This is a genomic window from Enterobacter sp. PL_is514, from assembly GCF_055816715.1.
In genome coordinates this window covers 56,450-113,461 of sequence record NZ_JBVPGN010000031.1, presented here as the reverse complement: position 1 = coordinate 113,461, position 57,012 = coordinate 56,450, and the positions used below count along the sequence as shown (strand labels likewise).

Annotated in this window: 55 protein-coding genes (1 of these 55 running past the window's edge); 41 read left to right on the top strand and 14 right to left on the bottom strand. The window is 56.8% G+C overall.

Features of this window, described 5'->3' with window-relative positions:
• On the top strand, window positions 1-1,306 hold the 3' portion of the coding sequence (locus tag AC0TNG_RS11520; protein ID WP_024906678.1) for a YjbH domain-containing protein. Its footprint begins 791 nt before the window's first position; only the last 1,306 of its 2,097 coding nucleotides appear in the window; the start codon falls outside the window, past its left edge; it ends in the stop codon at window positions 1,304-1,306.
• A gap of 78 nt (window positions 1,307-1,384) precedes the next feature.
• On the opposite strand, the gene AC0TNG_RS11515 is transcribed toward AC0TNG_RS11520, so the two are convergent.
• A complete protein-coding gene (locus AC0TNG_RS11515) occupies window positions 1,385-1,837 on the bottom strand; it encodes an acyltransferase (protein WP_047362612.1) in 453 nt (150 codons plus the stop codon).
• Between the two features lie 96 nt (window positions 1,838-1,933).
• Here AC0TNG_RS11515 and psiE point away from each other — a divergent pair, with 96 nt between their 5' ends.
• A complete protein-coding gene (gene psiE / locus AC0TNG_RS11510; protein WP_000202963.1) occupies window positions 1,934-2,344 on the top strand; it encodes a phosphate-starvation-inducible protein PsiE in 411 nt (136 codons plus the stop codon).
• Window positions 2,345-2,441: 97 nt separating this feature from the next.
• Here the strand turns inward: psiE and malG are convergent, their stop codons facing one another.
• From malG to malE, 3 genes are all read right to left on the bottom strand, one after another.
• On the bottom strand, window positions 2,442-3,332 hold the full coding sequence (malG, locus tag AC0TNG_RS11505; protein WP_023310002.1) for a maltose ABC transporter permease MalG: 891 nt from the start codon (window positions 3,330-3,332) through the stop codon (window positions 2,442-2,444).
• A 14-nt stretch (window positions 3,333-3,346) separates the two neighbouring features.
• Window positions 3,347-4,891, bottom strand: a complete 1,545-nt coding sequence (gene malF, locus AC0TNG_RS11500; protein ID WP_463727390.1) for a maltose ABC transporter permease MalF — start codon at window positions 4,889-4,891, stop codon at window positions 3,347-3,349.
• A gap of 120 nt (window positions 4,892-5,011) precedes the next feature.
• On the bottom strand, window positions 5,012-6,202 hold the full coding sequence (gene malE / locus AC0TNG_RS11495) for a maltose/maltodextrin ABC transporter substrate-binding protein MalE (RefSeq protein WP_473712503.1): 1,191 nt from the start codon (window positions 6,200-6,202) through the stop codon (window positions 5,012-5,014).
• Between the two features lie 370 nt (window positions 6,203-6,572).
• On the opposite strand from malE, the gene malK reads away from it, so the two are divergent.
• The 5 genes from malK (at window position 6,573) to ubiA (ending at window position 11,735) form a co-directional block, all read left to right on the top strand.
• Window positions 6,573-7,682, top strand: a complete 1,110-nt coding sequence (malK, locus tag AC0TNG_RS11490) for a maltose/maltodextrin ABC transporter ATP-binding protein MalK (RefSeq protein ID WP_032650555.1) — start codon at window positions 6,573-6,575, stop codon at window positions 7,680-7,682.
• A 71-nt stretch (window positions 7,683-7,753) separates the two neighbouring features.
• Window positions 7,754-9,109: a maltoporin gene (locus tag AC0TNG_RS11485; RefSeq protein ID WP_024906682.1), complete on the top strand. Its 1,356-nt coding sequence runs from the start codon at window positions 7,754-7,756 to the stop codon at window positions 9,107-9,109.
• Window positions 9,110-9,221: 112 nt separating this feature from the next.
• A complete protein-coding gene (gene malM, locus AC0TNG_RS11480) occupies window positions 9,222-10,175 on the top strand; it encodes a maltose operon protein MalM (RefSeq protein ID WP_024906683.1) in 954 nt (317 codons plus the stop codon).
• Between the two features lie 180 nt (window positions 10,176-10,355).
• A complete protein-coding gene (gene ubiC / locus AC0TNG_RS11475) occupies window positions 10,356-10,853 on the top strand; it encodes a chorismate lyase (protein WP_024906684.1) in 498 nt (165 codons plus the stop codon).
• Between the two features lie 12 nt (window positions 10,854-10,865).
• Window positions 10,866-11,735, top strand: a complete 870-nt coding sequence (gene ubiA / locus AC0TNG_RS11470; RefSeq protein WP_024906685.1) for a 4-hydroxybenzoate octaprenyltransferase — start codon at window positions 10,866-10,868, stop codon at window positions 11,733-11,735.
• A gap of 90 nt (window positions 11,736-11,825) precedes the next feature.
• Here ubiA and zntA read toward each other — a convergent pair whose 3' ends face one another.
• Window positions 11,826-13,997: a Zn(II)/Cd(II)/Pb(II) translocating P-type ATPase ZntA gene (gene zntA / locus AC0TNG_RS11465; RefSeq protein ID WP_473712502.1), complete on the bottom strand. Its 2,172-nt coding sequence runs from the start codon at window positions 13,995-13,997 to the stop codon at window positions 11,826-11,828.
• Window positions 13,998-14,073: 76 nt separating this feature from the next.
• Window positions 14,074-14,700: a lysoplasmalogenase gene (locus AC0TNG_RS11460; RefSeq protein WP_024906687.1), complete on the bottom strand. Its 627-nt coding sequence runs from the start codon at window positions 14,698-14,700 to the stop codon at window positions 14,074-14,076.
• Window positions 14,701-14,829: 129 nt separating this feature from the next.
• Here AC0TNG_RS11460 and AC0TNG_RS11455 point away from each other — a divergent pair, with 129 nt between their 5' ends.
• Complete coding sequence (locus AC0TNG_RS11455; protein ID WP_473712501.1) at window positions 14,830-15,186, top strand: DUF2500 domain-containing protein; 357 nt, start codon at window positions 14,830-14,832, stop codon at window positions 15,184-15,186.
• Between the two features lie 60 nt (window positions 15,187-15,246).
• Here AC0TNG_RS11455 and AC0TNG_RS11450 read toward each other — a convergent pair whose 3' ends face one another.
• Window positions 15,247-15,528 carry a DUF1145 family protein gene (locus tag AC0TNG_RS11450; protein ID WP_157188475.1) on the bottom strand — a complete coding sequence of 94 codons (282 nt, stop codon included), beginning with the start codon at window positions 15,526-15,528 and terminating at the stop codon, window positions 15,247-15,249.
• Window positions 15,512-16,114, bottom strand: a complete 603-nt coding sequence (gene rsmD, locus AC0TNG_RS11445) for a 16S rRNA (guanine(966)-N(2))-methyltransferase (RefSeq protein ID WP_024906689.1) — start codon at window positions 16,112-16,114, stop codon at window positions 15,512-15,514. Before rsmD ends, AC0TNG_RS11450 begins: the two co-directional genes overlap by 17 nt.
• A 127-nt stretch (window positions 16,115-16,241) precedes the next feature.
• Between rsmD and ftsY the strand changes: the two genes are divergently transcribed.
• The 6 genes from ftsY to livJ all read left to right on the top strand — a co-directional run bounded on the left by ftsY (window position 16,242) and on the right by livJ (window position 23,227).
• The gene (ftsY, locus tag AC0TNG_RS11440) at window positions 16,242-17,702 is read left to right on the top strand and encodes a signal recognition particle-docking protein FtsY (RefSeq protein WP_473712500.1); all 1,461 of its coding nucleotides are present in this window, start codon (window positions 16,242-16,244) and stop codon (window positions 17,700-17,702) included.
• Window positions 17,703-17,704: 2 nt separating this feature from the next.
• Window positions 17,705-18,376, top strand: a complete 672-nt coding sequence (ftsE, locus tag AC0TNG_RS11435; RefSeq protein ID WP_023310016.1) for a cell division ATP-binding protein FtsE — start codon at window positions 17,705-17,707, stop codon at window positions 18,374-18,376.
• Window positions 18,363-19,418: a permease-like cell division protein FtsX gene (gene ftsX / locus AC0TNG_RS11430; protein WP_024906691.1), complete on the top strand. Its 1,056-nt coding sequence runs from the start codon at window positions 18,363-18,365 to the stop codon at window positions 19,416-19,418. Before ftsE ends, ftsX begins: the two co-directional genes overlap by 14 nt.
• Window positions 19,419-19,669: 251 nt before the next feature.
• A complete protein-coding gene (gene rpoH / locus AC0TNG_RS11425; protein ID WP_024906692.1) occupies window positions 19,670-20,527 on the top strand; it encodes an RNA polymerase sigma factor RpoH in 858 nt (285 codons plus the stop codon).
• 136 nt (window positions 20,528-20,663) lie between these two features.
• Entirely contained in the window at window positions 20,664-21,929 is a 1,266-nt protein-coding gene (locus AC0TNG_RS11420) for a 4-aminobutyrate--2-oxoglutarate transaminase (RefSeq protein ID WP_407821392.1), read from the top strand.
• 197 nt (window positions 21,930-22,126) lie between these two features.
• Window positions 22,127-23,227, top strand: coding sequence for a branched chain amino acid ABC transporter substrate-binding protein LivJ (livJ, locus tag AC0TNG_RS11415; protein ID WP_473712499.1), 1,101 nt, complete (start codon window positions 22,127-22,129; stop codon window positions 23,225-23,227).
• Window positions 23,228-23,336: 109 nt separating this feature from the next.
• On the opposite strand, the gene panM is transcribed toward livJ, so the two are convergent.
• A complete protein-coding gene (panM, locus tag AC0TNG_RS11410) occupies window positions 23,337-23,726 on the bottom strand; it encodes an aspartate 1-decarboxylase autocleavage activator PanM (protein ID WP_061716148.1) in 390 nt (129 codons plus the stop codon).
• Window positions 23,727-24,150: 424 nt separating this feature from the next.
• Between panM and livK the strand changes: the two genes are divergently transcribed.
• From livK to ugpQ, 10 genes are all read left to right on the top strand, one after another.
• Window positions 24,151-25,260, top strand: coding sequence for a high-affinity branched-chain amino acid ABC transporter substrate-binding protein LivK (gene livK, locus AC0TNG_RS11405; RefSeq protein WP_206805368.1), 1,110 nt, complete (start codon window positions 24,151-24,153; stop codon window positions 25,258-25,260).
• Between the two features lie 46 nt (window positions 25,261-25,306).
• Window positions 25,307-26,233 (top strand): high-affinity branched-chain amino acid ABC transporter permease LivH, encoded by a 927-nt coding sequence (livH, locus tag AC0TNG_RS11400; protein ID WP_008500099.1) that lies wholly within the window; start codon window positions 25,307-25,309, stop codon window positions 26,231-26,233.
• Window positions 26,230-27,507, top strand: a complete 1,278-nt coding sequence (locus AC0TNG_RS11395; RefSeq protein WP_024906697.1) for a high-affinity branched-chain amino acid ABC transporter permease LivM — start codon at window positions 26,230-26,232, stop codon at window positions 27,505-27,507. Before livH ends, AC0TNG_RS11395 begins: the two co-directional genes overlap by 4 nt.
• Window positions 27,504-28,271 carry a high-affinity branched-chain amino acid ABC transporter ATP-binding protein LivG gene (gene livG, locus AC0TNG_RS11390; protein WP_024906698.1) on the top strand — a complete coding sequence of 256 codons (768 nt, stop codon included), beginning with the start codon at window positions 27,504-27,506 and terminating at the stop codon, window positions 28,269-28,271. Before AC0TNG_RS11395 ends, livG begins: the two co-directional genes overlap by 4 nt.
• Before the next feature lies 1 nt (window position 28,272).
• Window positions 28,273-28,986 carry a high-affinity branched-chain amino acid ABC transporter ATP-binding protein LivF gene (gene livF / locus AC0TNG_RS11385; RefSeq protein WP_008500102.1) on the top strand — a complete coding sequence of 238 codons (714 nt, stop codon included), beginning with the start codon at window positions 28,273-28,275 and terminating at the stop codon, window positions 28,984-28,986.
• A 252-nt stretch (window positions 28,987-29,238) separates the two neighbouring features.
• The gene (gene ugpB, locus AC0TNG_RS11380) at window positions 29,239-30,555 is read left to right on the top strand and encodes a sn-glycerol-3-phosphate ABC transporter substrate-binding protein UgpB (RefSeq protein WP_473701789.1); all 1,317 of its coding nucleotides are present in this window, start codon (window positions 29,239-29,241) and stop codon (window positions 30,553-30,555) included.
• A gap of 118 nt (window positions 30,556-30,673) precedes the next feature.
• Entirely contained in the window at window positions 30,674-31,561 is an 888-nt protein-coding gene (ugpA, locus tag AC0TNG_RS11375; RefSeq protein WP_045328892.1) for a sn-glycerol-3-phosphate ABC transporter permease UgpA, read from the top strand.
• Window positions 31,558-32,403: a sn-glycerol-3-phosphate ABC transporter permease UgpE gene (ugpE, locus tag AC0TNG_RS11370; protein ID WP_473712498.1), complete on the top strand. Its 846-nt coding sequence runs from the start codon at window positions 31,558-31,560 to the stop codon at window positions 32,401-32,403. Before ugpA ends, ugpE begins: the two co-directional genes overlap by 4 nt.
• A gap of 1 nt (window position 32,404) precedes the next feature.
• On the top strand, window positions 32,405-33,475 hold the full coding sequence (locus AC0TNG_RS11365; RefSeq protein ID WP_149367215.1) for a sn-glycerol-3-phosphate import ATP-binding protein UgpC: 1,071 nt from the start codon (window positions 32,405-32,407) through the stop codon (window positions 33,473-33,475).
• Window positions 33,472-34,218, top strand: coding sequence for a glycerophosphodiester phosphodiesterase (gene ugpQ / locus AC0TNG_RS11360; protein ID WP_061716144.1), 747 nt, complete (start codon window positions 33,472-33,474; stop codon window positions 34,216-34,218). Before AC0TNG_RS11365 ends, ugpQ begins: the two co-directional genes overlap by 4 nt.
• On the opposite strand, the gene AC0TNG_RS11355 is transcribed toward ugpQ, so the two are convergent.
• Entirely contained in the window at window positions 34,202-34,579 is a 378-nt protein-coding gene (locus AC0TNG_RS11355; protein ID WP_023326493.1) for a DUF2756 family protein, read from the bottom strand. The genes ugpQ and AC0TNG_RS11355 overlap by 17 nt on opposite strands.
• A 126-nt stretch (window positions 34,580-34,705) precedes the next feature.
• Between AC0TNG_RS11355 and ggt the strand changes: the two genes are divergently transcribed.
• Window positions 34,706-36,448, top strand: coding sequence for a gamma-glutamyltransferase (gene ggt, locus AC0TNG_RS11350; RefSeq protein ID WP_473712497.1), 1,743 nt, complete (start codon window positions 34,706-34,708; stop codon window positions 36,446-36,448).
• A 94-nt stretch (window positions 36,449-36,542) separates the two neighbouring features.
• On the opposite strand, the gene yhhY is transcribed toward ggt, so the two are convergent.
• Complete coding sequence (yhhY, locus tag AC0TNG_RS11345) at window positions 36,543-37,031, bottom strand: N-acetyltransferase (RefSeq protein ID WP_024906704.1); 489 nt, start codon at window positions 37,029-37,031, stop codon at window positions 36,543-36,545.
• Between the two features lie 256 nt (window positions 37,032-37,287).
• Between yhhY and AC0TNG_RS11340 the strand changes: the two genes are divergently transcribed.
• From AC0TNG_RS11340 to gntU, 5 genes are all read left to right on the top strand, one after another.
• On the top strand, window positions 37,288-38,325 hold the full coding sequence (locus AC0TNG_RS11340; RefSeq protein WP_024906705.1) for an oxidoreductase: 1,038 nt from the start codon (window positions 37,288-37,290) through the stop codon (window positions 38,323-38,325).
• A gap of 123 nt (window positions 38,326-38,448) precedes the next feature.
• Window positions 38,449-39,144 (top strand): pirin family protein, encoded by a 696-nt coding sequence (locus tag AC0TNG_RS11335; protein ID WP_000639796.1) that lies wholly within the window; start codon window positions 38,449-38,451, stop codon window positions 39,142-39,144.
• 101 nt (window positions 39,145-39,245) lie between these two features.
• Entirely contained in the window at window positions 39,246-40,241 is a 996-nt protein-coding gene (gene gntR / locus AC0TNG_RS11330; protein ID WP_024906706.1) for a gluconate operon transcriptional repressor GntR, read from the top strand.
• A gap of 126 nt (window positions 40,242-40,367) precedes the next feature.
• Window positions 40,368-40,895, top strand: a complete 528-nt coding sequence (gene gntK, locus AC0TNG_RS11325) for a gluconokinase (protein WP_024906707.1) — start codon at window positions 40,368-40,370, stop codon at window positions 40,893-40,895.
• Window positions 40,896-40,898: 3 nt separating this feature from the next.
• Complete coding sequence (gntU, locus tag AC0TNG_RS11320) at window positions 40,899-42,239, top strand: gluconate transporter (protein WP_010436459.1); 1,341 nt, start codon at window positions 40,899-40,901, stop codon at window positions 42,237-42,239.
• A 104-nt stretch (window positions 42,240-42,343) separates the two neighbouring features.
• Here the strand turns inward: gntU and plsB are convergent, their stop codons facing one another.
• Complete coding sequence (plsB, locus tag AC0TNG_RS11315; protein ID WP_024906708.1) at window positions 42,344-44,764, bottom strand: glycerol-3-phosphate 1-O-acyltransferase PlsB; 2,421 nt, start codon at window positions 44,762-44,764, stop codon at window positions 42,344-42,346.
• Between the two features lie 154 nt (window positions 44,765-44,918).
• Between plsB and AC0TNG_RS11310 the strand changes: the two genes are divergently transcribed.
• The 4 genes from AC0TNG_RS11310 to AC0TNG_RS11295 all read left to right on the top strand — a co-directional run bounded on the left by AC0TNG_RS11310 (window position 44,919) and on the right by AC0TNG_RS11295 (window position 47,736).
• The gene (locus tag AC0TNG_RS11310; RefSeq protein ID WP_024906709.1) at window positions 44,919-45,287 is read left to right on the top strand and encodes a diacylglycerol kinase; all 369 of its coding nucleotides are present in this window, start codon (window positions 44,919-44,921) and stop codon (window positions 45,285-45,287) included.
• Between the two features lie 108 nt (window positions 45,288-45,395).
• Window positions 45,396-46,004: a transcriptional repressor LexA gene (gene lexA, locus AC0TNG_RS11305; protein WP_024906710.1), complete on the top strand. Its 609-nt coding sequence runs from the start codon at window positions 45,396-45,398 to the stop codon at window positions 46,002-46,004.
• A gap of 63 nt (window positions 46,005-46,067) precedes the next feature.
• A complete protein-coding gene (gene dinF, locus AC0TNG_RS11300; protein ID WP_473712496.1) occupies window positions 46,068-47,405 on the top strand; it encodes an MATE family efflux transporter DinF in 1,338 nt (445 codons plus the stop codon).
• Between the two features lie 121 nt (window positions 47,406-47,526).
• On the top strand, window positions 47,527-47,736 hold the full coding sequence (locus AC0TNG_RS11295) for a CsbD family protein (protein WP_024906712.1): 210 nt from the start codon (window positions 47,527-47,529) through the stop codon (window positions 47,734-47,736).
• Between the two features lie 47 nt (window positions 47,737-47,783).
• Here the strand turns inward: AC0TNG_RS11295 and zur are convergent, their stop codons facing one another.
• Window positions 47,784-48,296, bottom strand: coding sequence for a zinc uptake transcriptional repressor Zur (gene zur, locus AC0TNG_RS11290; protein WP_008503369.1), 513 nt, complete (start codon window positions 48,294-48,296; stop codon window positions 47,784-47,786).
• 115 nt (window positions 48,297-48,411) lie between these two features.
• Between zur and AC0TNG_RS11285 the strand changes: the two genes are divergently transcribed.
• The 4 genes from AC0TNG_RS11285 (at window position 48,412) to pspG (ending at window position 51,840) form a co-directional block, all read left to right on the top strand.
• Window positions 48,412-48,900 carry a cupin domain-containing protein gene (locus tag AC0TNG_RS11285; protein WP_024906713.1) on the top strand — a complete coding sequence of 163 codons (489 nt, stop codon included), beginning with the start codon at window positions 48,412-48,414 and terminating at the stop codon, window positions 48,898-48,900.
• Window positions 48,901-49,072: 172 nt separating this feature from the next.
• Window positions 49,073-50,383 (top strand): conjugal transfer protein TraF, encoded by a 1,311-nt coding sequence (locus AC0TNG_RS11280; RefSeq protein ID WP_024906714.1) that lies wholly within the window; start codon window positions 49,073-49,075, stop codon window positions 50,381-50,383.
• An 82-nt stretch (window positions 50,384-50,465) separates the two neighbouring features.
• The gene (gene dusA, locus AC0TNG_RS11275) at window positions 50,466-51,461 is read left to right on the top strand and encodes a tRNA dihydrouridine(20/20a) synthase DusA (RefSeq protein ID WP_473712495.1); all 996 of its coding nucleotides are present in this window, start codon (window positions 50,466-50,468) and stop codon (window positions 51,459-51,461) included.
• A gap of 136 nt (window positions 51,462-51,597) precedes the next feature.
• Complete coding sequence (gene pspG / locus AC0TNG_RS11270; RefSeq protein ID WP_023310044.1) at window positions 51,598-51,840, top strand: envelope stress response protein PspG; 243 nt, start codon at window positions 51,598-51,600, stop codon at window positions 51,838-51,840.
• Between the two features lie 184 nt (window positions 51,841-52,024).
• On the opposite strand, the gene AC0TNG_RS11265 is transcribed toward pspG, so the two are convergent.
• Window positions 52,025-53,008 carry a quinone oxidoreductase gene (locus AC0TNG_RS11265; protein WP_090420764.1) on the bottom strand — a complete coding sequence of 328 codons (984 nt, stop codon included), beginning with the start codon at window positions 53,006-53,008 and terminating at the stop codon, window positions 52,025-52,027.
• A 66-nt stretch (window positions 53,009-53,074) separates the two neighbouring features.
• Between AC0TNG_RS11265 and dnaB the strand changes: the two genes are divergently transcribed.
• The 3 genes from dnaB to tyrB all read left to right on the top strand — a co-directional run bounded on the left by dnaB (window position 53,075) and on the right by tyrB (window position 56,896).
• Entirely contained in the window at window positions 53,075-54,487 is a 1,413-nt protein-coding gene (dnaB, locus tag AC0TNG_RS11260; protein ID WP_023310046.1) for a replicative DNA helicase, read from the top strand.
• A 16-nt stretch (window positions 54,488-54,503) separates the two neighbouring features.
• A complete protein-coding gene (alr, locus tag AC0TNG_RS11255; protein WP_267217715.1) occupies window positions 54,504-55,583 on the top strand; it encodes an alanine racemase in 1,080 nt (359 codons plus the stop codon).
• A 119-nt stretch (window positions 55,584-55,702) separates the two neighbouring features.
• Window positions 55,703-56,896, top strand: a complete 1,194-nt coding sequence (gene tyrB, locus AC0TNG_RS11250; RefSeq protein WP_024906719.1) for an aromatic amino acid transaminase — start codon at window positions 55,703-55,705, stop codon at window positions 56,894-56,896.
• The last annotated feature ends 116 nt before the right edge of the window (window positions 56,897-57,012 follow it).

Sequence of the window (57,012 nt, the reverse complement as noted above, 5' to 3'; positions counted from 1 at the left end):
GGTGATGTTTGGCTTCACGCTGCGCACCAACTTTAACGACATGCGGCCGCACTACAATGATAACGCGCGGCCTGCATACCAGCCGGAGCCGCAGGATGCGATTCTGCAGCACTCCGTGGTGGCAAACCAGCTGACGCTGCTGAAATACAATGCCGGTCTGGCGGATCCGAAAATTCAGGTGAAAGGCGATACGCTGTACGTGACCGGCGAGCAGGTGAAATACCGCGACTCGCGCGAAGGGATCGAACGCGCCAACCGGATCGTTATGAACGATCTCCCGGACGGGATCCGCACGATCCGCGTGACGGAGAATCGCCTCAACCTGCCGCAGGTCACAACTGAAACGGACGTTGCCAGCCTCAAACGTCATCTGGAAGGTGAACCGCTCGGGCATGAAACCGAGCTGGTTCAAAAACGCGTAGAGCCGATCGTGCCGGAGACCACCGAGCAGGGCTGGTATATCGACAAGTCGCGCTTCGATTTCCATATCGATCCGGTGCTGAACCAGTCCGTCGGCGGGCCGGAAAACTTCTACATGTATCAGCTGGGCGTCATGGCGACGGCGGATCTGTGGCTTACCGACCACCTGCTGACCACTGGCAGCCTGTTCGGCAACATCGCTAACAACTACGACAAGTTCAACTATACCAACCCGCCAAAAGACTCACAGCTGCCGCGCGTGCGTACCCGCGTACGTGAGTACGTGCAGAACGATGCCTACGTGAATAACCTGCAGGCCAACTATTTCCAGTACTTCGGCAACGGCTTCTACGGCCAGGTGTACGGTGGGTATCTGGAAACCATGTACGGCGGCGCGGGGGCGGAAGTGCTTTATCGTCCTGTCGACAGCAACTGGGCGTTCGGGGTTGATGCCAACTACGTCAAGCAGCGTGACTGGCGCAGCGCCCAGGACATGATGAAGTTCACCGACTACAGCGTCAAAACGGGCCATTTGACCGCCTACTGGACGCCGTCGTTTGCACCTGATGTGCTGGTGAAAGCCAGCGTCGGCCAGTACCTGGCGGGCGATAAGGGCGGCACGCTGGACATCTCCAAACACTTCGACAGCGGCGTCGTGGTGGGCGGCTACGCCACCATCACCAACGTCTCGCCGGACGAATATGGGGAAGGGGACTTCACCAAAGGGGTTTACGTGTCGATTCCGCTGGATCTGTTCTCGTCAGGCCCAACCCGCAGCCGCGCGGCCATCGGCTGGACGCCGCTGACGCGCGACGGTGGTCAGCAGCTTGGGCGTAAGTTCCAGCTGTACGACATGACCAGCGACAAGAACATTAACTTCCGCTGATGCCTCACGCCGGGCGGCACCGCGTTTGCCCGGCCTACGGTTTTTGTAGGCCCGGTAAGCGCAGCGCCACCGGGCGAACTACAAGCGGCGCAGCAGCCTTGCCGGGTTCCCGGCATAGACACCTTTCTCGACGATCGATTTCGTCACCACGCTTCCCGCCCCAATCACCGCTCCGTCGCAAATGGAGACCGCCAGAATGGTGGCACCGCTGCCAATCGACACATCATTTCCGATGGTAATATGGCCCCAGCTGGTCCGGTCGGCGTTCGGTTTCCCCTCACGAAACATATCGTTGGCAAACATCACGCCATGGCCAACAAAGCAACGCTTACCAATGGTCACATACTCACAGATGAAGGTGTGCGACTGAATTTTGCTGTCGTCACCGATGCGCGTATTGCCCTGGATTTCAACAAACGGGCCGACGAATACGCCGTTGCCCAGTACACAGTCGTAAAGATTAGTGGGTTCATATACGGTCACATTGTCGCCGCACGTCACGTTGCGAACCCCGGTTGGTTTACGATCCATCGGTTACCTCCTTACATAAAACATAATTAAAAAATATAGATCTCCGTCACATTTTTGCGTTATACAGAAACCTCGCCCTGGAGAATGAGGTGCTGTATGACATCCCTGACTCGCCCGCGCGTTGAGTTTATCTCAACTATCCTCCAGACCGTGCTGAACCTCGGTCTGTTGAGCCTTGGCCTGATACTGGTCGTCTTTTTGGGTAAAGAGACGGTGCATCTGGCGGATGTACTGTTTGCCCCTGAACAAACCAGCAAATATGCGCTGGTGGAAGGCCTGGTGGTCTACTTTCTCTACTTTGAATTTATCGCCCTGATTGTGAAGTACTTTCAGTCCGGCTTTCACTTCCCGCTGCGTTATTTTGTCTACATTGGGATCACCGCGATTGTGCGGCTGATCATCGTCGATCATAAATCCCCGCTCGACGTGCTGATCTACTCGGCGGCGATCCTGCTGCTGGTGATCACCCTCTGGCTGTGTAACTCGAAGCGGCTGAAGCGAGAATAAAAAAATGGCGGCCCGGAGGCCGCCTAACAACAGTCACAAGTTGGGTCAATACAATACGTCTAAAGTTGAGGGTTGCAGTGGCATAACAAAATGAAACTTAACCTTTCACACCGCCCGCCGTCAGGCCGTTGACCAGCCAGCGCTGCGCCAGCAGGAACACCACGGTAATCGGGATGGCGGAAAGTACGGCCGCCGCGGCAAAGTCACCCCACAGGTAGTTTTGCGGATTGAGGTATTGCTGCATACCCACGGCCAGGGTGTAGCTGTTCACATCACGCAGTAACAGTGAGGCAACCGGTACTTCGGTGATCGCAGCGATAAACGACAGGATAAACACCACCGCCAGAATCGGCACCGACAGCGGCAGCAGCACCAGGCGGAACGCCTGCCACGGGGTAGCCCCATCCAGCGCGGCCGCTTCTTCCAGCGAGCCGTCGATGGTTTCGAAATAGCCTTTAATGGTCCATACATGCAGTGCGATACCGCCAAGATAGGCGAAGATAACGCCGCCATGGGTGTTCAGACCGATAAACGGTACGTACTGGCCCAGACGGTCAAACAGGGCATACAACGCCACCAGCGACAGCACGGCTGGGAACATCTGGAAAATCAGCATCCCTTTCAGCAGCGTCGCTTTGCCCGGGAAACGCATACGGGCAAAGGCGTAAGCGCAGGTGGTGGACAGCGCCACGATACCAATAGCGGTAATACCTGCGATTTTCACCGAGTTCCACAGCCACAGCAGCACCGGGAACGGCGGCGGCGTGACGCGGCCATCCGCGTGCTCCACGCTGAAGCCCAGCGCGAGCTTCCAGTGCTCCCAGGAGATTTCGTCCGGGATCAGGCTCCCGGTGGCGAAGTTACCCGAACGCAGGGAGATGGCGATAACCATCAGCAGCGGGAACATGATCGCCGCGATGAAAATCAGCAGGCCTAAGTGCGTCGCCAGGAGGCGCAGCTTCTGAGATTTGGGTTGTACCATTGCCATGATCGATGCCCTCCTTAGTCAAATTTCATACGTGTGGCTTTCAGGTTCACAATCGCCAGTGCGCCTACCAGCAGGAAGATCAGGGTGGCAATCGCCGCCGCCAGACCGAAGTCCTGACCGCCGCCGCCTTCGAAGGCGATACGGTAGGTGTAGCTCACGAGCAGGTCGGTATAACCTGCCGGCGTCGTGGTGCCAAGGCGATCCGGACCACCGTTGGTCAACAGCTGAATCAGCACGAAGTTGTTAAAGTTAAAGGCGAAGCTGGCAATCATCAGCGGGGTGAGCGGCTTGATGAGCAGCGGCAGCGTAATCTTAAAGAAGTTCTGGAACGGGCCCGCGCCGTCCATCGCCGAGGCTTCGTACAGATCGTCCGGGATGGCCTTCAGCAGGCCCATGCACAGGATCATCATGTACGGATAGCCCAGCCAGGTATTGACGATGATGATCATCGAGCGGGCGGTGGTTGGGTCGCTGAACCAGGCCGGTTTGATGCCAAACAGCGCGCTCAGCATCATGTTGATTTCACCGAAGCTCTGGTTAAACAGCCCTTTGAAAATCAGAATCGAGATAAACGACGGCACGGCATACGGCAGAATCAGCAGTACGCGGTAAATCGCTTTGCCCTTCAGGGATTCCCACTGGACGAGGCAGGCCAGCACCATACCCACGGCAACGGTCAGGATCACGGTCAGTACGGAGAAGACCACCGTCCAGACGAAGATGGCGAAGAACGGTTTCTGAATGCCTTCGTCGGTAAACACGCGGGTAAAGTTGTCCCAGCCGATGGTGACGGTGTAGCCCGGGCTGAGTTTGTCATCACCCCATTTGCCGTCGGCAGTAATGGACTGATAGAAACCAATGTCGTTGTTTGGACGATATTTTACGCCGCTCTGGTTATTGGTCAGCGTGCCGTCATCCGCCAGAGTATAGAGCGGCTGCGTGCCGGAGAACTGGCGCAGCGAGCTCATGGTCACTTTGCTTTCGTCTGGCAGTACGGCGGTGAGCTGAGTCAGCGCCTGACGGTTCTGGGTAATGATGCGTAAGTTGGCACGTTCACCTTCCGGCAGGGCCTGTGCCTCCTTTAAGGCCAGCTTCTGCTCGCCGCCAAATTTGAACGCGTCGGAGACATAGTATTTGCTGCTTGCTTCGTCAGTAAGCGCTAACTTCCACTCGTTACCGGCAGGATACAGGCCGAAGTTAAAGGTCTTGCCTGCCTGATATGAGCGATCCAGCAGGACCTGCTGCGCGCGTTCCTGCGCAAGCTGGTTGGTGCTACTGTAGTTGGTAAATGCAATGGCGATGGTGCAAATCAGCGGGAACAGGACAAACAGCCCCATCCCGGCCACGCCCGGGTAGACATAGCGCCAGGCATAGGCTTTACGATTAGCGAAAATATACAGGCCAGCAGAGCTTAAAATCAGCGTCATGATGGCGAACAGATATTCCCCTTGTACGTACATTAAAACAACAAGGTAACCCACCAGCAGGCACAGCAGACCGATCGCTGACCACTTCAGCGCGTCGCTTTGCCACCAGCGTTTCTTTTTAATGACATCCATGGGGTTCTTCCTCTACAACGGTGGAAACTTATCGTCAGGTGGCGCTGCGCTTACCTGACCTACGGATCGTGCCGTAGTCGTAGGGCGGGTAAGCGCACGCGCCACCCGCCGTTTTTCTGCTTACTTGGTGATACGACCCTGAGCATCTTTCAGCGCGGCTTCGACAGTCTGACGACCGCTTGCAGCGTTGATAACCGCGGTACGCGTGGCGTACCAGAACGCGGCCATCTGTGGGATGTTCGGCATGATTTCGCCTTTCTGGGCGTTATCCATGGTGGCCGCGATACGTGGGTCTTTCGCCAGATGATCCTGGAAGGATTTCAGCGCGACGGCGCCCAGCGGTTTGTCCTTGTTCACTTCATCCAGACCCTGATCGGTCAGCAGGTAGTTTTCCAGGAACTCTTTCGCCAGCTCTTTGTTCGGGCTGGCAGCGTTGATGCCCGCGCTCAGCACGCCAACGAACGGTTTAGACGGCTTGCCTTTGAAGGTTGGCAGCAGCGTCACGCCGTAGTTGATTTTGCTCTTATCGATGTTGGTCCAGGCCCACGGACCGTTGATGGTCATCGCGGTTTCGCCTTTGTTGAACGCCGCTTCCGCGATGGAGTAATCGGTATCCGCGTTCATGTGTTTGTTCTTGATCAGGTCAACCAGGAAGGTCAGACCCGCTTTCGCGCCCGCGTTGTCCACGCCCACGTCTTTCACGTCATACTTGCCGTTTTCAAACTTGAACGCGTAACCGCCGTCGGCAGCAATCAGCGGCCAGGTGAAGTACGGCTCTTGCAGGTTGAACATCAGGGCGGATTTACCTTTCGCCTTCAGCTCTTTATCCAGTTTCGGGATCTCTTCCCAGGTCTTCGGCGGGTTAGGGACCAGGTCTTTGTTGTAAATCAGAGACAGGGCTTCAACCGCGATTGGGTAAGCGATCAGCTTGCCGTTATAGCGAACGGCGTCCCAGGTGAACGGGAACAGTTTGTCCTGGAAGGCTTTGTCTGGCGTCACTTCAGCCAGCAGGCCAGACTGCGCGTAACCCCCGAAACGGTCATGCGCCCAGAAGATGATGTCCGGGCCATCGCCGGTTGCCGCAACCTGCGGGAATTTCTCTTCCAGTTTGTCCGGGTGCTCTACGGTCACTTTGATGCCGGTATCTTTCTCGAATTTTTTGCCCACTTCGGCCAGGCCGTTATAGCCCTTGTCGCCGTTAATCCAGATAACCAGTTTGCCTTCTTCAATTTTGGCGAGCGCCGGTGCGGAAATCATCATTGCTGCGAGGGCGGACAATGCGAAAACGCGTGCGCCAGTCTTGATATTCATAGCTGCCATCCTTTTTGGTGATGTCTCGTGGTATGACTTCAGTGGTTCAACGTGTCTCAGTCTCCTTATTTGACATCCTCTTTCCATCCTCCCAACCCCTACGCCCCACCCCCGGTTTGTGTGATCTCCGTTGCATAAATTTAAGTTATGAGTGCTGGCGCACATAAAAACCCACCGAATTTTGCAGGCGGCTTCACGAATTTTGCCTCAGCCCTCCCGCAGCGGTCGCAGAGCCTGCTCCCTCATCCTCCCGCCTCCTCCCCCATAAAAAAGGCGGGGGGTGGAGGATTCGGGAAAGTAATGGATACCCCATAGTGAACTTATCTTGAATGTTTCTGTCGGTGACAGGTTGTAACGAAGGGAGAAGGGCATGGCGAGCGTACAGCTGCGTAATGTAACGAAAGCCTGGGGTGACGTTGTGGTGTCGAAAGACATCAATCTGGACATCAACGAAGGCGAATTCGTGGTGTTTGTTGGCCCATCAGGCTGTGGTAAATCTACTCTGCTGCGTATGATTGCCGGTCTTGAAACCATCACCAGCGGCGACCTGCTGATCGGTGATACCCGAATGAACGACATCCCACCTGCCGAACGTGGCGTCGGTATGGTGTTCCAGTCTTATGCTCTCTATCCCCATCTTTCCGTTGCCGAGAACATGTCCTTTGGCCTGAAGCTGGCCGGCGCGAAGAAAGAGGTTATTAACCAGCGCGTGACGCAGGTGGCGGAAGTGTTACAGCTGGCGCACCTGCTGGAGCGTAAGCCGAAAGCGCTCTCCGGTGGCCAGCGTCAGCGTGTGGCGATTGGCCGTACCCTGGTGGCCGAACCGCGCGTGTTCCTGCTTGATGAACCTCTCTCTAACCTGGATGCCGCCCTGCGCGTCCAGATGCGTATCGAAATCTCCCGTCTGCACAAGCGTCTTGGCCGCACGATGATTTACGTCACCCACGATCAGGTCGAAGCGATGACCCTCGCCGACAAAATCGTGGTGCTGGATGCCGGTCGCGTGGCGCAGGTGGGCAAACCGCTGGAGCTGTATCACTACCCGGCAGACCGCTTTGTTGCGGGCTTTATTGGCTCGCCAAAGATGAACTTCCTGCCCGTCAAAGTGACCGCGACCGCGATTGAACAGGTACAGGTGGAGCTGCCAAACCGCCAGCAGGTCTGGCTGCCGGTCGACAGCGCCAACGTACAGGTCGGGGCAAACATGTCCCTCGGTATTCGTCCTGAGCACCTGCTGCCGAGCCACATCGCCGATGTGACCCTGGAAGGTGACGTTCAGGTCGTCGAACAGCTTGGTCACGAAACACAGATTCATATCCAGATCCCCGCCATCCGTCAGAACCTGGTCTACCGCCAGAACGACGTGGTGTTGGTAGAAGAGGGTGCCAGATTCGCTATCGGCTTGCCGCCAGAGCGTTGCCATCTGTTCCGTGAGGATGGCACTGCATGTCGTCGGTTGCACAAAGAGCCAGGCGTTTAAGCAATCCCAAAAGAAGACACGAAACCGACAGGTGAAGTGTTCAAAGAAAAGCAATGATCTCAGGAGATAGAATGATGATTACTCTGCGCAAACTTCCTCTGGCAGTTGCCGTCGCAGCGGGCGTAATGTCTGCTCAGGCAATGGCCGTGGATTTCCATGGTTATGCTCGTTCCGGTATTGGCTGGACGGGGAGTGGCGGCGAACAACAGTGCTTCCAGGCAACCGGTGCTCAAAGTAAATACCGTCTGGGTAACGAATGTGAAACCTATGCGGAACTGAAGCTGGGCCAGGAAGTATGGAAAGAAGGTGATAAGAGCTTCTACTTCGACACCAACGTAGCATACTCCGTGGGGCAGCAGAACGACTGGGAAGCCACTAACCCGGCGTTCCGTGAAGCCAACGTGCAGGGAAAAAACCTGATTGAATGGCTGCCAGGTTCGACTATCTGGGCCGGTAAGCGCTTCTATCAGCGTCATGACGTCCACATGATCGACTTCTACTACTGGGATATTTCTGGTCCTGGTGCGGGTATCGAAAACGTCGATCTGGGCTTCGGTAAACTGTCTCTGGCAGCGACCCGTTCTCAGGAAGCGGGTGGTTCCTACACCTTTAGCAGCCAGAATATCTATGACAAATCGAAAGATACGGCGAACGACGTGTTTGACATGCGTCTGGCGGGGCTGGAGACCAACCCGAACGGTACTCTGGAACTGGGCGTCGACTATGGACGTTCCAATAAAACTGATGGTTACAGCTATGCAGACGGCGCGTCGAAAGACGGCTGGATGTTCACCGCTGAACACACCCAGAGCATGCTGAAGGGCTATAACAAGTTCGTTGTTCAGTATGCAACGGATGCGATGACCACTCAGGGTAAAGGCCTTTCACAAGGTTCCTACGGTTCGACCTTCGATATTAAAAATGACGATGGCTCGGTCACCCACTATGTTGATGACTACATCAACAACAACGGTAAGCTGTGGCGCGTGCTGGATCACGGTGCCATCTCCCTCGGCGATAAATGGGATCTGATGTACGTCGGTATGTACCAGAAACTGGATCTTGATAACGACCTGGGTACCGACTGGTGGACCGTGGGCGTTCGTCCAATGTACAAGTGGACGCCAATCATGAGTACCCTGCTTGAAGTCGGTTACGACAACGTCAAGTCTCAGCAGACTGGCGATCGTAACAATCAGTACAAAATTACCCTGGCACAACAGTGGCAGGCTGGTGACAGCATTTGGTCTCGTCCGGCGCTGCGTATCTTTGCAACTTATGCCAAGTGGGATGAGAACTGGGGTTACATCAAAAACGGCGATAAGGTCCTGAAATACGCAGCCGACAATAACTCCGGCTTCACCACCACTAGCCGTGGTGACAGTGATGAGTGGTCCTTCGGCGCCCAGATGGAAATCTGGTGGTAATCCCGTCTTAACCTGACGTAATGACCAAACTGAGGGGCGCAAGCCCCTCAATCCTTGGGACGGCGCGCTATTGCCTGGCTACCGCTGACCTGTGCATTTTGAGGTGATAACAATGAAAATGAACAAAACTCTCCTTGCTCTTTGTTTATCCGCAGGGCTGCTGGCAAGCGCGCCAGCAGTAACGCTCGCTAATGTGAATTTCGTTCCGCAAAACACAACATCCGCGCCGGCCATTCCGGCCGCTGCGTTGCAACAGCTGGTCTGGACGCCTGTCGATCAATCTAAAGCCCAAACGACCCAGCTCTCGACGGGGGGGCAACCACTTAATGTTCCGGGCATCAGTGGTCCGGTGGTTGCATACAGTGTGCCTGCAAACATTGGCGAACTGACGTTGACGCTCACAAGTGAAGTTAACAAGCAGACCAGCGTTTTTGCACCGAACGTGCTCATTCTTGACCAGAACATGACGCCTTCTGCGTTCTTCCCTAGCGAATACTTTACCTATCAGGAGCCTGGTGTCATGAGCGCAGACCGCCTCGAAGGGGTAATGCGCCTGACGCCTGCGCTGGGTCAGCAGAAAATTTATGTACTCGTCTTCACCACGGAAAAAGATTTGCAGCAAACCACTACGCTGCTTGATCCCGCTAAGGCCTATGCCAAAGGCGTAGGTAACGCCGTGCCGGATATCCCGGACCCAATCGCCCGCCACACCACTGACGGTCTTGTGAAGCTGAAAGTGTCTACCAATAGTGCGTCCAGCGTCCTGGTCGGCCCGCTGTTTGGCTCCTCCGGTACCGGACCTGTCACCGTAGGCAACACCGCTGCGCCTGCCTATACCGCGCCAGCTGCCACGGCAGCCGCACCGGTAGCGACCGCAGCACCGGCCCCGACGAAGAAAGCGGAGCCGGTACTGAACGACACCGAAGAATACTTCAACAACGCCATTAAGCAGGCGGTGAAGCGCGGCGATGTCGATAAAGCGCTGAAACTGCTTGATGAAGCCGAACGTTTAGGTTCAACCACTGCCCGTTCCACCTTTATCAGCAGTGTAAAAGGCAAGGGGTAACCGTTTCCCCGCAGTGCTGATTTGTTAGTTGTTTGGTGCGCCTGAGTGGGCGCACTTTTTTTCGTCTCCGCCGGGCTGTTGCACTCTTGTTGCGATCGTGATCGTTAAATAACGTTTGGCCCCCCTCAATCCGTGTTTCTGCGATACAATGCCATTACGTTATGTATCGGAGAGTCTGGCATGTCACACCCTGCGCTAACGCAACTGCGTGCGCTGCGCTATTTCGACCAAATACCTGCGCTTGAACCGCAGCAGCTGGACTGGTTGCTGCTGGAAGATTCCATGACGAAACGTTTTGAGCAGCAGGGTAAAACGGTTACGGTGACCCTGATTCAGGAAGGGTTTGTCTCTGGCGATGAGATTGCCAGCGAGCTGCCGCTGCTGCCGCAAGAGCCACGTTACTGGCTGCGTGAAATTTTACTTTGTGCTGACGGTGAGCCGTGGCTTGCCGGGCGGACGGTGGTGCCCGAGTCCACCCTTTCCGGGCCCGAGCTGGCGCTGCAGCGTCTGGGGAAAACGCCGCTGGGGCGTTACCTTTTCACCTCGTCTGAGCTTACCCGGGATTTTATTGAGATTGGTCGTGATGCCGAACTCTGGGGGCGTCGTTCCCGCCTTCGCCTGAGCGGTAAACCGTTAATTCTGACGGAGCTTTTTTTACCGGCATCACCGTTGTACTAAGAGGAAGAAAAAATGGAGTGGAGCCTGACGCAGAATAAGCTGCTGGCGTATCACCGCTTAATGCGTACCGATAAACCCATTGGCGCGTTACTGTTGCTGTGGCCGACCCTCTGGGCGCTGTGGCTCGCCACGCCTGGCGTGCCGCCGCTGTGGATCCTTGGCGTGTTCGTAGCCGGCGTCTGGCTGATGCGCGCGGCGGGCTGCGTGGTGAATGACTATGCCGATCGTAAATTCGACGGCCATGTAAAGCGTACTGCCGGTCGTCCGTTACCCAGCGGGCAGGTGACCGGGAAAGAAGCCCGCGTGCTGTTCATTGTTCTGGTGCTGCTCTCTTTCCTGCTGGTGTTAACCCTCAACACCATGACCATTCTGCTTTCCGTTGCGGCGCTGGCCCTGGCCTGGGTGTATCCGTTTATGAAGCGCTACACCCATCTGCCGCAGGTGGTGCTGGGGGCGGCGTTTGGCTGGTCGATTCCGATGGCGTTTGCGGCGGTTAGTGAGTCCTTACCGCTCAGCTGCTGGCTGATGTTCCTGGCGAATATTCTCTGGGCCGTGGCGTATGACACCCAGTACGCGATGGTTGACCGCGACGATGACCTGAAAATTGGCATCAAATCAACCGCCATCCTCTTTGGCCGTCAGGACAAGCTGATCATCGGTATCCTGCAGGTTGCGGTACTGGCGCTGATGGTGGCGATTGGTCGTCTGAACGGGCTGAACTGGGAGTTCTACTGGTCAGTGCTGGTGGCGGGACTGCTGTTTGCGTACCAGCAAAAGCTGATTGCGAAGCGCGAACGCGACGCCTGCTTCAAAGCGTTTATGAACAATAATTACGTCGGTCTGGTGCTGTTTTTAGGCCTGGCGATGAGCTACTTCATATAAAAAAAGCCGGGTGGCGGCTTCGCCTTACCCGGCCTACTATTTAGCAGGATATGTAGGCCCGGTAAGCGTCAGCGCCACCGGGCGTTTTTTTTACCGGCGACGCAACAACCTGAGCGCGTTCGCCGTCACCAGCACCGTTGCCCCGGTATCCGCCAGTACCGCCAGCCACAGCCCGGTCATGCCCAGCAGCGTGGTCACCAGGAAAATCCCCTTCAACCCCAGCGCGATGCCGATGTTCTGACGGATATTGGCCCGCGTCGCGCGCGCAAGATCGATCATCTGCGCCAGCCCGGTCAGGCGGTTGTGGGTCAATGCCGCGTCAGCCGTTTCCAGCGCCACGTCGGTCCCGCTGCCCATCGCAATACCAATGGTGGACGCTTTCATCGCCGGAGCATCGTTAATCCCGTCACCGACCATCGCCAGCGGCGTCTGAGCGTTCAGCTCCGTTACCGCGCTGACCTTATCCGCAGGCAGCAATCCGGCTTTAAACGCCAGCCCCAGCTCACCCGCAATTGCTGCCGCCGCGCGAGGGTTATCGCCGGTGAGAATCACGCCCTTCACGCCCAGCTGATGTAGCGCCACCACAGCTTCTTTTGCGTCATCGCGGAGGGTGTCGCGCAGCGCCAGCATCCCTTTTGCGACGCCGTCCTGCATCACGCTCACAACAGTTTGTCCGGTTTGTTCTAACGCCTCCACCTCTGGAGTAGAAGACTTGCCAGCCGCGACAATCAGTACCTTTTTACCGTCAACGGTGGCCTCAATCCCTGACCCGACCAGCGCCCGCTGGGCGGTTGCCGGAGGGATGTTCAGCCCGCGCGACTGCGCTTCACGCACAATCGCCTGCGCCAGCGGGTGAGTGGAACCCTGTTCAACGGCGGCGGCCAGGGTCAGCAGTTCATCTTCACTGATGTTCTGCGGATATACGCCGGTCACCTGCGGTTTGCCGACGGTCAGCGTACCGGTTTTATCGAACGCGATTTGCTGAACCTGGCTCAGCTGCTCCAGCGCCGCGCCGCCCTTAATCAGCGCCCCGCGACGTGCCGCCGCCGCCAGCCCGGAGGTAATGGCCGCCGGGGTGGAAATCACCAGCGCGCACGGACAGCCGATCAGCAATAGCGTCAGCCCTTTATAAATCCAGCCTTCCCACGGCGCGCCAAAGAACAGCGGTGGGACGACGGTAACCAGCAGAGCCACCAGCATAATGGCGGGCGTGTAGATCCGGCTGAAGCGGTCAATAAAGCGTTCGACCGGCGCGCGGCGCTCTTCGGCCTCTTCAATCAGCTTCAGGATACGGTCGATGGCGCTGTCGCCCGGCTCGGAAAGCACGGTGAGCTGTACCAGACGGTCGACGCTGGTGGCACCCGCAGGCACTTTTTCACCCGCCTCACGTTCAACCGGAATGGACTCGCCGGTCAGGGCGCTTTCATCGAAGCTCGCGGTGGCGGTAAGCAGCGCACCGTCTGCAGGCAAGCGTCCGCCTGCCGCGACTTCAATCACGTCGCCCGGACGAAGGGTCGTGATGGCGACCGTTTCACGCGTGCCGTTTACCACGCGCGTGGCGGTTTCCGGCTTCAGCGCCATCAGCGCGCTGACCCCTTTACGCGCCCGGCTGGCTGCCCAGCCCTCAAGGCGTTCACCGATTAAGAACAGCAGCAGCACCATCGCCGCTTCTGCCGTTGCGCCAATAAACAGCGCGCCGATAGCCGCCACGCTCATCAGCGTTTCGATGGCAAACCAGCTGCCGCTTTTCATCAGGCGCAGCGCCTGACGGGCAATCGGGAACAGCCCGACCAGCGTGGTGGCGATAAACGCCAGGTTGCCGAACGGGTGGTTGAACTGTTCCAGCCCCCAGCTCAGGGCCATCATGATGATGAGGGTAATGAGCGGCAGGTTTTCTTGCAGGGAAGAGGCTTTTTCAGCGGGCGCCGTTTCGCTACGCAAGGTATAGCCCGCCTTGCTGACGGCGGCTTCCACCTGTTTGCTGACGTCGTTATCGGCGCTAACCAGCAGCTTTTCAGTGGCGAACAGCACCTGAACGTGACTCACGCCCGGCACTTGTTTGACGGCGTTTTCCACTTTGCGTGCGCAGGCGGCGCAGTCCATGCCGTTAACGACCCAGCTGTAGCGATTTCCGCTTTCCGGAAGGGGTTGAGTTCGCGTTTCGCACGCGCCTTCGCAGCAGCAGTCGTCTTTCGACGGAACCGGGCTGAGCTTAAGCGCCGAGAATTGTGGAACTTTTTTAGATGTTTCTGGAGTCGACATGGCAGTCTCCGGTAATGATAATTTTCTCATTAACCGCAGCATACACTCTGGAGTCGACTCCAGAGTCAAGACTTATTTAAATATACAGCGAACGCACGATCAGGAAGTGCCCGGCAAAGTAGCAGGCGGCGGCAATCGCGTTATCCGCACGGAAGCGGCGACGATAGTGGCTGCCCAGCCAGACGACATTCCCGATCAGCAGCAGCGCGGCACCGAAGAACGCGGACATCGCCGGAGCGGTCGGACGGAAGAACCACAGCTCGCCCGCCAGCCACACCATTACCAGGGTCATGGCGATAAACGTGCAGACCGGCAAACGCATCTCTTCCAGACGTGACCAGATCACCGCAATCAGCAGCGCGCCAATCACCAGCAGCACCAGCGGCAGCGGCCAGAAGAAGGAGAGCGTCATCTGGCTGGCAAAGTAGATGGTGTAAAGCAGATGCGACAGGAAGAACGCGCCGACGGCATAGAGCAGGCGCTGACGGGGGAGCAGAGTCAGCGCATCGCCTATCAGGGACGCACACAGCCCGGCGAGCACCAGATAGCTGACGGCGTTGAACATCGGCGCTTGCCAGGCCAGCAGCAGCAGGAGCAACAGCGTGACCGGTTTAAACAGCCAGCGCTGCCAGGTGGGACCGCGGTACGACGCATCGACATAAAGCCATGCGGAAAAACAGACAGCGATAAATGACCAAAGCATATTAACTCCCTGTATCTGTTAAGTCTGAATAATCAGTTTCTGATCCAGTGTAGTGACGCGGGCGGGCGTTTGGCAATGGCGGGGAAGGCAGGGTATCCTGAATTCCGCATAATCTGATGGGATTGTAGAATGAGCAAGATGCCGCTGTTTTTCATTATCGTGGTGGCGATTATCGTCATTGCCGCCTCGTTCCGCTTCGTACAGCAGCGCCGCGAGAAGGCGGATAACGATGCCGCACCCCTGATGCAAAAGCGCGTGGTGGTGACCAACAAACGTGAAAAACCGCTCAATGACCGCCGCTCGCGCCAGCAGCAGGTGACGCCTGCGGGCACAACAATGCGCTATGAAGCGAGCTTTAAGTCGGAAACGGGCGGCCTGGAGATGACCTTCCGCCTGGAGGCGCAGCAGTACCATCAGTTGACGGTGGGAGAAAAAGGAACGCTGAGCTATAAAGGGTCGCGATTTGAAGGGTTCAGGACGGAATAATGCACGAACGGTTCCCTCTCCCTGTGGGAGAGGGGTAGGGTGAGGGCATCAGCCCGCACCTTACTTCTTCGCCTGCGCCTTAAATTTCTTCATCCACACCAGCAGCTCAAACACGCCGAAGATAAACACGCGCAGCTGCTGCCAGCCCGTCATCTGCGGGCCGTCTTTCGGCAGGCCGTTTTTCAGCATCACCATCTGCAGGGCGTGCATAAACGACGTGAAAATCAGCGCGACGTTAACGAAAATGTTCATCGGGCGCGGGAACGGGTGCACCAGGTTGAGCAGCAAAAACGCCCAGACACCCAGCATCAGCAAACGTCCCAGATTAATCAGTACCGGCATCGGATCCTCCTTGTGCCTGACGGTGATACAGACGATAAGCAACCTGACCCGCGACTTTTTCACGGTGCAGATCCCAGTGAGCGGGAACCGGCGGTAAACCGTTTTCCACTTCGCTTTCAACGTAAATTAGCGCGTCATCCGCCAGCCAGCCGTTTTGTTCCAGCAGGGATAACGTCTCCTCCAGCAGCCCCTTGCGGAACGGCGGGTCGACAAACACCACGTTATGCGGCGTGCCTTTCTGCGCAAGAAAACTCAGCGTGTTGGTGTTCACGACTTTGGCGTTGCCCGCCTTCAGCGTCGCCAGATTTTGCTGCAGCGTCTGCGCCACGCCGCGCTCCATCTCCAGCAGCGTGGCGCTGGCGGCATAGCGCGACAGCGCTTCCAGACCGAGCGCGCCGCTTCCGGCGAAGCAGTCCAGGCAGTGGGCGTCTACCATTGACGGGGCCAGCCAGTTAAACAGCGTCTCGCGCACGCGGTCGGTAGTAGGGCGTAAACCGGGGCTGTCCGGCACCGGTAATTTCCGGCCTCGCCACTGACCGCCGATAATACGAATTTGACCGGCCGGGGCGCGGTTGGGTTTCTTCATCTCAGGAAAGCTCTGTTAACAATTGGCCTGCGATTGCGGGCGGTGATGTCAATTAAGTAAAGTGTTAGACTATTTCATCATTTTTTTAGCTTCCATGTATATAGCGCCGCGAGGAGTGTAGTCGCAGATGGCAAAACAAAAAAAACGTGGCTTCTTTTCCTGGCTGGGCTTCGGTGAAAAAGAGCAAGAAACAGAACAGAAAACCGAAGAGCAACAAGCCATTGAAGAGCAGTCACCGCCTGAAACGCCTGTAGAAACCGCCGCGGTAGTCGACGCGGAAGAAACGGCACACAGCAAAGAAGAGGTTGAATCCTTTGCAGAAGAGGTGGTTGAGGTCACTGAACAGGTTCAGGATAGCGAGAAGCCGGAACCGGTTGTCGTTGAAGACATTACCGAAGCACCGCAGGCCGTTATCGAGCATGAAGAGCTGCCGCTGCCGGAAGAGGTGAAAGCCGAAGAGGTGTCTGCCGAAGAGTGGCAGGCCGAAGCGGAAACCGTTGAAATTGTTGAGGCGGTGGAAGAAGAAGCGGCACTTGAGCCAGAACTGACCGACGAAGAGCTGGAAGCCCAGGCGCTGGCGGCGGAAGCCGCAGAAGAAGCGGTTATCGTCGTGCCGGTGGAAGAAGAACCGGAAGAAGAGATCGTTCAGGAGCAGGAAAAACCGACCAAAGAAGGTTTCTTCGCCCGCCTGAAGCGCAGCCTGCTCAAAACCAAAGAAAACTTAGGTTCCGGATTTATCAGTCTGTTCCGCGGCAAGAAGATCGACGACGATCTCTTTGAAGAGCTGGAGGAACAGCTGCTGATTGCGGACGTCGGCGTGGAAACCACCCGTAAGATCATCGCCAACCTGACCGAAGGGGCGAGCCGCAAACAGCTGCGCGACGCCGAAGCGCTGTACGGCCTGCTGAAAGACGAGATGGGTGAAATTCTCGCAAAAGTTGACGAACCGCTTAATATTGAAGGCAAAACGCCATTTGTTATTCTGATGGTCGGCGTGAACGGCGTGGGTAAAACCACCACCATCGGCAAGCTGGCGCGTCAGTTCGAGCAGCAGGGCAAATCGGTGATGCTGGCGGCGGGCGATACCTTCCGTGCGGCGGCGGTTGAGCAACTGCAGGTCTGGGGCCAGCGCAACAACATTCCGGTGATTGCCCAGCATACCGGCGCGGATTCCGCGTCCGTGATCTTCGACGCCATCCAGGCGGCGAAGGCGCGCAACGTGGACGTGCTGATTGCCGATACCGCAGGGCGTTTGCAGAACAAATCGCACCTGATGGAAGAGTTGAAGAAAATCGTTCGCGTCATGAAGAAGCTGGATGAAGACGCACCGCATGAAATTATGCTGACCATTGACGCCAGCACCGGGCAGAACGCCATCAGTCAGGCGAAGCTGTTCACTGAAGCGGTAGGACTGACGGGGATCGCGCTGACCAAGCTGGACGGCACCGCGAAAGGCGGGGTGATCTTCTCCGTGGCCGACCAGTTCGGCATTCCTATCCGTTACATCGGTGTGGGCGAGCGTATTGAGGATTTGCGTCCGTTTAAGGCGGACGACTTTATTGAGGCATTATTTGCCCGAGAGGACTAACAATGATTCGCTTTGAACACGTCAGCAAGGCCTATCTCGGTGGGAGACAAGCGCTGCAGGGGGTGACATTCCACCTGCAGCCGGGCGAGATGGCATTCCTGACCGGCCATTCCGGCGCGGGGAAAAGTACCCTGCTCAAGCTTATCTGTGGGATCGAGCGGCCAAGCGCCGGGAAAATCTTTTTCGGCGGGCATGAAATCAGCCGCCTGAAAAACCGCGAAGTGCCGTTCCTGCGTCGTCAGATCGGCATGATTTTCCAGGATCACCACCTGCTGATGGATCGCACCGTTTTCGATAACGTGGCCATTCCGCTGATTATTGCCGGCGCCAGCTATGACGATATCCGCCGTCGCGTCTCTGCGGCGCTGGATAAGGTCGGGCTGCTGGACAAAGCGAAGAACTTCCCGATCCAGCTCTCCGGCGGTGAACAGCAGCGCGTGGGCATCGCCCGCGCGGTGGTGAACAAGCCTGCCGTGCTGCTGGCGGATGAACCGACCGGTAACCTGGACGATGCCCTGTCAGAAGGGATTTTGCGTCTGTTTGAGGAATTCAACCGCGTAGGGGTCACCGTATTGATGGCGACGCACGATATCGGGCTCATTTCCCGTCGTTCGTACCGCATGCTGACCCTGAGCGACGGGCATTTGCACGGAGGCCACGGTGAACAAGCGTGATGCAATAAACCAGATTCGGCAGTTCGGGAACCGGTTTGACCGTTTCCGTAAGCCGCAGGGCGGTGGTGACGGCAATCGTAATGCGCCGAAGCGCCAGAAGGCCGCGACAAAACCGGCCTCCCGTAAAACCAACGTGTTTAACGAACAGGTACGCTACGCTTTCCACGGCGCGCTGCAGGACCTGAAAAGCAAACCGCTGGCGACGTTCCTGACGGTGATGGTGATTGCCATCTCCCTGACGCTGCCAAGCGTCTGCTATATGGTCTATAAAAACGTCAACCAGGCGGCTTCACAGTATTACCCGTCCCCGCAGATCACGGTCTATCTGGATAAAGCGCTCGACGATAACGCCGCGGCGCAGGTGGTTGGGCAAATCCAGGCCGAGCAGGGCGTGGAGAAGGTCAACTATCTCTCACGTGAAGACGCGCTGGGCGAGTTCCGTAACTGGTCTGGCTTTGGCGGCGCGCTGGATATGCTCGAAGAGAACCCGCTGCCCGCCGTGGCGGTGGTGATCCCGAAGCTGGATTTCCAGGGGACCGATTCGCTTAACACCCTGCGCGATCGCATCACGCGCATTAAGGGCATTGATGAAGTGCGCATGGATGACAGCTGGTTTGCGCGTCTCTCAGCCCTGACCGGGCTGGTAGGACGCGTCGCGGCGATGATTGGCGTGCTGATGGTGGCGGCGGTCTTCCTCGTCATCGGTAACAGCGTACGCCTGAGCATCTTTGCCCGTCGCGATACCATCAACGTGCAGAAACTGATTGGTGCGACGGATGGCTTCATCCTCCGACCGTTCCTTTACGGCGGTGCACTGCTCGGTTTTTCCGGCGCATTTCTTTCACTGATATTGTCAGAAATTTTGGTGATGCGGCTTTCGTCTGCCGTGACTGAAGTGGCGCAGGTTTTCGGAACGAAGTTTAATATCAGCGGCTTAGGTTTCGATGAGTGCCTGTTACTGCTGCTGGTGTGCTCGATGATTGGGTGGGTGGCAGCCTGGCTGGCAACCGTTCAACATTTACGTCACTTTACTCCCGACTAATAAAAGCGTGATATAATCTTTCCCTGCACCGAGATGTTCGCTCTGCAGGGAAAGCGTCCCTGTTGTCTCTTCCCCTGTTATCATCTCCATGTCACATTTTGTGCGTAATTTATTCACCGTTACACCTGGAACTTGTGGATAAAATCACTGTCTGATAAAAGAGTGAATGCTAATCTCGTTGCTCAAACGCTTTGGCATGGTTGTTGCCTGACGGGGACGACCTGGACCAGAAGAAACATTGAGAGGAATGAATGACCAAAGAAATGCAAACTTTAGCTTTAGCCCCTGTTGGTAACCTGGAATCTTATATCCGGGCTGCGAACACCTGGCCGATGTTAACGGCCGAGGAAGAAAAGGAGCTTGCTGAAAAGCTGCATTACCAGGGCGATCTGGAAGCAGCTAAGACGCTGATCCTGTCTCACCTGCGCTTTGTTGTTCACGTTGCTCGTAATTATGCGGGCTACGGCCTGCCGCAGGCGGACTTGATTCAGGAAGGTAACATCGGTCTGATGAAGGCTGTACGTCGCTTTAACCCGGAAGTGGGTGTGCGACTGGTCTCCTTCGCCGTGCACTGGATCAAAGCAGAAATTCACGAATACGTGCTGCGCAACTGGCGTATCGTGAAAGTCGCCACGACAAAAGCGCAGCGCAAACTGTTCTTTAACCTGCGTAAAACCAAGCAGCGTCTGGGCTGGTTCAATCAGGATGAAGTGGAAATGGTGGCGCGCGAGCTGGGCGTAACCAGCAAAGACGTGCGTGAGATGGAATCCCGTATGGCCGCGCAGGACATGACCTTTGATATGTCCTCCGACGACGACGCCTCTGACAGCCAGCCAATGGCACCGGTTCTGTATCTGCAGGATAAAACCTCTAACTTTGCTGATGGCATCGAAGAGGATAACTGGGAAGATCAGGCCGCGAACAAGCTGACTCATGCGATGGAAGGCCTCGACGAACGTAGTCAGGATATTATCCGCGCCCGCTGGCTGGACGAAGACAACAAGTCCACGCTGCAGGAGCTGGCCGACCGCTATGGCGTTTCTGCGGAACGTGTCCGTCAGCTTGAAAAGAACGCCATGAAAAAACTTCGCGCCGCTATCGAAGCGTAATTTCTGCGAAGTACACCGAGAACCCCTGGATGAGAATCCGGGGGTTTTGTTTTTTTAGCGCCCGCTCTGGCGAATTCCCTCCCCCTGGCAAACACTTACTGATGCGCTAAGCAGGCGACTTTCTCAGGGGGACAGGGTGAAAAACAACGAACTGAACGACCGGCGTTTACAGGCGACGCCGCGCGGCATCGGCGTGATGTGTAACTTCTATGCCGATAAAGCTGAAAACGCCACGGTGTGGGACGTGGAAGGCAACGAGTACATCGACTTCGCCGCCGGTATCGCGGTGCTGAATACCGGCCATTGCCATCCCAAAGTCATTTCCGCCATCGAAAAACAACTCCACGCCTTTACCCATACGGCGTACCAGATTGTGCCGTACGAAAGCTATGTCGCGCTTGCCGAGCGCATCAACCAGCGCGTGCCCGTTGACGGTCCGGCTAAAACGGCGTTCTTCTCAACGGGTGCAGAGGCGGTTGAAAACGCGGTCAAAATTGCCCGGGCGTACACCAAACGTCCCGGCCTTATCACCTTCGGCGGCGCGTTCCACGGCCGCACCTTTATGACTATGGCGCTGACCGGCAAAGTTGCGCCGTACAAGCTCGGCTTTGGCCCGTTCCCCGGTTCGGTTTATCACGCGCAGTATCCGAATGAACTGCACGGCGTCAGCACCGCTGAGGCGTTGAAAAGCCTGGAACGCATCTTTAAAGCAGATATCGCACCCGACCAGGTCGCGGCCATTATTCTCGAACCGGTTCAGGGAGAGGGCGGTTTCAACATCGCGCCAGCCGATTTTATGCAGGCGCTGCGCGCCCTGTGCGATACCCATGGCATTTTGCTGATTGCCGACGAGGTGCAAAGCGGCTTCGCCCGTACCGGCAAGCTGTTCTCGATGGAACATCACTGCGTGAAGCCGGATCTGATCACCATGGCGAAAAGCCTGGCGGGCGGGATGCCACTCTCAGCGGTGTCGGGCCGGGCAGAGATCATGGACGCCCCTGCGCCGGGCGGGCTGGGCGGTACCTACGCCGGAAACCCGCTGGCGATTGCCGCGGCGCATGCCGTGCTCGACGTGATTGATGAAGAGGATCTCTGCACGCGCTCGGCGCATCTTGGCCATCACCTGGTGGAAGTGCTGAACAAAGCGAAGGAACACTGCCCGTATATCGCGGACATTCGCGCCCAGGGCTCAATGGTGGCGGTGGAGTTTAACGACCCGCAAACGGGCCAGCCTTCGCCGGAATTTACCCGCCAGGTCCAGGAGCGCGCGTTGCAGGAAGGGCTGCTTCTTCTGAGCTGCGGCGTCTACGGCAACGTCATTCGTTTCCTCTATCCGCTGACGATCCCTGAAGTGCAGTTCCGTAAAGCGCTGGACATTATCTCCGCCTCGCTGACACGTTAAAGCCATATGCCCGGCGAAAATCCCTGCCGGGCCTGGCATATATTCATTTCAAATTAGCTATTCCAAAATCATAAAAATCGGGTATGTTTTAGCAGAGTATGCTGAAAAAGCGCGAACAGCACACCTATAACTGACATAAAGCGCTGCACAACAACATCACAACAATCGTAATAACCATAATAATGGGGAATCTCAGGATGAATATGAAGGGTAAAGCGTTACTGGCAGGATGTATCGCGTTGGCATTCAGCACCATGGCACAGGCAGACATCAAAGTGGCTGTGGTTGGCGCGATGTCCGGTCCGGTAGCACAGTACGGTGACCAGGAATTTACCGGCGCTGAGCAGGCGGTTGCAGACATTAATGCTAAGGGCGGTATCAAGGGCGAAAAACTGCAGATCGTAAAATATGATGATGCCTGTGACCCGAAACAAGCGGTCGCGGTCGCGAACAAAGTGGTGAACGACGGGATCAAATACGTTATCGGTCACCTGTGCTCTTCCTCTACTCAACCCGCGTCTGATATCTACGAAGACGAAGGTATCCTGATGATCACTCCGGCGGCGACCGCACCGGAGCTGACCGCGCGTGGCTACAAGCTGACCCTGCGCACCACCGGTCTGGACTCTGACCAGGGCCCAACCGCGGCGAAATACATCGTTGAAAAAGTGAAGCCGAAGCGTATTGCCATCGTTCATGACAAGCAGCAGTACGGTGAAGGTCTGGCGCGTTCAGTGCAGGACAACCTGAAGAAAGCCAATGCCGACGTGGTGTTCTTCGACGGGATCACCGCCGGTGAGAAAGACTTCTCCACCCTGGTGGCGCGTCTGAAGAAAGAGAATATTGATTTCGTTTACTACGGTGGCTACCACCCGGAAATGGGCCAGATCCTGCGCCAGGCGCGCGCTGCGGGCCTGAAAACCCAGTTTATGGGGCCGGAAGGCGTGGCGAACGTTTCCCTGTCTAACATTGCAGGTGAATCAGCCGAAGGCCTGCTGGTGACCAAACCGAAGAACTACGACCAGGTGCCAGCGAACAAACCTATCGTAGATGCCATCAAGGCGAAGAAACAGGCTCCAAGCGGCGCGTTCGTCTGGACCACCTATGCGGCGCTGCAGTCTCTGCAGGCGGGCCTGAACCAGTCAGCCGAACCGGCTGAGATTGCCACCTGGCTGAAAGCGAACACGGTCCAGACCGTCATGGGGCCACTCTCCTGGGACGCGAAGGGCGACCTGAAGGGCTTCGAGTTCGGCGTGTTTGACTGGCATGCTAACGGGACTGCTACTGACGCCAAATAAACGCAAATGGCAACCGTAAGGTTGCCATTTTAGTGTTTGCACCCTCTCCCCGTGGGAGAGGGCCGGGGTGAGGGCATCAGGCCGCACCGCACGCATCACCCCGCACAATTCACTCCAAACGCTTCTCCCAACCGCTCTCCTGCGCCGTAAACCCTAACGCCTGCATAAACGCCGCCATCACGCCGCGGTCTTCCACGCCGACGTCAGCCATCCACCATGAGGTCACGCTCGGGTTTTCGCGGATCACTTCTTCAATTAAATACTGTCCCACGCCGCGACGACGGGTGACGTCACGCACGCGCAGCGAGTCCAGCGCCCCTTCTGTACCGCTCAGGGTGACGCGAACCGCTGCCAGCAGGCGCTCGTTAAAACGCGCGGCATAAATGCGGTGGGTCTCATCCACGCGTAGCGACGAAGGGGAATATTCCGGCCAGATCTTGCCCAGGTCGATATGATCCTGGTCGCTAAAGGTCACCAGACGCACGATAGTCAGTTTCATTAGCTACTTGTCCAAATCAAATTGAGTAGAGGCAGTGTACTCAATTTATTCACTCAGGGGCTTCCTCTTTTTATTCTCATTCGCCAGGTGATTAGTTTTTTGGCAACGCGATGGGCAGTTTGAAAACACATGGATCGAAAAATAAGCAGAATTTTAACCTGAAGGGTAGTGATTTATTCGGCGCTTTGTACCGTTATTTTATGCTGCAAACTGCACTTTTATTTGTTTATCTCTGCCTGATTTCAGAATATTATCTTTGCTTAATCGCCTGAAAAATAGAGATTTTAGTCTGGTTTTTGACAAAAACCTGCGCTAAACCATTAAAGGCACTGGTAAAAATAGCGTTGTTCATTAAAAGTACAGAATGCTTTTTAACCATAATAAAACAAAATATAAACACGACATCACGAATGGGGATTCAGAGATGAAAAGGAACGCGAAGACGTTAATCGCGGGGATGGTCGCACTGTCGATCTCGCATGCCGCTATGGCGGAGGACATTAAAGTTGCGGTAGTGGGTGCGATGTCCGGCCCTGTTGCCCAGTGGGGTGACATGGAGTTCAACGGTGCGCGCCAGGCCATCAAAGACATCAACGCTAAGGGCGGCATCAAAGGCGACAAGCTGGTGGGCGTGGAATATGACGACGCCTGCGATCCGAAACAGGCCGTCGCGGTCGCCAACAAAATCGTCAACGATGGCATCCAGTATGTGATCGGCCACCTGTGTTCATCCTCCACCCAGCCTGCGTCTGATATCTACGAAGACGAAGGCATCCTGATGATCACCCCTGGCGCAACTAACCCTGAGCTGACCCAGCGCGGTTATCAGCACATTATGCGTACCGCCGGTCTGGACTCCTCTCAGGGGCCCACCGCCGCCAAATACATCCTTGAAACCGTTAAGCCGCAGCGTATCGCCATTATTCATGACAAGCAGCAGTACGGCGAAGGCCTGGCGCGCTCCGTTCAGGACGGCCTGAAAAAAGGCGGCGCGAACATCGTCTTCTTCGACGGCATTACCGCCGGTGAGAAAGACTTCTCCGCGCTGATCGCTCGTCTGCAAAAAGAGAATATCGACTTTGTTTACTACGGCGGCTACTACCCGGAGATGGGGCAGATGCTGCGTCAGGCGCGCGCCACCGGTCTGAAGACCCAGTTTATGGGGCCAGAGGGTGTGGGCAATACCTCCCTGTCAAACATCGCCGGGGATTCTGCCGAAGGCATGCTGGTGACGATGCCAAAACGCTATGACCAGGATCCGGCCAACAAGGCTATCGTGGATGCGCTCAAGGCGCAGAAGAAAGATCCGAGTGGTCCGTACGTCTGGATCACCTACGCCGCCGTGCAGTCTCTGGCCACCGCGCTGGATCGTACCGGCAGCAAAGAACCGCTGGATCTGGTGAAAGATTTAAAAGCACACGGGGCGAACACCGTGATTGGGCCGCTGAACTGGGATGAGAAAGGCGATCTGAAGGGATTTGAGTTTGGTGTCTTTAAGTGGCACGCCGACGGGTCATCCTCGGCCGCCAAATAATTATCCCACCGCCCGGACTGACGGGCGGGTATAAAAAGGTTTGCATATGTCCGAGCAGTTTCTCTATTTCCTGCAGCAGATGTTTAACGGCGTCACGCTGGGAAGCACCTACGCGCTGATCGCCATCGGCTATACGATGGTTTACGGCATTATCGGCATGATTAACTTCGCCCACGGCGAGGTCTACATGATCGGTAGCTATGTCTCCTTTATGATTATCGCCGCCCTGATGATGATGGGCATCGACAGCAGCTGGCTGCTGGTCGCCGCCGGGTTTGTCGGCGCGATTGTGATTGCCAGCGCCTACGGCTGGAGCATCGAGCGCGTGGCCTACCGGCCGGTGCGCAGCTCCAAACGCCTGATTGCGCTGATTTCCGCCATCGGGATGTCGATCTTCCTGCAAAACTACGTCAGCCTGACCGAAGGCTCGCGCGACGTGGCGCTGCCAAGCCTCTTTAACGGCCAGTGGATTGTGGGGGCCAGCGAAAACTTCGCGGCCTCTATCACCACCATGCAGCTGGTTATCTGGGTCGTGACCTTTATTGCAATGCTTGCCCTGACGCTGTTCATCCGCTACTCGCGGATGGGACGCGCCTGCCGAGCCTGCGCAGAAGACCTGAAGATGGCGAGCCTGCTCGGCATCAACACCGACCGCGTGATTGCCCTGACCTTCGTGATTGGCGCCGCGATGGCGGCGGTAGCGGGCGTGCTGCTCGGCCAGTTCTACGGCGTGATCAACCCGTACATCGGCTTTATGGCCGGGATGAAAGCCTTTACCGCGGCGGTGCTGGGCGGTATCGGCAGTATTCCGGGCGCGATGATTGGCGGCCTGATCCTGGGCGTGGCGGAAGCGCTCTCCTCGGCGTATCTGAGCACGGAATATAAAGATGTGGTGTCGTTTGCCCTGCTGATTCTGGTTCTGCTGGTGATGCCTACCGGTATTCTGGGCCGTCCGGAGGTAGAGAAAGTATGAAACCGATGCATTTTGCAATGGCGCTGCTCTCTGCCGCCATGTTCTTCGTGCTGGCAGGCGTCTTTATGGGCGTCCAGTTAGGTCTGGACGGGACGAAGCTGGTGGTGGATACCGCCCCCGACATCCGCTGGCAGTGGGTATTTATCGGCACTGCCGTGGTGTTCCTGTTCCAGCTGTTGCGTCCGCTGTTCCAGAAGTCGCTGAAAAACGTCTCCGGGCCGAAATTCGTTCTGCCGGCCATCGACGGGTCTACCGTTAAGCAGAAGCTGTTCCTCGTAGCGCTGCTGGTGGCCGCCGTGGCGTGGCCGTTTGTGGTGTCTCGCGGCACCGTGGATATCGCCACTCTGACCATGATCTACGTGATTCTCGGTCTCGGTCTGAACGTGGTGGTGGGGCTCTCCGGCCTGCTGGTGCTGGGCTACGGCGGCTTCTACGCCATCGGCGCCTACACCTTCGCGCTGCTGAACCACTATTACGGCCTCGGCTTCTGGACCTGCCTGCCGCTGGCGGGGCTGGTCTCTGCCGCTGCCGGCTTTCTGCTTGGCTTCCCGGTATTGCGCCTGCGCGGTGACTACCTGGCGATTGTGACCTTAGGCTTCGGCGAAATCGTCCGTATCCTGCTGCTTAACAACACCGAAGTGACCGGCGGCCCGAACGGCATCAGCCAGATCCCGAAACCAACCTTCTTCGGCCTGGAGTTCAGCCGTACCGCCCGCGAAGGCGGCTGGGACACCTTCAGTAACTTCTTCGGCGTGAAGTATGACCCGTCCGACCGTGTAATCTGGCTCTATCTGGTGGCGCTGCTGCTGGTGGTGATTACCCTGTTCGTGATTAACCGTCTGCTGCGCATGCCGCTGGGCCGCGCGTGGGAAGCGCTGCGTGAAGATGAGATCGCCTGCCGTTCCCTGGGCCTGAACCCGACCCGCATCAAGCTGACCGCGTTCACCATCAGCGCCGCGTTTGCCGGTTTCGCCGGGACGCTGTTTGCCGCCCGTCAGGGCTTTGTAAGCCCGGAATCGTTCACCTTTGCCGAATCCGCCTTTGTGCTGGCGATTGTGGTGCTGGGCGGTATGGGCTCGCAGTTCGCCGTTATCCTCGCGGCCATCCTGCTGGTGGTCTCGCGCGAGCTGATGCGCGACTTTAACGAATACAGCATGCTGATGCTGGGTGGTTTGATGGTGCTGATGATGATCTGGCGTCCGCAGGGCTTGCTGCCGATGACTCGTCCACAGCTGAAGCTGAAACGCACTCAGGCGAAAGGAGAGCAGGCATGAGTCAGCCATTATTATCCGTTAACGGTCTGATGATGCGTTTTGGCGGCCTGCTGGCGGTCAACAATGTGTCACTGGATCTGCACAAGAAAGAGATTGTCTCCCTGATTGGCCCGAACGGCGCGGGGAAAACCACGGTCTTTAACTGCCTGACCGGCTTCTACAAGCCGACGGGCGGCACCATCATGCTGCGCGACAAGCATCTTGAAGGGCTGCCAGGCCAGCAGATTGCCCGCATGGGCGTGGTGCGTACCTTCCAGCACGTGCGTCTGTTCCGCGAGATGACGGTGATTGAGAACCTGCTGGTCGCGCAGCATCAGCAGCTGAAAACCGGGCTGTTCTCCGGCCTGCTGAAAACCCCGGCCTTCCGCCGCGCGCAGGATGAAGCGCTTGACCGCGCGGCGACCTGGCTCGACCGAATTGGCCTGCTGCAGCACGCCAACCGTCAGGCGAGCAACCTGGCCTACGGCGACCAGCGTCGTCTGGAGATTGTGCGCTGCATGGTGACCCAGCCGGAGATCCTGATGCTCGACGAACCGGCGGCAGGGCTCAACCCGAAAGAGACCAAAGAGCTGGACGAGCTGATTGCCGAACTGCGCGATCACCACGACACCACCATTCTGCTGATTGAGCACGACATGAAGCTGGTAATGGGCATTTCCGACCGTATCTACGTGGTCAACCAGGGCACGCCGCTGGCAAACGGCACGCCGGAAGAGATCCGCAACAACCCGGACGTGATCCGCGCATACCTGGGTGAGGCATAAGATGGAAAAAGCGATGTTAACGTTCGACAAGGTCAACGCGCACTACGGCAAGATCCAGGCGCTGCACGACGTCAGCCTGCACATCAATCAGGGTGAAATCGTGACCTTGATTGGCGCCAACGGCGCGGGTAAAACTACGCTGCTCGGCACCCTGTGCGGCGACCCGCGCGCCACCAGCGGGCGGATCGTGTTTGATGGTAAAGACATTACCGACTGGCAGACCGCCAGAATCATGCGTGAAGCGGTGGCGATCGTTCCGGAAGGGCGCCGGGTCTTCTCCCGCATGACGGTGGAAGAGAACCTGGCAATGGGCGGGTTCTTCGCCCACCGCGATGAATACCAGACCCGCATCAAGTGGGTCTATGAGCTCTTCCCGCGCCTGTGGGAGCGCCGCATTCAGCGTGCGGGCACCATGTCCGGCGGTGAACAGCAGATGCTGGCGATAGGCCGCGCGCTGATGAGCCAGCCGCGTCTGCTGCTGCTGGACGAGCCGTCGCTCGGTCTGGCGCCGATCATCATCCAGCAGATTTTCGACACCATTGAGCAACTGCGCAAAGAGGGGATGACCATCTTCCTCGTCGAGCAGAACGCCAACCAGGCGCTGAAGCTGGCTGACCGTGGCTACGTGCTGGAGAACGGCCGCGTGGTGCTGGAGGACACCGGCGACGCGCTGCTGGCGAACGAAGCGGTGCGGAGCGCGTATCTGGGCGGATAGGTAAAAGCAAAAAGGCAACGCAAGTTGCCTTTTTTAGTGTTTTCTCCCTCTCCCTGTGGGAGAGGGCCGGGGTGAGGGCACCAGACCGCACCCAACCATCCAACCCCCTTCACACAACCATCATCCCCCTGACGCCTGGCTGTCACTTATCTGTAAACAAACAGTTATTTTTCTGTAATTCGAGCATGTCATGTTACCTCGCGAGCATAAAACGCGTGATATCGCGCATCCGGCACAATAAGAGAGATGACAATGACATCGTTACGACACACAGCTTTGGGTCTGGCACTGGGTCTGGCTTTTGCGACGAACGCAATGGCTGTCACCACCATTCCGTTCTGGCATTCAATGGAAGGGGAGTTGGGTAAAGAAGTTGACTCCCTGGCGCAACGTTTCAACGACACCCACCCGGATTACAAAATTGTGCCGGTGTACAAAGGCAACTATGAGCAGAGCCTGAGCGCGGGCATCGCTGCCTTCCGTACCGGCAACGCGCCTGCACTGTTACAGGTTTATGAAGTGGGCACCGCCACCATGATGGCCTCCAAAGCTATCAAGCCGGTCTATGAAGTGTTCAAAGAGGCGGGTATCAACTTTGATGAATCCCAGTTTGTGCCGACCGTAGCGGGTTACTACACCGATTCAAAAACCGGACATCTGCTGTCTCAGCCGTTTAACAGCTCCACGCCGGTGCTGTACTACAACAAAGACGCCTTCAGGAAAGCCGGTTTAGACCCGGAGCAGCCGCCAAAAACCTGGCAGGACCTGGCCGAATACACCGCGAAGCTGAAAGCGGCGGGGATGAAGTGCGGCTACGCCAGCGGCTGGCAGGGCTGGATCCAGATTGAAAACTTCAGCGCCTGGCACGGCCTGCCGGTGGCGACCAAAAACAACGGCTTCGACGGCACCGATGCGCTACTGGAGTTCAACAAGCCGGAGCAGGTGAAGCACATTGCGCTGCTGGAAGAACTCAACAAGAAGGGCGACTTCAGCTACTTCGGGCGTAAAGACGAATCCACCGAGAAGTTCTACAACGGCGACTGCGCCATTACCACCGCCTCGTCCGGCTCTCTGGCGGATATCCGTCACTACGCCAAATTCAACTACGGCGTGGGCATGATGCCGTATGACGCTGACGTGAAGGGCGCGCCGCAGAACGCCATCATCGGCGGGGCGAGCCTGTGGGTGATGCAGGGTAAAGACAAGGGCACCTATAAAGGCGTAGCCGAGTTCCTCGACTTCCTGGCGAAGCCTGAAAATGCCGCCGAGTGGCACCAGAAGACCGGCTACCTGCCGATCACCAAAGCCGCGTATGACCTGACCCGCGAGCAGGGCTTCTACAGCAAGAACCCAGGGGCGGACATCGCGACGCGTCAGATGCTGAACAAGCCGCCGTTGCCGTTCACTAAAGGCCTGCGCCTGGGCAACATGCCGCAGATCCGCACCATCGTGGATGAGGAGCTGGAAAGCGTGTGGACCGGGAAGAAAACGCCACAGCAGGCGCTGGACTCTGCGGTAGAGCGCGGAAATCAGCTGCTGCGCCGCTTTGAGCAGTCGACGAAATCGTAATTCAAACTAATCCCCCTCACCCTAACCCTCTCCCCAAAGGGGAGAGGGGACGATTACACCCTCGCCCCTTTGGGGAGAGGGGGCCGGGGTGAGGGGTGAATACCTACAGAGCAAACCTATGTCATCATCCCGTCCGGTGTTCCGTTCCCGCTGGCTGCCGTACCTGTTGGTCGCGCCTCAGCTGGTCATCACCGTTATCTTCTTTATCTGGCCTGCGGGCGAAGCGCTGTGGTACTCGGTACAAAGCGTCGATCCGTTCGGGCTCTCCAGCCAGTTTGTTGGCCTGGATAACTTTACCGCGCTGTTCCATGATAGCTACTACCTGGACGCCTTCTGGACGACGATGAAGTTCAGCGCGCTGGTCACCGTCAGCGGCCTTGTCGCCTCGCTGTTTTTCGCCGCGCTGGTGGATTACGTGGTGCGCGGCAGCCGCCTGTATCAGACCCTGATGCTGCTGCCTTACGCCGTGGCACCCGCCGTCGCCGCCGTACTGTGGATCTTCCTGTTTAATCCCGGCCGCGGGTTGATTACCCATTTCCTGGCAGAGTTCGGCTACGACTGGAACCACGCCCAGAACAGCGGTCAGGCGATGTTCCTGGTGGTATTCGCCTCGGTGTGGAAGCAGATCAGCTATAACTTCCTGTTCTTCTTTGCCGCGCTGCAGTCCATTCCGCGCTCGCTGGTGGAAGCCGCGGCAATTGACGGAGCAGGGCCTATTCGTCGCTTCTTCAGGCTGTCGCTGCCGCTGATCGCCCCGGTGAGTTTCTTCCTGCTGGTGGTTAACCTCGTGTACGCCTTCTTCGACACTTTCCCGGTGATCGACGCGGCGACCGCAGGCGGTCCGGTACAGGCGACAACGACGCTTATCTATAAGATCTACCGCGAGGGTTTCGCCGGTCTGGATCTCTCCGCCTCTGCCGCGCAGTCCGTCGTGCTGATGTTCCTCGTCATCATCCTCACGGTGGTGCAGTTCCGCTATGTCGAAAGTAAGGTGCGCTACCAATGATTGAGAACCGTCGCGGGCTGACGATTTTCAGCCATACCATGCTGATTTTAGGGATTATCGTCATCCTGTTTCCGCTGTACGTGGCCTTTGTCGCCGCCACGCTGGACATCAAAGCGGTGTTCGATACGCCGATGACGCTGATCCCAGGCACGCATCTTTTCGAGAATATGAAGACCATCTGGACCCAGGGCGTGGGCGCCAACAGCGCGCCGTTCTGGCTGATGATGCTCAACAGCTTCATCATGGCGTTCGGCATTACGGTGGGCAAAATCACGGTGTCGATGCTGTCGGCCTTCGCCATCGTCTGGTTCCGCTTTCCGCTGCGTAACCTGTTTTTCTGGATGATTTTTATTACCCTGATGCTGCCGGTAGAGGTGCGTATCTTCCCGACGGTGGAAGTGATCGCCAACCTGAAGATGCTCGACAGCTACGCGGGCTTAACCCTGCCGCTGATGGCCTCGGCGACCGCCACCTTCCTGTTCCGCCAGTTCTTTATGACCCTGCCGGACGAGCTGATTGAAGCGGCGCGCATCGACGGCGCGTCGCCGATGCGCTTCTACCGCGATATCGTGCTGCCGCTGTCGAAAACCAACCTTGCGGCGCTGTTTGTGATCACCTTTATCTACGGCTGGAACCAGTACCTGTGGCCGCTGCTGATTATTCAGGACGTCAACCTCGGCACCGCCGTGGCGGGCATCAAAGGCATGATCGCCACCGGCGAAGGCACCACCCTCTGGAACCAGGTGATGGCGGCGATGCTGCTTACCCTTATCCCACCCGTAGTCATTGTTTTAGCCATGCAGCGCGCGTTTGTCCGCGGCCTGGTCGATAGCGAGAAATAAGATGGCAGGTTTAAAACTTCAGGCAGTAACCAAAAGCTGGGACGGCAAAACCCAGGTGATTCAGCCGCTGACGCTCGACGTGGCGGACGGGGAGTTTATCGTGATGGTCGGCCCGTCCGGCTGCGGCAAATCCACGCTGCTGCGCATGGTGGCGGGGCTGGAGCGTGTGACCTCCGGGGATATCTGGATTGACCGTCAGCGCGTCACCGAGATGGAGCCGAAAGACCGCGGCATCGCGATGGTGTTCCAGAACTACGCTCTCTATCCGCACATGAGCGTGGAAGAGAACATGGCCTGGGGGCTGAAAATCCGCGGCATGGGCAAAGGCCATATCGACGAGCGCGTGAAGGAGGCCGCCCGCATTCTGGAACTCGACGGCCTGCTTAAGCGCCGCCCGCGAGAGCTCTCCGGCGGACAGCGCCAGCGCGTGGCGATGGGTCGCGCCATCGTGCGCGATCCGGCGGTATTCCTGTTCGACGAGCCGCTCTCTAATCTCGACGCCAAGCTGCGCGTGCAGATGCGTCTTGAGTTACAGCAGCTGCACCGTCGTCTGAAAACCACCTCCCTGTACGTGACCCACGATCAGGTCGAAGCCATGACGCTCGCCCAGCGCGTGATGGTGATGAACAAAGGCGTTGCCGAGCAGATTGGTACCCCGGTGGAAGTGTACGAGAAACCGGCTACCCGCTTTGTGGCGAGCTTTATCGGCAGCCCGGCGATGAACCTGCTGGAAGGGCGCATCAGCAGCGCGGGCTCGCACTTTGAGCTGGAAAGCGGGATGGCATTGCCGATCAACTGGTACTATCGTGGCTACGCCGGGCGTAAGATGACGCTCGGTATCCGCCCGGAACATATCGGTTTAACCTCTCAGGCGGAAGGCGGCGTGCCGCTGGTGATGGACACGCTGGAGATGTTGGGTGCAGATAACCTGGCGCACGGGCGCTGGGGCGAGCAAAAAATGGTGGTGCGTCTGGCGCATCAGGAACGCCCTAAAGCCGGCAGCACGCTGTGGCTCCACCTGCCGGAAAACCATCTGCACCTGTTTGACGGTGAAACAGGACAACGAGTATGAGCAACTGGCCTTATCCCCACGTCGTCGCCCACCGGGGCGGCGGTAAGCTGGCGCCGGAAAACACGCTGGCGGCGATTGACGTTGGCGCGCGCTACGGTCACACGATGATCGAGTTCGACGCCAAGCTGTCGAAAGACGGCGAGATTTTCCTGCTGCATGACGATAACCTCGAGCGCACCAGCAACGGCTGGGGCGTGGCGGGCGAGCTGCCGTGGCGCGACCTGCTGAAGGTAGACGCCGGAAGCTGGTACAGCGGTGAATTCAAAGGCGAACCGCTGCCGTTGCTGGCGGAAGTGGCGGATCGCTGTCGCCAGCACGGCATGATGGCCAATATCGAAATTAAACCGACCACCGGTACCGGGCCGCTGACGGGCAAAGTGATTGCTCTGGCCGCGCGCGAGCTGTGGGAAGGGATGACCGCGCCGCTGCTGTCATCATTTGAAATTGACGCACTGGAAGCGGCACAGGCGGCCGTACCGGAGCTGCCTCGCGGGCTGCTGCTTGACGAGTGGCGCGAGGACTGGCGCGAGCTGACGACGCGCCTGGCATGTGTCTCTATCCATCTTAATCACAGGCTGCTGGATGAGACGCGGGTGAAGATGCTGAAAGACGCGGGTCTACATATTCTGGTCTACACCGTTAACAAACCCCAGCGTGCAGCCGAACTGCTGCGCTGGGGCGTGGACAGCATCTGTACCGATGCAATCGACCTGATAGGCCCGGACTTTAGTTCTGCGGATTAAGCATACTGCCATTCGACTGCGGCGGCAGCATATGCTGCTGTCCGCTGCCTGACGACGTCATTCCCCCTAACATCCCGCCGTTTTTATTCGGCAGCGGCTGCTCGCGCACCTGCCCCTGCTGCACGCGCTGGGTATTGGCGTTCATCTGATTTTGCAGGCTTTGCTGCTGCATCTGGGTCTGCGTTCTCAGTTGCTGATTAAGCATCCCTTTCTGCTGCTGTTGCTGGCTCATCATCTCGGTCTGCATACGCTGCTGGCTCGGGATGACATAGCCCTGCTGGTTCGGGTTGTTCATGGTGTTGAGTGGCTGTGCGAGCGCGGCAAACGGGATCAGCGCCGTAAGAATCATCAAGCGTTTCATTGTCATTTCCTCCTCTTGAGGTCTCTCTTAAGTTTACCCTGATTTCACCATGACGATGATTTTTTAGGAGTTGTGAACCAGGCTTAAGCGGGGAATATGGATCCCTTCACCTGGAGAACAACAATCATGAAACCAACGTTTTTGCGCTGGGTCGCCATCGCCGCGCTGATGGCAGGCGGTACATTTAGCGTGGCGGCCAACCCGCCCGCGGCGCCTCCGGTCTCTTACGGCGTGGAGGAAGATGTTTTTCATCCCGTGCGGGCAACCCATGGCATGGTAGCGTCCGTGGATGCGCTGGCAACAAAAGTGGGCGTCGATATTCTCAGGCAGGGCGGTAACGCGGTGGATGCCGCGGTCGCCGTCGGCTATGCGCTGGCGGTAACGCATCCGCAGGCGGGGAACCTGGGTGGGGGCGGCTTTATGATGCTGCGCACCAAAGACGGCAAAACGACGGCCATCGACTTCCGCGAGATGGCGCCTGCTCAGGCCTCCCGAGATATGTTCCTCGACGATCAGGGTAACCCTGACAGCAAAAAATCCCTGACCTCGCATCTCGCGACCGGCACGCCGGGCACCGTCGCTGGCTTCTCGCTGGCGCTGGAAAAATACGGCACCCTGCCGCTGAACAAGGTAGTGCAGCCTGCCATCAAGCTGGCGCGCGACGGCTTTGTGGTAAACGATGCGCTGGCGGACGATCTCAAAACCTACGGCAGCGAAGTCATTCCGAATCATGAAAACAGCAAAGCGATCTTCTGGAAAGACGGCGAGCCGCTGAAGAAGGGCGATAAGCTGGTGCAGAAGAACCTCGCTAAAAGCCTGGAGCTGATTGCAGAGCACGGTCCGGACGCCTTCTACAAAGGAGCGATTGCCGACCAGATTGCACAAGAGATGCAGAAGAACGGCGGGCTCATCACCAAAGCGGATCTGGCGGACTACAAGGCGGTGGAGCGCGAGCCGATTAGCGGCACCTACCGCGGTTACGAGGTCTTCTCCATGCCGCCGCCGTCTTCCGGTGGGATCCACATCGTGCAGATCCTCAATATTCTCGAAAACTTCGATATGCACAAGTTCGGCTTCGGCAGTGCGGATGCCATGCAGGTGATGGCGGAAGCGGAAAAGCGCGCCTATGCCGACCGCTCGGAATATCTCGGCGATCCGGACTTCGTGAAGGTGCCGTGGCAGGCGCTGACCAACAAAGCCTATGCCAAATCTATTGCCGATCAGATCGACATCAACAAGGCTAAGCCGTCGAGCGAGATCCGCCCCGGCAAGCTGGCGCCGTATGAAAGCAACCAGACCACTCACTTCTCGGTGGTGGATAAAGACGGTAATGCGGTGGCGGTGACCTATACGCTCAACACCACCTTCGGCACCGGGATTGTGGCGGGCAACAGCGGCATTCTGCTGAACAACGAGATGGATGACTTCTCTGCTAAACCGGGCGTGCCGAACGTCTACGGGCTGGTCGGCGGCGATGCGAATGCGGTAGGGCCGAAGAAACGTCCGCTGTCGTCCATGTCGCCCACCATCGTGGTGAAAGACGGGAAAACCTGGCTGGTAACCGGCAGCCCTGGCGGCAGCCGGATTATCACCACCGTGCTACAAATGGTGGTGAACAGCATCGACTTTGGGATGAACGTCGCCGAAGCGACCAACGCCCCGCGTTTCCATCACCAGTGGCTACCGGACGAGCTGCGCGTGGAGAAGGGTTTTAGCCCAGACACCATCAGGCTGCTGGAGCAGCGCGGGCAGAAGGTGGCGGTGAAAGAGGCGATGGGCAGCACCCAGAGCATTATGGTGGGACCGGATGGGGCGCTGTTTGGCGCATCAGATCCGCGTTCGGTGGATGATTTGTCGGCGGGGTATTAATTATTCCCCTCACCCTAACCCTCTCCCCATAGGGGAGAGGGGATCGCACGGTGCGGTCTTTTCTCCCTCGCCCCTATGGGGAGAGGAGAAAGTGTCACTTCATTCTCGCCATATAATACGCATCCGCATACTCGCCGTTGCGCAGGGCAAATTTCTTGCCGGTGCCTTCGATTTCGAAACCAAACTTCCGGTACAGCGCCAGAGCGGCAGGATTATCGGCAAACACCGTTAATTCAATCCGTTCAATACGCATCCAGTTATCGCAAAGGTTTATCATCTCGCGCATTAACGCACTGCCCACGCCGCGCCCCTGTGCATGCGCCGCAACGCTGATACCGAACGTGGCCACATGGCTGCGTCGCGGGCTGGATTCAACCTGAAGCATCAGATCGCCAACAAGTTGTTCATCAATGCAGGCGACAAGGCGTTTTTGGCCGGGTTTTGCGATAAGACGTTCTTGCCAGTGTTCAAGGGAAGGATGAGGTAGCTGTAGCGTATCGTGATACACCCCCGGATGCATATAGTTCTGGCGTAAGGCTTCAGCATCTTTCGGTTCCGCATGGCGTATCACTATCTCACTCATTCCTTGTTCCTCAGTCAGTTAAACGTCCCTTCCAACATCAATGACTTTAAAATTTGAGTCAACCGCTATTTTTTGCAAAAAGTATTGGACAAGTGCGAATGAGAATGATTATTATTGCTTTGCGTTCAGGAAGACCTCTACGGGAACCTGAAAGCACGACATTGCTCACATTGCTTCCAGTATTACTTTAGCCAGCTTTTAGCTGGCTTTTTTTTTGTTATGGTTAGACTCAGTAACCTTCCAAAAGGACTGAGCTATGACACTACATTGCGCATTTATTGGATTTGGTAAAAGTACGACCCGCTATCACCTGCCGTATGTTCTTAACCGCAAAGACAGCTGGCATGTGGCCCATATCTACCGCCGCCGCGCGAAGCCGGAAGAGCAATCTCCGCAGTATTCCCACATCCACTTCACCAGCGATCTCGATGAGGTGCTTAACGACCCGCAGGTGAAGCTGGTGGTTGTCTGCACCCATGCCGACAGCCATTTTGACTATGCCAAACGCGCGCTCAATGCGGGTAAAAACGTGCTGGTAGAAAAGCCGTTCACCCCGACTATTGCCGAAGCGAAAGAGCTGTTCGCGCTGGCGAAAAGCAAAGGCCTGACCGTCACGCCGTATCAGAACCGTCGCTTTGATAGCTGCTTCCTGACGGCGAAAAAAGCGATTGAAAGCGGCAAGCTCGGCAACATCGTGGAAATAGAAAGCCACTTCGATTACTACCGTCCGGTAGCGGAAACTCAGCCCGGCCTGCCGCAGGACGGCTCGTTCTATGGTCTGGGCGTGCATACCATGGACCAGATCATCTCCCTGTTTGGCCGCCCGGACCACGTGGCGTATGACATCCGCAGCCTGCGTAATAAAGCCAACCCGGACGATACTTTTGAAGCGCAGCTGTTCTACGGCGACCTGAAAGCCATCGTCAAAACCAGCCATCTGGTGAAGATCGACTACCCGAAATTTATCGTTCACGGTACCCGGGGTTCGTTCATTAAGTACGGCATTGACCAGCAGGAGACCAGCCTGAAGGCCAATATCATGCCGGGCGAACCGGGTTTTGCGGCGGATGATTCCGTGGGCGTGCTGGAGTATGTGAACGACGAGGGCGTGACGGTCAAAGAAACGTTGAAACCGGAAACCGGCGACTATGGCCGCGTCTATGATGCGCTGTTTGAGACCCTCACAAACGGCACGGCGAATTACGTCAAGGAATCTGACGTTCTGACCAACCTCGAAATCCTTGAACGGGCCTTCGAACAGGCTTCTCCTGCCACGGTAACCCTCGCAAAATAAGCAAAAACGGCTCCTCTGCACTTGTTCACAATTTTTGAACAGAGGAGTCAATTTTCACCCTCTATGATCCCAGGCCGTTTGCGTCCACACTTACTCCATCGAAACGAACTGAGGGTGAAAACAATGATCTACTTACGCAAAGCAAACGAACGTGGTCACGCGAATCATGGCTGGCTGGACTCATGGCATTCATTCTCGTTTGCCGACTACTACGACCCGAACTTCATGGGCTTCTCCGCACTGCGCGTGATTAACGACGACGTGATTGATGCGGGCCAGGGCTTCGGTACCCACCCGCACAAAGACATGGAAATCCTGACCTATGTGCTGGAAGGCGCGGTTGAGCACCAGGACAGCATGGGCAACAAAGAGCAGGTTCCGGCGGGCGAGTTCCAGATTATGAGCGCGGGTACCGGGGTGCGTCACTCTGAGTACAACCCAAGCAAAACGGAAAAACTGCACCTGTATCAAATCTGGATCATTCCAGAAGAGACCGGCATCACGCCGCGCTACGAGCAGCGCCGCTTCGACGCGAAACAGGGTAAACAGCTGGTGCTCTCCCCGGATGCGCGTGAAGGCTCCCTGAAAGTGCATCAGGATATGGAGCTGTACCGCTGGGCGCTGGCGAAAGATGAACAGTCCGTGCATCAGATTGCCGCTAACCGCCGCGTCTGGATCCAGGTGGTGAAAGGTGAAGTGTCCATCAACGGCACTAAAGCAACCACCGCCGATGGTCTGGCCATCTGGGATGAGCAGGCGCTCTCCGTGCATGCCGACAGCGAAAGCGAAATTCTGCTGTTTGACCTGCCGCCGGTGTAATAAAACATAAATAAATACCCATCCTTCCCTTTGACAGGGGAAGGATGGGCTTTGTCCGTGATAAACTGAGCAAATCTCTCACTTCAAGATTTCTCAGGACGATGAAAAAGAAACGCCCCGTACTTCAGGATGTCGCCGATCGCGTCGGTGTGACCAAAATGACGGTCAGCCGTTTTTTACGTAACCCGGAACAGGTTTCCGTGGCGTTACGTGGCAAGATTGCCGCTGCCCTTGATGAACTGGGTTATATCCCCAACCGCGCACCCGATATTCTCTCCAATGCGACCAGCCGTGCGGTGGGCGTCCTGCTTCCATCCCTGACCAACCAGGTTTTCGCCGAAGTATTGCGGGGAATCGAAAGCGTCACCGATGCTTTTGGCTACCAGACCATGCTCGCCCACTATGGGTACAAGCCGGAACTGGAAGAGGAACGTCTTGAGTCGATGCTTTCCTGGAACATTGACGGCCTGATTTTAACCGAACGTACCCACACTGCCCGCACGCTCAAAATGATCGAAGTGGCGGGTATCCCTGTGGTGGAGCTGATGGACAGCCAGTCGCCGTGTCTCGATATTGCCGTTGGGTTCGATAACTTTGAAGCGGCGCGCCAGATGACGGCGGCCATCATTGCCCGCGGGCATCGTCATATCGCCTATCTGGGTGCGCGTCTTGATGAACGTACTATCATCAAACAGAAGGGATACGAGCAGGCGATGCTCGACGCAAACTTAACCCCGTACAGCGTGATGGTGGAGCAGTCCTCCTCCTATACGTCGGGTATTGAGCTGATGCGTCAGGCGCGGCGCGAGTATCCGCAACTGGACGGTATTTTCTGTACCAACGATGACCTGGCGGTTGGCGCGGCGTTTGAGTGTCAGCGTCTGGGGCTAAAGATCCCTGATGATATGGCGATCGCCGGTTTCCACGGCCACGACATTGGCCAGGTGATGGAGCCGCGTCTGGCGAGCGTCCTGACCCCGCGTGAACGTATGGGCCGTATTGGCGCAGAACGCCTGCTGGCGCGCATTCGTGGTGAGGCAGTTACCCCGAAAATGTTAGATTTAGGTTTCACCTTGTCACCGGGTGGATCTATTTGAACTGACAAATTTGAAGTAGCTCACACTTATTCACTTCGCGCACGTTTGGATATTGCTTCTCTTTTGCCCCGGCAGGACAATGTTACCGATAACTGTTACCCGTAACAATTGACTGAGGGACACCCTTTGAGCACGACTAATCACGATCACCACGTCTACGTCCTGATGGGCGTTTCCGGTAGCGGGAAATCAGCCGTAGCCAGCGAAGTGGCGCATCAACTCCAGGCTGCGTTCCTTGATGGCGACTTCCTCCATCCGCGCAGCAACATCATGAAAATGGCCTCCGGCGAGCCGCTGAACGACGACGACCGCAAACCGTGGTTGCAGGCGCTGAATGACGCCGCGTTCGCTATGCAGCGTACCAATAAAGTCTCCCTGATCGTCTGCTCTGCGCTGAAAAAAACCTACCGCGACCTGCTGCGCGACGGTAACCCGAACCTCTCTTTCATCTACCTGAAAGGGGATTTCGAGGTGATTGAAAGCCGTCTGAAGGCGCGTAAAGGTCACTTCTTCAAAACCCAGATGCTGGTGACGCAGTTCGAAGCGCTGCAGGAGCCGGGTGAAGACGAGAAAGACGTCTTAGTGGTTGATATCGATCAGCCACTGGAGGGTGTTGTTGCCAGCACCATCGAGGTCATTAATAAAAGGCAGTAAGTTTTGAGTACATTGACGCTAGTTTTGACAGCAGTGGGTTCCGTGTTGCTGCTGCTGTTTTTAGTGATGAAGGCGCGTATGCACGCTTTTGTTGCTTTGATGGTGGTTTCTATAGGTGCAGGTCTCTTTTCCGGTATGCCGCTCGACAAGATCGCCGCGACGATGGAAAAAGGGATGGGCGGTACGCTGGGCTTCCTGGCGATTGTGGTGGCCCTTGGCGCGATGTTTGGCAAGATTTTGCACGAGACGGGCGCGGTCGACCAGATTGCCGTCAAAATGCTGAAATCCTTCGGCCACAGCCGCGCGCACTACGCGATTGGCCTGGCGGGCCTGATTTGCGCGCTGCCGCTGTTCTTTGAAGTGGCCGTTGTGCTGCTGATAAGCGTCGCGTTCTCCATGGCGCGCCATACCGGCACAAACCTTGTGAAGCTGGTTATTCCACTGTTTGCGGGCGTGGCGGCGGCCGCGGCGTTTCTGCTGCCTGGGCCTGCGCCGATGCTGCTGGCGTCCCAGATGCACGCTGACTTTGGCTGGATGATCCTGATTGGCCTGTGCGCGGCAATCCCGGGGATGATTATTGCCGGTCCGCTGTGGGGCAACTTCATCAGCCGTTACGTTGAGCTGCATATCCCGGACGACATCACCGAGCCGCACCTGGGCGAGGGCAAAATGCCATCCTTCGGCTTCAGCCTGTCGCTGATCCTGCTCCCGCTGGTGCTGGTGGGTCTGAAAACCATCGCCGCGCGCTTTGTGCCGGTGGGTTCCAGCGCCTATGAATGGTTTGAGTTCATCGGGCACCCGTTCACGGCGATCCTGGTGGCCTGTCTGGTGGCGATTTACGGCCTGGCGATGCGTCAGGGGATGCCAAAAGACCGGGTGATGGAGATCTGCGGTGCCGCGCTGCAGCCTGCGGGGATTATCCTGCTGGTGATCGGTGCCGGCGGCGTGTTCAAGCAGGTACTGGTGGATTCCGGCGTGGGCCCGGCTCTGGGCGAAGCGCTGACCGGGATGGGCCTGCCGATTGCGGTAACCTGTTTCGTATTGGCTGCGGCGGTACGTATCATCCAGGGTTCCGCAACCGTGGCGTGTTTAACCGCCGTGGGTCTGGTGATGCCGGTGATTGAACAGCTGAACTATTCCGGTGCGCAGATGGCCGCGCTGTCTATCTGTATTGCGGGCGGTTCGATTGTGGTCTCTCACGTTAACGACGCGGGCTTCTGGCTGTTCGGTAAATTTACCGGTGCCACCGAAGCGCAAACCCTGAAAACCTGGACGCTGATGGAGACCATCCTCGGTACGACGGGTGCGATTGTCGGGATGATTGCCTTTACGCTGCTCAGCTGAGGGCAGTGATTTAACAAGTCTAAAAATAAGGCCCGGTAGCGTCAGCGCTTACCGGGCCTTTTTATTATCCAGGGCGTCAGGCCGGGCCATAACCCGGCATTGCGTTACTCGCCCTGCGTGGCGCTCTCAATCGTCAAACGCACGTCCGAGGTAATCAGCTCTGCCAGCATCTGGTATACCTTCAGCGTCTCTTCCGGCTCGGCATCACCCGTATCGCTGATGAAGCCTTCATCGCGCAGCGTCAGGACCAGGGAACTGAAGACCGCTTTGTCGAAGAATTCAGGAGCGTTAATGCCGTGCAGAACGGACAGGCGCTGGGCCAGCGTCCGGCTCTCTTTCTCCAGCGTACCGCGGTTGATAGACGGGTTCGCACTCAGCAGCCAGAACGTAATGGCGTAGCGCTGCAGCGTTTCGCGCGCACCGGCCGCCAGCAGCTGCAGGGTGCGGGAGCGTGACGGGTTGATGTGCAGCTCGTCGTTCGTGACGGTGATCAGCCCCTGACGACGCAGCTCTTCCGTCAGTTTATCCAGCTCGCCCGCCAGCTCATCCTTGCTCCAGCGCAGGAACAGCTCCGCTTTCAGCATCGGATAGAGCGTCTCAACGTGACGCAAGAGTTCCTGACGCGAAATACGGCGATGCTGGGTGATGATAGCCGCCATGAGCGACGGCAGCATCAGCATATGGGTGATGTTGTTGCGGTAGTAGGTCATCAGCACTGCCTGCTCGCGCGGCAGAATGATGATGTCGCCGATCGTGTCCTTTTCGACTTCAAACTTGTTCATCTGCAGCGCGTGATCGATAAGCTCACTAGCGGTCGCAGAAGGCACGGTTGAATCAACGGAATACGGCACGTTGCGCATCATGTCCAGGTAGCAATCCAGCTGCTCCGTGAGCTGTTCACGGGTCAGCGAGCGCTGACGCGAAGCCAGAAGTGCCGTACAGCACAGGTTCATGGCGTTAGCCGCACCGGCGTTGTTAATGCGCACCATCAGCTCGGACGCGATGCCGTTGACCGTTGGCGTCAGCCAGGCCGGACGAATCGCTTCGATAGGATCGATGGATTCGCGCCACTCGGGAACGTGATGGTTCAGGTACGTCATCAACGGCATTGGTTCGCCAAAGTTCACGTAGCCCTGACCGAGATTGCGCAGCTTGCTCAGGCCGCGCAGCATCTGCGGCAGGCTCTCTTTCTCTTTGGTCGCACCGCGCAGCTCTTTGGCGTACGTGCCCACTTCCATCACGTGCTCGTAGCCAATGTAGATTGGCACCAGCGTGATGGGACGGGTTCCTCCGCGCAGCATCGCCTGAATGGTCATCGACAGCGTGCCGGTCTTAGGATCGAGAAGACGTCCGGTACGGGAACGACCGCCCTCCACGAAGTACTCCACGGAATAGCCGCGGCTGAACAGCTCGCCCAGATACTCGCGGAACACGGTGGAGTAGAGCTTGTTGCCCTTGAAGGTACGACGGATAAAGAATGCGCCCAGGCGACGGAAAATCGGACCTGCTGGCCAGAAATTCAGGTTGATACCGGCTGCAATGTGCGGTGGTACCAGCCCCTGATGATAGAGCACGTAGGAAAGAAGCAGGTAGTCCATATGGCTGCGGTGGCAGGGAACATAGACAATCTCATGGCCATCATGCGCCAGCTGACGTACACGCTCGGCGTTATGAACGTTGATGCCCTGGTAGAGACGGTTCCAGGTAAAGCCGAGAATACGATCGGACAGGCGAATCATCTCATAAGAGAAGTTCGCTGCAATCTCTTCCATCAGCGCAATGGCGTTCTGCTGGGCTTTCTCATGCGATATTTTCTTGCTGCGCGCTTCGTCTTCAACGGCGCGGGCAATCGCTTTGGAGGCCAACAGCTTGTTGAACAGATCCTGACGCGCCGGGAGACGCGGCCCAACGGCAGCAAGGCGCTGACGGGCGAAGTGCATACGCGCCACGCGCGCCAGTTTTTGCGCGATGATCTTGTCGGTGCCGTGCTCGTCCGCCATTCGACGCAGCGAAACGGAAGGGGAGAAACGCACAAAGCTGTCGCGTCCCAGCCAGGAGACCGCGAAGAACTTCTGGATGCCGTTAAGCATGCGCAGCGGCGGGTTCTCTTCACCTTTTTCACGGCCCGGACGACGACCAAACATCACCGATACCGGCACCATCTGCACATCCAGATCGGGGTTGCTGCGGTGCAGGTCGAGATAGTCATGGAACAGCTTGATGGACTCTTCTTTTGGCGTGTAGTAGGTAAACACGCGCGGTCCACCGTGAATGAACACGTAGCGCGGCAGCAGCGTACCGTCAACTTCAAGCGGTTCAAGCGGGTCAGGTAAGTCATGCGCCAGACACTGGGCGCGAAGCGTCAGTAAGTCTGCCTTCGAGTTATAAGGCAAAACGTACATAATAGGACGTGACGTATCGAGTCCCAATTCCAGCGCGGGTTCTGCTGGGATAGACTTGCTTTTTACCAGGATGCTTAATGGTAAATTAAGTAATTTGTAGTAAATTCGTGGCCAGCCGGACATAAACGATGTAAAGCCTCTGGTTAATAATGCAATTGCGGCGCAAGGATAACAGAAAGCGCGCAAAATTTCTGTTGTTACCCGTCATACTTCAGGCTGTAGCGAAACGCGCTACAGTTCCTGTTACTGACGCTTTTTTTCATAAAAGGTTCTTTTAATGGCCAATAATACCACTGGGTTAACGCGTATCATCAAAGCCGCCGGCTATTCATGGAAAGGTTTCCGTGCCGCGTGGATCAACGAAGCCGCCTTTCGCCAGGAGGGCATCGCCGCTATCATCGCGGTGATCGTCGCCTGTTTCCTTGATGTTGATGCGATTACCCGCGTACTTCTTATCGGTTCCGTGCTTCTGGTGATGATAGTGGAAATTCTTAATAGCGCTATTGAGGCCGTGGTTGATCGCATTGGTTCAGATTTCCATGAACTTTCTGGCCGTGCAAAAGACATGGGCTCTGCTGCCGTGTTGCTGGCGATTATCACTGCCGCTATCACCTGGGTCACGCTGCTTTGGTCACATTTCCGATGAGCCTCGAGGAATAATTAAGTCCCTGGTTTTTTGTGCAGTTTTTGGTTCCAAAATCGCCTTTGACTGTATATACTCACAGCATAACTGTATATACACCCAGGGGGCGGAATGAAAGCGTTAACGACCAGGCAGCAAGAGGTGTTTGATCTCATCCGGGATCATATCGGCCAGACGGGTATGCCACCCACGCGTGCGGAAATCGCGCAGCGTCTGGGCTTCCGTTCTCCGAATGCTGCCGAAGAACACCTGAAAGCGCTGGCGCGTAAGGGCGTGATTGAGATTGTTTCGGGCGCGTCACGGGGTATCCGCCTGCTGGTGGAAGAAGAGACGGGCATTCCGCTGGTGGGGCGTGTTGCTGCCGGTGAGCCTTTACTGGCACAGCAGCATATTGAAGGCCATTACCAGGTCGATCCAGCCATGTTCAAACCGAGCGCTGATTTCCTGCTGCGCGTCAGCGGTATGTCGATGAAAGACATCGGTATTCTTGACGGCGATCTGCTTGCGGTGCATAAAACACAGGATGTGCGTAACGGCCAGGTAGTCGTCGCGCGCATTGATGATGAAGTCACCGTCAAACGTCTGAAAAAACAGGGGAACACCGTTCAGCTACTGCCTGAAAACAACGAGTTCTCCCCGATTGTGGTCGATCTTCGCGAACACAACTTCTCTATCGAAGGGCTGGCGGTTGGGGTCATTCGCAACGGCGAATGGCTGTAACCTCTTCCTGACAGGCTATGGCGCCGCTGTAGCCTGCTTCATTCTCCACACCCGGTATTTTTCATGTCACTGCTGACGGCATCCGATAAGGCATTGTGGCGTCTTGCTCTGCCGATGATCTTCTCCAATATTACCGTTCCCTTGCTGGGTCTGGTCGATACGGCCGTTATTGGCCATCTTGATTCGCCTGTTTATCTTGGCGGCGTGGCGATTGGCGCGACGGCAACCAGCTTCCTGTTTATGCTGCTGCTCTTTTTGCGTATGAGCACCACCGGGCTCACGGCACAGGCTTATGGTGCAAAAGATCCGCTGCGTCTGGCGCGCGCGCTGGTCCAGCCGCTGATCCTCGCGCTTGGCGCGGGGGCGTTAATCGTTTTATTGCGTGCGCCCCTGATCGACCTTGCGCTTCATGTTGTTGGCGGCAGCGAGGCGGTATTAGAGCAGGCGCGACGTTTCCTTGAAATCCGCTGGCTCAGCGCGCCCGCGTCACTGGCTAACCTGGTTCTGCTGGGGTGGCTATTGGGCGTGCAGTACGCCCGTGCACCCGTGATTTTGCTGGTGGTGGGTAACCTGCTCAATATCGTTTTGGATGTCTGGCTGGTCATGGGTCTGCATATGAACGTGCAGGGCGCGGCGCTGGCGACGGCGATTGCCGAGTACGGAACTTTTATTATTGGCCTGTGGATGGTCTGGCGCGTGCTGGCGATGCGCGGCATCTCCCTGGCGCTGCTCAAAACCGCATGGCGCGGCAATATCCGTAAGCTGCTGGCGCTTAACCGAGACATCATGCTGCGCTCGCTTCTTCTTCAGCTCTGCTTCGGGGCGCTGACGGTTTTCGGGGCTCGACTGGGGCCAGAAATCGTTGCGGTCAACGCAGTATTGATGACGCTACTGACCTTTACCGCCTACGCGCTGGACGGTTTTGCCTATGCGGTAGAAGCGCATTCCGGGCAGGCGTACGGTGCGCGCGAAAGCGGGCAGCTTCGGGACGTCTGGCGGGCAGCCTGCCGCCAGTCGGGACTGGTGGCGCTGGCGTTCGGTCTGGTTTACGCCTTCTTTGGTGAGCAGATCGTTGCATTGCTGACGTCTATCCCTGCGCTGCGCGAGCTGGCGAGTCACTATCTCATCTGGCAAGTCGTCTTACCGGTGGTCGGCGTCTGGTGTTATCTGCTGGACGGCATGTTTATTGGTGCGACGCGCGGAGCGGAAATGCGTAACAGTATGGCGGTTGCAGCGGCCGGGTTTGGTCTGACGCTGCTGACGCTCCCCTGGCTGGGTAATCACGGTTTGTGGCTGGCCCTGGCCGTTTTCCTCTCGCTGCGAGGGTTGTCGCTGGCGTTTATCTGGCACCGCCACTGGCAAAACAATACCTGGTTCTCTTCACGTCACGATATATCGTGACGGTTAAAGATTCCGAATATGAAACCAACTGCCGAATCCTTAACTACAATAATTATCACGTCCAGCAGAAAAGAACGTAACGGACGTTACGACCCGACGCTTAACTTAAGAGGACACGATGATGAATAAAGACGAAATCGGCGGCAACTGGAAGCAGTTCAAAGGTAAAGCGAAAGAAAAGTGGGGTAAGCTGACGGATGACGATATGACCGTCATTGAAGGTAAACGCGATCAGCTTGTCGGTAAAATTCAGGAACGTTACGGCTACGCGAAAGATCAGGCGGAAAACGAAGTCAAAGACTGGGAAACCCGTAACGACTACCGCTGGTAACGTTGAATAACCCACAGGGCGGCTCTAAGCCGCCTTTTCTTTTGCCGTTAACGCGGCTTTTTCTTCACAAGAATTGAGTGGTCGTGCTGGCACGCGTCCTGATGACGACAGGCTTCCACCTCCACGCACGCGGAACAGAGCCCGTGCGCCTCAATCACGTTATGACGCAGGGCAAACCCCATTTTCGCTGCCAGCGTATGCATAATGTCTTCCACGCCTTCCGCAGCCTCTTCTTTCACCACGCCGCAGCGGTCACAGATAAACATCGCCGATGTGTGGGTGGGCTGATCGAACAGATGGCACAGCACATAGCTGTTGGTGGATTCCACCTTGTGCACGAACCCTTGTTCAAGCAGGAAATCCAGGGCGCGATAAACCGTTGGCGGCTTTGCCTGCGGCTCGCTTTCGCGGAGAAGATCGAGCAGATCGTAGGCGCTGATGGCACCCTGCTGCAGGCTCATCAGACGTAATACTTCAAGGCGCTGCGGAGTCAGGCGCACATTGCGTTGCGCGCACAGCTTTTCGGCCTGCGCTAACAGCTCTTTTGTGGACTTATCCATGTAGCACCCCGGATGTTATAGGACGGAAAACCCCCACTTTATCATGTTCTGGTAAAAACACCGAGATCCGCCAGTCTGTGCTATACCTGACCCATTACAAACCGGGAAATAAACAATGAAAAAACCTGACTGTATTCGGCACTGGCGCGACGTAGAAGGTGCGGATGATTCGACCTATCCAGATAGCGATGAGCTTTTTTCTATCGGCGCCCCGTTGGCTCGTAAGCTTGGGCTCAGGCGCATTGGTATCCATCATGAGCGTTTGCCGCCCGGGCGCAGAACGTCCTATCCGCATGCGGAAAGCGATGAAGAAGAGTTCATTTATGTGCTCGAAGGTTATCCAGAAGCGTGGATAAATGGCTATTTATGGAAACTTGAACCTGGCGACAGCGTGGGATTTCCTGCCGGAACCGGTATCTGCCACACCTTTATCAACAACACGGAGGAAGAGGTGCGGTTGCTGGTCGTAGGCGAGGCCAACAAGAAGCACAATCGCATCTACTATCCGCTCAACCCCGTGTATGCCGCTACCCGTGAGGATCGCTGGGTAGACCACCCACCCCAGTTTTTTGGACCGCATGATGGAAAACCTGGGAAAAAATAATTTCCTCATCTATAAATATTGAGGGCCGTCACAAAATATAACAGGCCGTAAGGGAGTTTTACTTAGGGACAGAAATAGCGGGTCTTTTACTACTTATTCACAGCAATAGTTCGTTCCTGTTTGGGTGATAACAGACAGGGGTTATTTCATAACAGACTATAACGGGCATACTGTGAAAAAAAATTTTAAATTTTCGGTGGTTAGCATTGCTGTCTCCTTGTTTATGGCAAATCAGGCGGGAGCAGCCAATACCTGGACAGAATCACGGAGTGACGCCATGGGCGGGACGGGCGTTGCCTCCGGGAGCTATGGCAGTGGGGCGTTAATTAACCCGGCGCTGCTGGCAAAGGCAAAACCAGACGATGATGTGACGGTCATCTTGCCAGCCGTTGGGGTGCAGGTGACGGATGAAGACAATCTTCAGGACGAGATTGATACCATCAACGACAAAATTAATCACTACAAGGATGTGGTTGATGACCTCACGCCAAGGGAGATTATCACTAATCCGTTAGGTTCCATTAATCAATTCCAGGGCGCGGCCAAAGATCTCGCCGATGAGCTGGACTATCTCAAAGGCAAAACCGCACGCGCGACGGCAGGAGCAGGGCTTGCGGTGAGTATCCCTAACGATGTGCTTTCCGTGGCCTTTATGGCGAAAGGCTATGCTCATGGCCGGGTTAGCTCGTCTATCGATCAGCAAGATATTGATTATCTGCGCGGTATTCAAAGAAGCAAAGTGGTGGCTGCCGGTGTTGCCCTGGACGCTGCGCTGAACGGCACGGATCAGATCACTAAAAACCTCAACTCAACAGCGTCTGGCCGGGCGGCGATTGTGTCTGACTACGGCGTTGCCGTTGCCCGTCAGTTTGACCTCGGCGGCGTCCCGGTTTCCGTAGGCGTGACGCCAAAACTGCAAAAAACCTGGGTCTATAACTACACCACCTCAATCTACGATTACGACAGTAACAAGTGGAACGACAGCCGCTACCGCACAGACGATACGGGCTTTAACGTCGATGCCGGTATTGCGGCTGATTTCGGCGAGAACTGGACGGTCGGCGTGAGCGGCCAAAACCTGATGTCGCGCGATATCGACACCAAAGATATCCGTATCCGCAACGGGCGGACGGGAGAAGTGGTTAGCTATAAAGATACCTACCAGATCCGTCCGCTGGTGACCGCCGGAGCCGCCTGGCACAACGATCTGGTGACGCTGACCGCCGATGGCGATCTGACGGAAACCAAAGGATTTAAGAGCGAAGATACGTCGCAGTATGTTGGCGTGGGTGCCGAGGTGACGCCGCTCAGCTGGCTGGCGGTGCGTGCGGGTTATCGCGCGGACGTGAAGGGTAACGACAGCAATGTCTTTACCGGCGGTGTCGGTTTCGCGCCGTTCAGTACCGTTCATGTCGACCTGATGGGCCTGTACGGTGAAGACGAAACCTGGGGCGCAGGGGCTCAACTGAGCATGACGTTCTAAAGTCCACCGGAGGCGCTGCGCCTCCGGCTTTTCTTTGTGCTATAGTAGCGCCCCTTTTCCACCAGATGCTTAAAACTTCGCCATGTCGTCAGAATCACAGACCGCTTTCCCTGCACACCGTTTCTCCATTGCGCCGATGCTCGACTGGACGGACAGACACTGCCGCTATTTCCTGCGCCAGCTCTCCCGCCATACGCTGCTGTACACCGAAATGGTGACTACGGGCGCAATCATCCACGGGAAGGGCGACTATCTGGCCTATAGCGAAGAAGAGCATCCGGTTGCCCTGCAGCTGGGCGGCAGCGATCCGGCCGCGCTGGCGCAGTGCGCGAAGCTGGCGGAAGCGCGCGGCTACGACGAGATCAACCTGAACGTTGGCTGTCCGTCCGACCGCGTGCAAAACGGCATGTTCGGTGCCTGCCTGATGGGGAATGCCCAGCTGGTGGCGGACTGTATCAAGGCGATGCGTGACGTCGTTTCCATTCCGGTGACGGTCAAAACCCGTATCGGCATTGACGACCAGGACAGCTACGAATTCCTGTGCGACTTCATCAATACGGTCTCCGGAAAGGGCGAATGCGAGACGTTCATCATTCACGCGCGAAAAGCCTGGCTCTCCGGCCTGAGCCCAAAAGAGAACCGTGAGATCCCGCCGCTGGACTATCCGCGCGTGTATCAGCTGAAGCGTGACTTCCCGCACCTGACCATGTCCATTAACGGCGGCATCAAGTCGCTGGAAGAGGTCAAAGTGCACCTTGAACATATGGATGGGGTGATGGTTGGGCGCGAGGCGTATCAGAACCCGGGCATTCTGGCGACGGTCGATCGCGAAATCTTTGGCATCGAAGGCGCAGACACCGATCCGGTTGCCGTCGTGCGTGCGATGTATCCTTACATTGAGCGCGAGCTGAGCAACGGTACGTATCTCGGCCATATCACCCGCCATATGCTTGGGCTGTTCCAGGGCATTCCGGGCGCGCGTCAGTGGCGTCGCTACCTGAGCGAAAACGCACATAAAGCCGGTGCCGATATTGAGGTGCTGGAACATGCGCTGCGCCTGGTGGCAGACAAGCGATAACTTTCGCTAAAAGTTCGTCAAATTCACCACGCCCTGCGAATTCTCGCGGGGCGTTTTGCTTTAATAACAACAGGTTAATACTGGCATGATTCTTGTAATGTTTACTGCATTACTCGGGAACTCGTGGGAGAGCACCATGCTGGAACTACTTTTTGTGATTGGCTTTTTTGTCATGCTGTTAGCGACAGGCGTTTCGCTGCTCGGCATTCTGGCGGCTATCGTGGTGGCGACGGTGGTCATGTTTATTGGCGGACTGTTTGCCCTGACGATCAAACTGCTGCCGTGGCTACTGCTGGCCATCGCGGTCGTGTGGGTGATTCGGGCGATTAAAGCGCCAAAAGTGCCCAGTTATCAGCGCAATAACCGCTTCCGTTACTAAGGTATTGAGGGGTTCGTCACATACTTGTAACTTTTCCGGCGGTATGGCTTAGAACAGAATAGGATTTACTTATCGAATCTGTCACTATGACTGCCGATAACGAATTCATCGAGCTGTACCCTACATACAGCCGAACTAAAAAAAGAAAGGGCTTCCCACGGGAAGCCCAATTTCTTTTTGGGGCTCAGGGAATCAACAAACTCGACCCCTGCGTCGCCCGGCTCTCCAGCACCTCATGCGCGCGCTGCGCATCGGTTAGCGGGTATTTCTGCGCCTCTGCCACATCCACCTTAATGACGCCGCTGGCGATCAGCGAGAACAGCTCGTTGCTGGCTTCCTCAAGTTCTTCCCGGTTGGTGATGTATCCTTGCAGGGAAGGGCGAGTCACATACAGAGAACCTTTCTGGTTCAGGATGCCCAGGTTAACGCCGGTCACCGCGCCTGACGCATTCCCGAAGCTTACCATCAGACCACGGCGCTGCAGGCAGTCCAGCGAGGCTTCCCAGGTGTCTTTCCCTACCGAGTCATACACCACGCGCACTTTTTTGCCGCTGGTGATCTCCTTCAGCCGCTCAACAATACTCTCTTCACGGTAGTTAATCACCTGCCAGGCGCCCGCCTGCAGCGCGCGCTGCGCTTTTTGTGCATTCCCAACGGTGCCGATCAGCTTCGCGCCCAGTGCTTTTGCCCACTGACAGGCGATGAGCCCGACGCCACCCGCTGCGGCATGAAACAGGAACTGCTCGTCGGGTTTAATTTCATAGGTTTTGCGCAGCAGGTAGTAAACGGTTAAACCTTTCAGGAACGAGGCTGCTGCCTGCTCAAAGGAGATGGCGTTAGGCAGCAGGGCGGCTTTATCCGCCGGGACGTTGTGGACGGAGCTGTAAGCGCCCAGCGCAGACTGAGCATATACCACGCGGTCACCCTCTTTAATATGCTTAACCGCGCTGCCCACTTTGATGACGACACCGGCTGCCTCGGTGCCCAGTCCGCTCGGCATCGACGGAGGCGGGTAGAGCCCGCCGCGAATATAGGTGTCGATATAGTTTATGCCGATGGCTTTGTTTTCAACCTGCACTTCGTTTTCGCCAGGCGCGGTGGGGGTGAACTCCACCGCTTTCAGTACGTCTGGCCCACCGTGTTTCTGGAATTCAATGCGCGTTGCCATGCTCCCTCCGTAAGAAAAATATGGTAATCTTTCGACCCACTCTTTATCTCGGTAACTCCATTCACTATGGCAGGAAACAAACCCTTCAACAAACAGACTGAACCTCGCGAGCGTGATTTCCAGGTCGCAGGGTTAAAAGTCCCGCCGCACTCGATTGAAGCGGAACAGTCGGTGTTGGGCGGTTTAATGCTGGATAACGAACGCTGGGACGACGTCGCCGAGCGCGTCGTGGCGGAAGATTTCTACACCCGTCCGCACCGCCACATCTTTACCGAAATGGCGCGTCTGCAGGAGTCGGGCAGCCCGATCGACCTGATTACGCTCGCGGAATCGCTGGAGCGTCTTGGGCAGCTCGACAGCTGCGGCGGATTTGCCTATCTGGCGGAACTGTCAAAAAACACGCCTAGTGCAGCGAACATTAGCGCTTATGCCGATATCGTGCGTGAACGTGCCGTCGTCCGCGAGATGATATCGGTGGCGAACGAGATCGCCGAAGCCGGTTTTGATCCGCAGGGTCGCACCAGCGAAGACCTGCTCGACCTTGCTGAGTCCCGCGTCTTTAAAATCGCCGAAAGCCGCGCCAATAAAGACGAAGGCCCAAAAAACATCGCCGATGTCCTCGACGCCACCGTGGCCCGTATCGAACAGCTGTTCCAGCAGCCGCACGATGGCGTCACCGGCGTGAACACCGGCTATGACGATTTGAACAAGAAAACCGCCGGCCTGCAGCCGTCGGATTTGATTATCGTCGCCGCGCGTCCGTCGATGGGTAAAACCACTTTTGCGATGAACCTCGTCGAAAACGCGGCGATGTTGCAGGATAAACCGGTACTGATCTTCAGTCTTGAGATGCCCTCCGAGCAGATCATGATGCGTTCACTGGCATCGCTGTCGCGCGTGGATCAGACCCGCATCCGTACCGGTCAGCTCGACGATGAGGACTGGGCGCGCATCTCCGGCACCATGGGCATTCTGCTGGAAAAGCGTAACATCTATATCGATGACTCCTCCGGCCTGACGCCGACGGAAGTTCGCTCCCGCGCGCGCCGTATCGCCCGTGAACACGGCGGTATCGGCCTTATCATGATCGACTACCTTCAGCTGATGCGCGTCCCGTCGCTTTCAGACAACCGTACGCTGGAAATTGCCGAAATTTCCCGCTCGCTCAAGGCGTTAGCCAAAGAGCTGCACGTGCCGGTGGTAGCGCTGTCGCAGCTGAACCGCTCCCTGGAACAACGTGCCGACAAGCGCCCAGTCAACTCCGACCTGCGTGAATCCGGCTCCATCGAGCAGGATGCCGACTTAATCATGTTCATCTACCGTGATGAGGTTTATCACGAGAACAGCGACCTGAAAGGGATCGCCGAAATTATTATTGGTAAACAACGTAACGGCCCGATCGGGACGGTGCGTCTGACCTTTAACGGACAGTGGTCGCGTTTCGACAACTATGCCGGTCCTCAATATGATGATGAGTAATTTCTAAGGAATTCAAATGCAAGCGGCAACTGTTGTCATTAACCGCCGCGCTCTGCGACACAACCTGCAACGTCTGCGAGAACTGGCACCCGCCAGCAAGCTCGTTGCAGTCGTGAAAGCGAACGCTTACGGACACGGTCTTCTTGAGACCGCGCGAACGCTCCCCGATGCCGACGCCTTTGGCGTCGCCCGTCTTGAAGAAGCCCTTCGCCTGCGCGCGGGGGGGATTACCCAACCGATTCTGCTCCTCGAAGGCTTTTTCGAAGCCACAGATTTGCCGACCATTGCTGACCAGCATCTGCATACGGCAGTGCACAACGAAGAACAGCTGGCCGCACTTGAAACCGCCGAGCTGAGCGAGCCGGTGACCGTGTGGATGAAGCTCGACACGGGCATGCACCGTCTGGGCGTGCGTCCGGAGAGCGCGGAAGCGTTCTATCAGCGTTTATGCCGGTGCAAAAACGTGCGCCAGCCGGTGAATATCGTCAGCCATTTCGCCCGCGCCGATGAGCCCGAGTGCGGTGCGACCGAGCGGCAGCTGGATATCTTTAATACCTTCTGCGAAGGCAAGCCGGGGATGCGCTCGATTGCGGCATCCGGCGGTATTCTGCTGTGGCCGCAGTCGCATTTCGACTGGGCGCGACCGGGCATCATTCTCTACGGCGTGTCGCCGCTGGAGAACAAACCCTGGGGGCCGGACTTTGGCTTCCAGCCTGTCATGTCGCTGGTCTCTAACCTGATTGCCGTGCGAGACCATAAAGCGGGTGAGCCGGTGGGCTACGGCGGTACCTGGACCAGCGAGCGTGATACCCGTCTTGGCGTGGTGGCGATGGGCTATGGTGACGGCTATCCCCGCGCTGCGCCAACGGGTACGCCGGTTCTGGCCAACGGTCGCGAAGTGAAGATTGTCGGTCGCGTGGCTATGGATATGATTTGTGTTGATCTGGGGCCTGAAGCCCAGGATAAGCCTGGTGACGATGTTGTGATGTGGGGGGAAGGGCTGCCTGTTGAACGCATTGCTGAAATCACGAAAGTAAGTGCTTACGAACTTATCACGCGTCTGACCTCGCGGGTAGCGATGAAGTACATTGATTGAACCGCCAATGGAGTGAGGTTTTTATCCTCGCTCCAACTTTATTAACATCCTCTCGACCTTCTCCCACTTCCGGTTTATTGTTGAAATCCCTGCCTCATCGAATTCCGGAGAATCATCGCGTGTTTCAGAAAGTTGACGCCTATGCCGGCGACCCAATTCTCTCCTTAATGGAGCGTTTCAAAGAAGATCCTCGCAGCGACAAGGTGAACCTTAGCATCGGTTTGTATTACAACCACGAGGGTTTTATTCCTCAGCTGCAGGCCGTTGCCGAAGCCGAAGCGCGTCTGAACGCGGTTCCACACGGCGCGTCGCTCTATCTGCCGATGGAAGGGTTAAATACCTACCGCAGCACCATTGCGCCGCTGCTTTTTGGTGCCGATCACGCGGTGCTCGCGCAAAAACGCGTGGCGACCATCCAGACGCTGGGCGGCTCGGGTGCGCTGAAAGTGGGTGCAGACTTCCTGAAAAAATACTTCCCGGATTCAGGCGTGTGGGTCAGTGACCCGACGTGGGAAAACCACGTTGCGATCTTCGAGGGCGCAGGCTTCAAAGTGGCGACCTATCCATGGTTTGACAGCGAAACTAACGGCGTGCGCGTTGAAGCGCTGCTGGAAAAACTGAACACCCTGCCGGAGCGCAGCATTGTGCTGCTGCATCCGTGCTGCCATAACCCGACCGGTGCGGATCTCACCAATGCCCAGTGGGATGCGGTGATCGAGGTACTGAAGGCGCGTAACCTGATCCCATTCCTCGATATTGCCTACCAGGGCTTTGGCGCGGGTATGGAAGAAGACGCCTATGCCATCCGCGCCGCTGCCAGCGCCGGGCTGCCTGTTCTGGTGAGTAACTCCTTCTCTAAAATCTTCTCCCTGTACGGTGAACGCGTTGGCGGTCTGTCCGTGGTGTGTGAAGACGCCGAAGCGGCAGGTCGCGTGCTCGGCCAGCTTAAGGCGACGGTGCGTCGCATTTACTCCAGCCCGCCGAACTTTGGTGCGCAGGTGGTGGCGACGGTTCTCGGTGACGAAAAGCTAAAAGCGTCCTGGCTTGCGGAAGTGGAAGCGATGCGCCAGCGCATTCAGACGATGCGTCAGGAGCTGGTTAACGTCCTGAAAGAGGCCGTGCCGGGACATAACTTCGACTATCTGCTCAAGCAGCGCGGGATGTTCAGCTATACCGGACTGAGTGCGGCCCAGGTCGATCGTCTGCGCGAAGAGTTCGGCGTCTACCTGATTGCCAGCGGCCGTATGTGCGTGGCGGGCCTGAATGCCAGCAACGTTCATCGCGTGGCGCAGGCGTTTGCTGCTGTAATGTAAGTACTTACCAACTCCCCCTCTCCCCGTGGGAGAGGGGCGGGGTGAGGGCATCAGGCCGCACAAAAACGTTGCCCGGCTTTTGTGATCGTCTTCTTTTTATTCCCCTTCATAAGCAA

Bases quoted from the DNA above. Each gene is read 5' to 3' on its own strand.
- AC0TNG_RS11460 (WP_024906687.1), bottom strand. From the start codon at position 14,700: ATGCTTTGGTCATTTATCGCTGTCTGTTTTTCCGCATGGCTTTATGTC.
- ggt (WP_473712497.1), top strand. From the start codon at position 34,706: ATGAAACCAACGTTTTTGCGCTGGGTCGCCATCGCCGCGCTGATGGCA.
- dnaB (WP_023310046.1), top strand. From the start codon at position 53,075: ATGGCAGGAAACAAACCCTTCAACAAACAGACTGAACCTCGCGAGCGT.
- ubiC (WP_024906684.1), top strand. From the start codon at position 10,356: ATGTCACACCCTGCGCTAACGCAACTGCGTGCGCTGCGCTATTTCGAC.
- malM (WP_024906683.1), top strand. From the start codon at position 9,222: ATGAAAATGAACAAAACTCTCCTTGCTCTTTGTTTATCCGCAGGGCTG.
- alr (WP_267217715.1), top strand. From the start codon at position 54,504: ATGCAAGCGGCAACTGTTGTCATTAACCGCCGCGCTCTGCGACACAAC.
- malG (WP_023310002.1), bottom strand. From the start codon at position 3,332: ATGGCAATGGTACAACCCAAATCTCAGAAGCTGCGCCTCCTGGCGACG.
- livG (WP_024906698.1), top strand. From the start codon at position 27,504: ATGAGTCAGCCATTATTATCCGTTAACGGTCTGATGATGCGTTTTGGC.
- AC0TNG_RS11455 (WP_473712501.1), top strand. From the start codon at position 14,830: ATGAGCAAGATGCCGCTGTTTTTCATTATCGTGGTGGCGATTATCGTC.
- ftsY (WP_473712500.1), top strand. From the start codon at position 16,242: ATGGCAAAACAAAAAAAACGTGGCTTCTTTTCCTGGCTGGGCTTCGGT.
- gntR (WP_024906706.1), top strand. From the start codon at position 39,246: ATGAAAAAGAAACGCCCCGTACTTCAGGATGTCGCCGATCGCGTCGGT.
- psiE (WP_000202963.1), top strand. From the start codon at position 1,934: ATGACATCCCTGACTCGCCCGCGCGTTGAGTTTATCTCAACTATCCTC.
- yhhY (WP_024906704.1), bottom strand. From the start codon at position 37,031: ATGAGTGAGATAGTGATACGCCATGCGGAACCGAAAGATGCTGAAGCC.
- AC0TNG_RS11395 (WP_024906697.1), top strand. From the start codon at position 26,230: ATGAAACCGATGCATTTTGCAATGGCGCTGCTCTCTGCCGCCATGTTC.
- AC0TNG_RS11310 (WP_024906709.1), top strand. From the start codon at position 44,919: ATGGCCAATAATACCACTGGGTTAACGCGTATCATCAAAGCCGCCGGC.
- livJ (WP_473712499.1), top strand. From the start codon at position 22,127: ATGAATATGAAGGGTAAAGCGTTACTGGCAGGATGTATCGCGTTGGCA.
- lexA (WP_024906710.1), top strand. From the start codon at position 45,396: ATGAAAGCGTTAACGACCAGGCAGCAAGAGGTGTTTGATCTCATCCGG.
- malF (WP_463727390.1), bottom strand. From the start codon at position 4,891: ATGGATGTCATTAAAAAGAAACGCTGGTGGCAAAGCGACGCGCTGAAG.
- AC0TNG_RS11285 (WP_024906713.1), top strand. From the start codon at position 48,412: ATGAAAAAACCTGACTGTATTCGGCACTGGCGCGACGTAGAAGGTGCG.
- ugpQ (WP_061716144.1), top strand. From the start codon at position 33,472: ATGAGCAACTGGCCTTATCCCCACGTCGTCGCCCACCGGGGCGGCGGT.
- dinF (WP_473712496.1), top strand. From the start codon at position 46,068: ATGTCACTGCTGACGGCATCCGATAAGGCATTGTGGCGTCTTGCTCTG.
- panM (WP_061716148.1), bottom strand. From the start codon at position 23,726: ATGAAACTGACTATCGTGCGTCTGGTGACCTTTAGCGACCAGGATCAT.
- plsB (WP_024906708.1), bottom strand. From the start codon at position 44,764: ATGTCCGGCTGGCCACGAATTTACTACAAATTACTTAATTTACCATTA.
- ubiA (WP_024906685.1), top strand. From the start codon at position 10,866: ATGGAGTGGAGCCTGACGCAGAATAAGCTGCTGGCGTATCACCGCTTA.
- AC0TNG_RS11265 (WP_090420764.1), bottom strand. From the start codon at position 53,008: ATGGCAACGCGCATTGAATTCCAGAAACACGGTGGGCCAGACGTACTG.
- pspG (WP_023310044.1), top strand. From the start codon at position 51,598: ATGCTGGAACTACTTTTTGTGATTGGCTTTTTTGTCATGCTGTTAGCG.
- rpoH (WP_024906692.1), top strand. From the start codon at position 19,670: ATGACCAAAGAAATGCAAACTTTAGCTTTAGCCCCTGTTGGTAACCTG.
- malK (WP_032650555.1), top strand. From the start codon at position 6,573: ATGGCGAGCGTACAGCTGCGTAATGTAACGAAAGCCTGGGGTGACGTT.
- livK (WP_206805368.1), top strand. From the start codon at position 24,151: ATGAAAAGGAACGCGAAGACGTTAATCGCGGGGATGGTCGCACTGTCG.
- ugpB (WP_473701789.1), top strand. From the start codon at position 29,239: ATGACATCGTTACGACACACAGCTTTGGGTCTGGCACTGGGTCTGGCT.
- AC0TNG_RS11365 (WP_149367215.1), top strand. From the start codon at position 32,405: ATGGCAGGTTTAAAACTTCAGGCAGTAACCAAAAGCTGGGACGGCAAA.
- rsmD (WP_024906689.1), bottom strand. From the start codon at position 16,114: ATGAAGAAACCCAACCGCGCCCCGGCCGGTCAAATTCGTATTATCGGC.
- AC0TNG_RS11515 (WP_047362612.1), bottom strand. From the start codon at position 1,837: ATGGATCGTAAACCAACCGGGGTTCGCAACGTGACGTGCGGCGACAAT.
- livH (WP_008500099.1), top strand. From the start codon at position 25,307: ATGTCCGAGCAGTTTCTCTATTTCCTGCAGCAGATGTTTAACGGCGTC.
- dusA (WP_473712495.1), top strand. From the start codon at position 50,466: ATGTCGTCAGAATCACAGACCGCTTTCCCTGCACACCGTTTCTCCATT.
- AC0TNG_RS11340 (WP_024906705.1), top strand. From the start codon at position 37,288: ATGACACTACATTGCGCATTTATTGGATTTGGTAAAAGTACGACCCGC.
- AC0TNG_RS11450 (WP_157188475.1), bottom strand. From the start codon at position 15,528: ATGCCGGTACTGATTAATCTGGGACGTTTGCTGATGCTGGGTGTCTGG.
- AC0TNG_RS11295 (WP_024906712.1), top strand. From the start codon at position 47,527: ATGAATAAAGACGAAATCGGCGGCAACTGGAAGCAGTTCAAAGGTAAA.
- AC0TNG_RS11485 (WP_024906682.1), top strand. From the start codon at position 7,754: ATGATGATTACTCTGCGCAAACTTCCTCTGGCAGTTGCCGTCGCAGCG.
- AC0TNG_RS11335 (WP_000639796.1), top strand. From the start codon at position 38,449: ATGATCTACTTACGCAAAGCAAACGAACGTGGTCACGCGAATCATGGC.
- ftsE (WP_023310016.1), top strand. From the start codon at position 17,705: ATGATTCGCTTTGAACACGTCAGCAAGGCCTATCTCGGTGGGAGACAA.
- ugpA (WP_045328892.1), top strand. From the start codon at position 30,674: ATGTCATCATCCCGTCCGGTGTTCCGTTCCCGCTGGCTGCCGTACCTG.
- zntA (WP_473712502.1), bottom strand. From the start codon at position 13,997: ATGTCGACTCCAGAAACATCTAAAAAAGTTCCACAATTCTCGGCGCTT.
- zur (WP_008503369.1), bottom strand. From the start codon at position 48,296: ATGGATAAGTCCACAAAAGAGCTGTTAGCGCAGGCCGAAAAGCTGTGC.
- malE (WP_473712503.1), bottom strand. From the start codon at position 6,202: ATGAATATCAAGACTGGCGCACGCGTTTTCGCATTGTCCGCCCTCGCA.
- AC0TNG_RS11355 (WP_023326493.1), bottom strand. From the start codon at position 34,579: ATGAAACGCTTGATGATTCTTACGGCGCTGATCCCGTTTGCCGCGCTC.
- ugpE (WP_473712498.1), top strand. From the start codon at position 31,558: ATGATTGAGAACCGTCGCGGGCTGACGATTTTCAGCCATACCATGCTG.
- livF (WP_008500102.1), top strand. From the start codon at position 28,273: ATGGAAAAAGCGATGTTAACGTTCGACAAGGTCAACGCGCACTACGGC.